The 57,671-nt window shown below is 63.9% G+C and carries 50 protein-coding genes (2 of these 50 only partly in view); 20 read left to right on the forward strand and 30 right to left on the reverse strand.

The genetic code is table 11. The features are described 5' to 3' along the window. Nucleotides 1-27, reverse strand: partial view of a peptide chain release factor 2 gene (prfB, locus tag NF551_RS11545; protein WP_227894529.1) — the start only. 1,092 nt of this gene lie to the left of the window's left edge; only the first 27 of its 1,119 coding nucleotides appear in the window; the start codon lies at nucleotides 25-27; its stop codon lies off the left edge, out of view. 170 nt (nucleotides 28-197) lie between these two features. On the opposite strand from prfB, the gene NF551_RS11550 reads away from it, so the two are divergent. Beyond that, nucleotides 198-497, forward strand: a complete 300-nt coding sequence (locus tag NF551_RS11550; protein ID WP_227894528.1) for a hypothetical protein — start codon at nucleotides 198-200, stop codon at nucleotides 495-497. Between the two features lie 31 nt (nucleotides 498-528). Here NF551_RS11550 and NF551_RS11555 read toward each other — a convergent pair whose 3' ends face one another. The 7 genes from NF551_RS11555 to NF551_RS11585 all read right to left on the reverse strand — a co-directional run bounded on the left by NF551_RS11555 (nucleotide 529) and on the right by NF551_RS11585 (nucleotide 5,179). Next, entirely contained in the window at nucleotides 529-987 is a 459-nt protein-coding gene (locus NF551_RS11555; RefSeq protein WP_227894527.1) for a pilus assembly protein TadG-related protein, read from the reverse strand. Further along, nucleotides 984-1,445 (reverse strand): hypothetical protein, encoded by a 462-nt coding sequence (locus NF551_RS11560; protein WP_227894526.1) that lies wholly within the window; start codon nucleotides 1,443-1,445, stop codon nucleotides 984-986. The genes NF551_RS11555 and NF551_RS11560 overlap by 4 nt, the downstream gene beginning before the upstream one ends. Next, entirely contained in the window at nucleotides 1,417-1,827 is a 411-nt protein-coding gene (locus NF551_RS11565; protein WP_227894525.1) for a TadE family protein, read from the reverse strand. Before NF551_RS11565 ends, NF551_RS11560 begins: the two co-directional genes overlap by 29 nt. Before the next feature lie 34 nt (nucleotides 1,828-1,861). Beyond that, a complete protein-coding gene (locus NF551_RS11570; RefSeq protein WP_227894524.1) occupies nucleotides 1,862-2,092 on the reverse strand; it encodes a hypothetical protein in 231 nt (76 codons plus the stop codon). A 77-nt stretch (nucleotides 2,093-2,169) separates the two neighbouring features. Further along, complete coding sequence (locus NF551_RS11575; protein WP_227894523.1) at nucleotides 2,170-3,105, reverse strand: type II secretion system F family protein; 936 nt, start codon at nucleotides 3,103-3,105, stop codon at nucleotides 2,170-2,172. Then, nucleotides 3,102-3,956, reverse strand: a complete 855-nt coding sequence (locus tag NF551_RS11580; protein ID WP_227894522.1) for a type II secretion system F family protein — start codon at nucleotides 3,954-3,956, stop codon at nucleotides 3,102-3,104. Before NF551_RS11580 ends, NF551_RS11575 begins: the two co-directional genes overlap by 4 nt. Further along, entirely contained in the window at nucleotides 3,953-5,179 is a 1,227-nt protein-coding gene (locus NF551_RS11585) for a TadA family conjugal transfer-associated ATPase (RefSeq protein ID WP_227894521.1), read from the reverse strand. The genes NF551_RS11580 and NF551_RS11585 overlap by 4 nt, the downstream gene beginning before the upstream one ends. A gap of 671 nt (nucleotides 5,180-5,850) precedes the next feature. Here NF551_RS11585 and NF551_RS11590 point away from each other — a divergent pair. Continuing rightward, entirely contained in the window at nucleotides 5,851-7,614 is a 1,764-nt protein-coding gene (locus NF551_RS11590) for a GH25 family lysozyme (RefSeq protein WP_227894520.1), read from the forward strand. A 72-nt stretch (nucleotides 7,615-7,686) separates the two neighbouring features. Here the strand turns inward: NF551_RS11590 and NF551_RS11595 are convergent, their stop codons facing one another. Then, nucleotides 7,687-9,111, reverse strand: a complete 1,425-nt coding sequence (locus NF551_RS11595) for a sugar nucleotide-binding protein (protein WP_227894519.1) — start codon at nucleotides 9,109-9,111, stop codon at nucleotides 7,687-7,689. A gap of 5 nt (nucleotides 9,112-9,116) precedes the next feature. Then, nucleotides 9,117-10,115 (reverse strand): dTDP-glucose 4,6-dehydratase, encoded by a 999-nt coding sequence (gene rfbB / locus NF551_RS11600; RefSeq protein ID WP_227894518.1) that lies wholly within the window; start codon nucleotides 10,113-10,115, stop codon nucleotides 9,117-9,119. Nucleotides 10,116-10,252: 137 nt separating this feature from the next. Between rfbB and NF551_RS11605 the strand changes: the two genes are divergently transcribed. From NF551_RS11605 to NF551_RS11630, 6 genes are read left to right on the forward strand one after another with little or no spacing between them, the layout of a single operon-like run. Beyond that, entirely contained in the window at nucleotides 10,253-11,545 is a 1,293-nt protein-coding gene (locus tag NF551_RS11605; RefSeq protein ID WP_227894517.1) for a hypothetical protein, read from the forward strand. 20 nt (nucleotides 11,546-11,565) lie between these two features. Continuing rightward, nucleotides 11,566-12,534 (forward strand): glycosyltransferase family 2 protein, encoded by a 969-nt coding sequence (locus NF551_RS11610; protein ID WP_252604963.1) that lies wholly within the window; start codon nucleotides 11,566-11,568, stop codon nucleotides 12,532-12,534. Between the two features lie 59 nt (nucleotides 12,535-12,593). After that, entirely contained in the window at nucleotides 12,594-13,331 is a 738-nt protein-coding gene (locus NF551_RS11615) for a glycosyltransferase family 2 protein (RefSeq protein ID WP_227894515.1), read from the forward strand. A gap of 2 nt (nucleotides 13,332-13,333) precedes the next feature. After that, nucleotides 13,334-13,711, forward strand: coding sequence for a DUF2304 domain-containing protein (locus tag NF551_RS11620; RefSeq protein ID WP_227894514.1), 378 nt, complete (start codon nucleotides 13,334-13,336; stop codon nucleotides 13,709-13,711). A gap of 46 nt (nucleotides 13,712-13,757) precedes the next feature. Beyond that, on the forward strand, nucleotides 13,758-14,645 hold the full coding sequence (locus NF551_RS11625; protein ID WP_227894513.1) for a glycosyltransferase: 888 nt from the start codon (nucleotides 13,758-13,760) through the stop codon (nucleotides 14,643-14,645). 24 nt (nucleotides 14,646-14,669) lie between these two features. After that, the gene (locus tag NF551_RS11630) at nucleotides 14,670-15,761 is read left to right on the forward strand and encodes an NAD-dependent epimerase/dehydratase family protein (protein ID WP_227894512.1); all 1,092 of its coding nucleotides are present in this window, start codon (nucleotides 14,670-14,672) and stop codon (nucleotides 15,759-15,761) included. A gap of 93 nt (nucleotides 15,762-15,854) precedes the next feature. Here the strand turns inward: NF551_RS11630 and NF551_RS11635 are convergent, their stop codons facing one another. Further along, a complete protein-coding gene (locus NF551_RS11635) occupies nucleotides 15,855-17,630 on the reverse strand; it encodes a hypothetical protein (RefSeq protein WP_227894511.1) in 1,776 nt (591 codons plus the stop codon). A 221-nt stretch (nucleotides 17,631-17,851) separates the two neighbouring features. Continuing rightward, complete coding sequence (locus NF551_RS11640) at nucleotides 17,852-18,991, reverse strand: acyltransferase family protein (protein WP_227894510.1); 1,140 nt, start codon at nucleotides 18,989-18,991, stop codon at nucleotides 17,852-17,854. Nucleotides 18,992-19,143: 152 nt separating this feature from the next. On the opposite strand from NF551_RS11640, the gene rfbA reads away from it, so the two are divergent. Together rfbA and NF551_RS11650 are read left to right on the forward strand one after the other, a co-directional pair. Then, nucleotides 19,144-20,013, forward strand: coding sequence for a glucose-1-phosphate thymidylyltransferase RfbA (rfbA, locus tag NF551_RS11645; RefSeq protein ID WP_227894509.1), 870 nt, complete (start codon nucleotides 19,144-19,146; stop codon nucleotides 20,011-20,013). Between the two features lie 77 nt (nucleotides 20,014-20,090). Beyond that, complete coding sequence (locus tag NF551_RS11650; RefSeq protein ID WP_227894508.1) at nucleotides 20,091-22,082, forward strand: DUF6541 family protein; 1,992 nt, start codon at nucleotides 20,091-20,093, stop codon at nucleotides 22,080-22,082. 101 nt (nucleotides 22,083-22,183) lie between these two features. Here NF551_RS11650 and NF551_RS11655 read toward each other — a convergent pair whose 3' ends face one another. The 6 genes from NF551_RS11655 to NF551_RS11680 form a co-directional block, all read right to left on the reverse strand. After that, nucleotides 22,184-22,912 (reverse strand): ABC transporter ATP-binding protein, encoded by a 729-nt coding sequence (locus NF551_RS11655; RefSeq protein WP_227894507.1) that lies wholly within the window; start codon nucleotides 22,910-22,912, stop codon nucleotides 22,184-22,186. 3 nt (nucleotides 22,913-22,915) lie between these two features. Further along, on the reverse strand, nucleotides 22,916-23,788 hold the full coding sequence (locus NF551_RS11660; RefSeq protein WP_227894506.1) for an ABC transporter permease: 873 nt from the start codon (nucleotides 23,786-23,788) through the stop codon (nucleotides 22,916-22,918). 2 nt (nucleotides 23,789-23,790) lie between these two features. Further along, nucleotides 23,791-25,794: a glycosyltransferase gene (locus NF551_RS11665; protein ID WP_227894505.1), complete on the reverse strand. Its 2,004-nt coding sequence runs from the start codon at nucleotides 25,792-25,794 to the stop codon at nucleotides 23,791-23,793. Next, the gene (gene glf, locus NF551_RS11670; protein ID WP_227894504.1) at nucleotides 25,791-26,978 is read right to left on the reverse strand and encodes a UDP-galactopyranose mutase; all 1,188 of its coding nucleotides are present in this window, start codon (nucleotides 26,976-26,978) and stop codon (nucleotides 25,791-25,793) included. Before glf ends, NF551_RS11665 begins: the two co-directional genes overlap by 4 nt. Nucleotides 26,979-27,066: 88 nt before the next feature. After that, nucleotides 27,067-29,151, reverse strand: coding sequence for an acyltransferase family protein (locus NF551_RS11675; protein ID WP_227894503.1), 2,085 nt, complete (start codon nucleotides 29,149-29,151; stop codon nucleotides 27,067-27,069). A gap of 111 nt (nucleotides 29,152-29,262) precedes the next feature. Beyond that, entirely contained in the window at nucleotides 29,263-29,688 is a 426-nt protein-coding gene (locus NF551_RS11680) for a hypothetical protein (protein ID WP_227894502.1), read from the reverse strand. 254 nt (nucleotides 29,689-29,942) lie between these two features. Here NF551_RS11680 and NF551_RS11685 point away from each other — a divergent pair, with 254 nt between their 5' ends. Continuing rightward, a complete protein-coding gene (locus tag NF551_RS11685; RefSeq protein WP_227894501.1) occupies nucleotides 29,943-30,191 on the forward strand; it encodes a WhiB family transcriptional regulator in 249 nt (82 codons plus the stop codon). A gap of 143 nt (nucleotides 30,192-30,334) precedes the next feature. On the opposite strand, the gene NF551_RS11690 is transcribed toward NF551_RS11685, so the two are convergent. From NF551_RS11690 to NF551_RS11705, 4 genes are all read right to left on the reverse strand, one after another. Continuing rightward, nucleotides 30,335-31,816: a sensor histidine kinase gene (locus tag NF551_RS11690; protein WP_227894500.1), complete on the reverse strand. Its 1,482-nt coding sequence runs from the start codon at nucleotides 31,814-31,816 to the stop codon at nucleotides 30,335-30,337. 15 nt (nucleotides 31,817-31,831) lie between these two features. Continuing rightward, entirely contained in the window at nucleotides 31,832-36,661 is a 4,830-nt protein-coding gene (locus NF551_RS11695) for an NAD-glutamate dehydrogenase (RefSeq protein WP_227894499.1), read from the reverse strand. 87 nt (nucleotides 36,662-36,748) lie between these two features. Next, on the reverse strand, nucleotides 36,749-38,059 hold the full coding sequence (locus NF551_RS11700; protein WP_227894498.1) for a CpaE/TadZ family protein: 1,311 nt from the start codon (nucleotides 38,057-38,059) through the stop codon (nucleotides 36,749-36,751). Next, complete coding sequence (locus NF551_RS11705; protein WP_227894497.1) at nucleotides 38,056-38,703, reverse strand: SAF domain-containing protein; 648 nt, start codon at nucleotides 38,701-38,703, stop codon at nucleotides 38,056-38,058. The genes NF551_RS11700 and NF551_RS11705 overlap by 4 nt, the downstream gene beginning before the upstream one ends. A 183-nt stretch (nucleotides 38,704-38,886) precedes the next feature. Here NF551_RS11705 and NF551_RS11710 point away from each other — a divergent pair, with 183 nt between their 5' ends. Then, nucleotides 38,887-39,117, forward strand: a complete 231-nt coding sequence (locus NF551_RS11710; protein WP_227894496.1) for a helix-turn-helix domain-containing protein — start codon at nucleotides 38,887-38,889, stop codon at nucleotides 39,115-39,117. 41 nt (nucleotides 39,118-39,158) lie between these two features. Here NF551_RS11710 and NF551_RS11715 read toward each other — a convergent pair whose 3' ends face one another. Continuing rightward, the gene (locus tag NF551_RS11715; protein WP_227894495.1) at nucleotides 39,159-39,710 is read right to left on the reverse strand and encodes a hypothetical protein; all 552 of its coding nucleotides are present in this window, start codon (nucleotides 39,708-39,710) and stop codon (nucleotides 39,159-39,161) included. Nucleotides 39,711-39,887: 177 nt separating this feature from the next. On the opposite strand from NF551_RS11715, the gene NF551_RS11720 reads away from it, so the two are divergent. Continuing rightward, nucleotides 39,888-40,649 (forward strand): LysM peptidoglycan-binding domain-containing protein, encoded by a 762-nt coding sequence (locus tag NF551_RS11720; RefSeq protein WP_227894494.1) that lies wholly within the window; start codon nucleotides 39,888-39,890, stop codon nucleotides 40,647-40,649. A gap of 24 nt (nucleotides 40,650-40,673) precedes the next feature. Then, a complete protein-coding gene (locus tag NF551_RS11725; protein ID WP_227894493.1) occupies nucleotides 40,674-41,237 on the forward strand; it encodes an Rv3235 family protein in 564 nt (187 codons plus the stop codon). Between the two features lie 2 nt (nucleotides 41,238-41,239). On the opposite strand, the gene secA is transcribed toward NF551_RS11725, so the two are convergent. The 7 genes from secA to mtrA form a co-directional block, all read right to left on the reverse strand. Beyond that, the gene (gene secA / locus NF551_RS11730) at nucleotides 41,240-43,996 is read right to left on the reverse strand and encodes a preprotein translocase subunit SecA (RefSeq protein WP_227894492.1); all 2,757 of its coding nucleotides are present in this window, start codon (nucleotides 43,994-43,996) and stop codon (nucleotides 41,240-41,242) included. Between the two features lie 90 nt (nucleotides 43,997-44,086). Continuing rightward, complete coding sequence (locus tag NF551_RS11735; RefSeq protein ID WP_227894491.1) at nucleotides 44,087-45,295, reverse strand: winged helix-turn-helix domain-containing protein; 1,209 nt, start codon at nucleotides 45,293-45,295, stop codon at nucleotides 44,087-44,089. 26 nt (nucleotides 45,296-45,321) lie between these two features. Beyond that, nucleotides 45,322-46,047, reverse strand: a complete 726-nt coding sequence (gene hpf, locus NF551_RS11740; RefSeq protein WP_227894490.1) for a ribosome hibernation-promoting factor, HPF/YfiA family — start codon at nucleotides 46,045-46,047, stop codon at nucleotides 45,322-45,324. A 192-nt stretch (nucleotides 46,048-46,239) separates the two neighbouring features. After that, nucleotides 46,240-47,103 (reverse strand): ComF family protein, encoded by an 864-nt coding sequence (locus tag NF551_RS11745; RefSeq protein WP_227894489.1) that lies wholly within the window; start codon nucleotides 47,101-47,103, stop codon nucleotides 46,240-46,242. A gap of 182 nt (nucleotides 47,104-47,285) precedes the next feature. Further along, the gene (locus NF551_RS11750; protein ID WP_227894488.1) at nucleotides 47,286-48,995 is read right to left on the reverse strand and encodes an LpqB family beta-propeller domain-containing protein; all 1,710 of its coding nucleotides are present in this window, start codon (nucleotides 48,993-48,995) and stop codon (nucleotides 47,286-47,288) included. Continuing rightward, the gene (gene mtrB / locus NF551_RS11755) at nucleotides 48,988-50,625 is read right to left on the reverse strand and encodes an MtrAB system histidine kinase MtrB (protein WP_231704149.1); all 1,638 of its coding nucleotides are present in this window, start codon (nucleotides 50,623-50,625) and stop codon (nucleotides 48,988-48,990) included. The genes NF551_RS11750 and mtrB overlap by 8 nt, the downstream gene beginning before the upstream one ends. Before the next feature lie 118 nt (nucleotides 50,626-50,743). After that, on the reverse strand, nucleotides 50,744-51,421 hold the full coding sequence (gene mtrA, locus NF551_RS11760) for an MtrAB system response regulator MtrA (RefSeq protein ID WP_227894487.1): 678 nt from the start codon (nucleotides 51,419-51,421) through the stop codon (nucleotides 50,744-50,746). 638 nt (nucleotides 51,422-52,059) lie between these two features. On the opposite strand from mtrA, the gene NF551_RS11765 reads away from it, so the two are divergent. The 6 genes in view from NF551_RS11765 to NF551_RS11790 are tightly spaced (at most 17 nt apart) and all read left to right on the forward strand, a layout consistent with a single transcriptional unit that may run on beyond the window. Beyond that, the gene (locus NF551_RS11765; RefSeq protein WP_227894486.1) at nucleotides 52,060-53,049 is read left to right on the forward strand and encodes a DUF7847 domain-containing protein; all 990 of its coding nucleotides are present in this window, start codon (nucleotides 52,060-52,062) and stop codon (nucleotides 53,047-53,049) included. A 6-nt stretch (nucleotides 53,050-53,055) separates the two neighbouring features. Beyond that, entirely contained in the window at nucleotides 53,056-53,745 is a 690-nt protein-coding gene (locus NF551_RS11770; RefSeq protein ID WP_227894485.1) for a DUF4129 domain-containing protein, read from the forward strand. Next, complete coding sequence (locus tag NF551_RS11775; protein WP_227894484.1) at nucleotides 53,742-54,953, forward strand: DUF4350 domain-containing protein; 1,212 nt, start codon at nucleotides 53,742-53,744, stop codon at nucleotides 54,951-54,953. Before NF551_RS11770 ends, NF551_RS11775 begins: the two co-directional genes overlap by 4 nt. Next, nucleotides 54,950-55,963, forward strand: a complete 1,014-nt coding sequence (locus NF551_RS11780; protein WP_227894483.1) for an AAA family ATPase — start codon at nucleotides 54,950-54,952, stop codon at nucleotides 55,961-55,963. The genes NF551_RS11775 and NF551_RS11780 overlap by 4 nt, the downstream gene beginning before the upstream one ends. Nucleotides 55,964-55,974: 11 nt before the next feature. Next, on the forward strand, nucleotides 55,975-57,267 hold the full coding sequence (locus NF551_RS11785; protein WP_227894482.1) for a DUF58 domain-containing protein: 1,293 nt from the start codon (nucleotides 55,975-55,977) through the stop codon (nucleotides 57,265-57,267). Between the two features lie 17 nt (nucleotides 57,268-57,284). Next, nucleotides 57,285-57,671 carry the 5' portion of a DUF4166 domain-containing protein gene (locus NF551_RS11790; protein ID WP_227894481.1) on the forward strand. Its footprint extends 294 nt past the window's final position, so only the first 387 of its 681 coding nucleotides appear in the window; its start codon is at nucleotides 57,285-57,287; the stop codon falls past the right edge of the window.

The following is a 57,671-nucleotide window of genomic DNA, read 5'->3' on the forward strand; positions in this document are numbered from 1 at the left end:
TTCTGCGGGAAAATCGATTTCTGCCATGGTGTTTACAGACTACGCCATGGGCCGGGCGCAGGCCCGTGCCCGCCCTCCAGCCCAGCGGTGCGGCGTGCCGTATGACGGCGCGACGCACCGGGTTACAACGCGGTCTCTGTCAGGCGCCCGGTAGTACATTGGTGCTGTCACGACCGGAAAGGAGCATCGCCATTTCCATGAACCGACTCCCAGGAGCCCCCGCCCGTCATCCCGAGTCCGGACGCAAGTACGAGCGCGCTGAACTCGAGGAACTTGCGGCCCAGGGCGATCCGTGGGCCCACGCCAAGCTAGATGACTGGGACCTTTACGATGCCGCCGACTACGTTGGTTCCCTCCGTGACCGCTGCCCCGACGCAAGCTGTGAGCTTTACGGCGAGCGCGTCACCCTCTGTTATGCCGACGACGGCACCCTGCTCGAGGTGGATCACGGCGGCTGGAGCCATTACGCCCCTCAGGAGGAGGCTAAAGCTTCCTAGCCCCGTGGAGCCTGACCCGCTGCAGCGTGGCCTAACGGGTCAGTCTGGCCCTCGCGTCGCTTTCCGCCCGGATGGGAATCCCGTCCGGGACCAGGAAGTTGACGATCGGTGGATGCACTGCCCCGAGCAGTACTACGCGCGCGGTCCGCGCATCCGGTGTGCCGGTCTCGGGGGAAATTTGAAGAGCGGTAATCCGCTCCCCTGCCCTGCTGTCCGCCAGATACTGCTGAACCGCGGCCGTGACCGCTCCGGATTCGAGCTGTGCAGCCGGGGCTGTGCCGGGCTCCGTGCCCTGGACCTGCGACAGCGAAAAGGTGTCTGCTGCCGCGAGCGCCGCCCCGTCAGCGGCCGACAGAAGCTTCTTGTGCCCCAGATAGACCGATGAGGCCCCTGCAACGACGGTGATGACAAGCAGCGCGAGCAGCACGTACCCAATAATCAGGACACCTACCTGGCCGGATTCACCGTCTCCTGTGTGCTGTTCACTCATGATCCGAAACGCTCCACTGTCTGCATTGATGTCGAGTCGACCCGAACGGGTGCAAGATCCAGTCCCGGGATCGAGGCGAAGAGTGGAAGCGGGACGTCAAAGGCCACTGTGACGGTCACTGTCGATCCCGGGGCCAGGCACGCAGCGGAGCACGTCACATCCATCTCCATGCCCGAGGCATCGAAGCCGAAATCGGAGAAGGCCAATCCCGCTGCGTCACGGGCGGCCGCTTCCGGCGTACCGGCAGGATCTGCTGCCGCATAAACCTTGGCAGCGTGGTCTGCCGCGCCCGTAACTGCGTAGGAAGCGCCCTGCACCTGCCCCAAGGCCACGATGAAGTAGACCAGCGGAACCAGGAGCAATACTCCCAGGAAGATGAACTCGACGACGGCGTTTCCGTCATCACCGGCACCCTCCTTGAAGGCCGTCCTAATCCGTCGCCGCAGGCCAGTGGGCATGGCCGCTCACCTCGATTCCTCCCTGCGGTCCCAAAAAGCCGATCACTGGAAGCGGAGCGCTCACACGCACCTGCAGCATTCCTGCACCGCCGCCGGTCCGTGAGTAGGTAACGTCCTCTGCAAATACCGGTGACAGGGACTGTGAGATGAGGTCACGGGTCCGTTCCACTCCGTCTTCCGGCGTGCGGTCTGCCAGGGTGCCGTAGCGCGCTCCGGAGGAAGCCGCATCGATGAGGGTGTTGCGAACGTGGAGGATCAGCGCCAGCTGAATGACGGCGACGGCGATGAGGGTCAGCAAGGCCCCCACCAGGACAAAGTCGACGACGGCGGACCCGTCCTCCGCAGCAAGCTCTTTTGCGGCTCGTTCCCCGGTACCGGGCACTCCGGCTGCCGCCCTCTCCAATTGCCGGATGGGTCTACCTCCGGACCTGTGCAATGGCGGATTCGAACAGGTCCAGGAGCGCTTCCTGGGCTACGACAAGGATGGCGGCCACGAGAACAGCCGACATCAACGTGATCATCACCCATCCCGGCACGTCCCCCCGCTCATGGTCGTCGTCCGAAGGTGCGGCGGCTGCCCGCAGCCGTGTGAGCAGGGCGAAGGCCAGCAGCCCTGGCAGGGAACGGAGCCTTGTTCGCGTAGTCATATGTGACCTTTCGTCGTTGATCTTCGATATCTGGTTGGTGGGCGCCGCTCTCTGTGACGCATCCTGGACGGTGGTATTCACAAGCCGATCCTCAGGAGGGACAGTCCCGGATAAATCGCAAAGAGCACGGTGAGCGGCAGGACGCCGAAGACCAGGGGAACCATCATGGCGATTTCCTTTTTTCCGGCCGTTTCCATGAGTTCGCGTTTGGCGAGGTCCCTGACGTCCTGCGCCTGGGCGCGCATGACGTCCGCCAGGGGCGTGCCGCGCTCAATAGCCACCGAGATTCCGTCGATGAACCGGGCCAGCGGGGCCAGCTGCGTCCGTTGGGAAAGGTCGGCCAGCGCCGTCAGCAAGGGCACTCCGGAGCGGGTTTGCGCGAGGACCCGGCCGAATTCCCCGGCCAGCTCCCCGTTCGCGGTCCGGGAAACCCGTTCCAGTGCACCTCCGGCACTCTCGCCGGCGCTGACGGCGAGGGCCATCATCTCTGCCAAGCTGGGAAACTCCGCAAGCATTGATGCTTGGCGGCGGCTGATCGCCTTGGTCAGCAGGTAGTCCCTCAGAAGATAGCCAAGGATTCCTCCGGCGGCTGCCAGCAAGACGACACCCGGAACGGAGATCCTCCCGTTGAAGACCAGCCAGACTCCTGCGGCTGCTCCGGCGGCCAGTCCGGTGGCGGCGTAGAGAACCTGTTCGGACCGGAACTCCACTACCGTGGTTTGCCGCCCTGTGCGTTCCAGCCGCTTATAAAGGGCCGGGGCCGCAGGGTTTAGCCGCTCCAGCCTGGCGACCGCACTGTGGAGGACTGGTCGGAAGACTCTCTCCAACGGGCCGAACGGTGTGATGTCTGCACTGGTCAGCAGGCGTGAGCCCGGGGCTCCTGAACGCAGCTGCGGAGCGATCCGCTCCGTGAAGGTGCGCGGCCGGAGAAACGGCAGCCGGACAACGGTCAGCCACAGTCCGATCCCCAGGCCCGCTCCAGCCAGCCACGCAGCCGGAAGTGCCCCAGTCACTGCAGAACCCGCCGGTCGGCCGGAAGGGCTCCAATACGCAGCATCAGCTGGTAGCAGACAACGGAAACCACCATTCCGGCAATAAGCACCATGGCCCCCGCCGGCGTGTTGTACGCCGCGACCGCCGCCGGGTTGGTCGCCATCAGCAGCAATACGATCCACGGCGCTGCGACCGCGAGACGTGCGGCGTTGACCGTCCACGACTGCCGCGCAAGCAACTCGCTCCTGGTGCGGGCGTTCTCCCGCAGGAATTCAGCGAGCGTACCGAGCAACCGTCCAAGATCTGATCCTCCGACCTGCCGGGTGATCCTCAGGGCCTCGACGATCCTGTCCCCTACGGGATCCGCCAGCCGTTCCTTCAGGCCCTCGAGCGCAGTATCGAATGAACCACCCGAACGGTACGCCATCCCAAACTCACGGAATGGTTCACGGAGTTCCGCCGGTCCGTTCTCTCCCAGCTGGATGAGCGCTTCGGGCAAGGACAGGCCAGCGCGGATGGCCGAGCGCAGATGATCAACGGCATCGGGCCAGAGTTCCATGAGGGAAGCTGACCTTTTGCCTGCCTGCCACCGGACAACGCTCACGGGTAGTGCGCAGGCGAAGGCACCGAAACAGCCTCCGATGGGAAGGGAACCGGTGAGTACCCACGTCATGAGAAACGCGAAGAGCCCGAGGACGACGCTGCTGACGACCAGGCCGCTGGGCGTCACCGACCGGATACCAGACGCCGTGAGCATTTCCGCCAGCCTGCCGGGACGGGACCGTTTCGCTGGTTTCTCCGGCAACACCCAGCACGACCACCAGATGAGGAACAGGCCAAGGCCAAGTGCCAGTCCCGCCAGGCCCGTCATGCCGCCGGCTCCAGCAACTCGGTGAGGTTCATTCCGGCACGCAGGAATTTTTCCGGCGACGGCAGCGACGAGGGGCTGGGTACAAGGCGGCCTTCCTCACGCTGAAAGACCAGGGAGGATTCGATGATTCCGTTTTCCACCCGGCGTCCGAGGGCCAGGATCTCGGAGACCTCCCGCCGTCCGGAAGGAGTCCGAACGCAGTGGATCACCAGGTCGATGCAGGACGCAACCGTCGGTACCACGAAGGCACTGGATATGTTGGCTCCTGCCAGGAGAGGCAGCGTGGAAATCTTGGTGACGGCGTCGTGCGCACTGTTGGCGTGCACGGTGCACATCCCCGGCAGGCCGGAGTTCAAAGCGATGAGCATGTCCAGGCTCTCAGCCTCCCGGACTTCACCGACGATGAGCCGGTCGGGGCGCATCCGGAGGGCTTCCTTAACCAGCCTGCGCAGCGGAATCTCTCCGTTTCCCTCCAGGTTGGCCTGCCGGCACTGCAGTCCCACCACATCGCGCAGCGGCAGCTGCAGTTCAAAGATCTCTTCCACAGTGACCACGCGTTCCCTGGCCCCGATCGATGCCGCCAGACAATTGAGCATGGTGGTCTTTCCCGCCTGCGTGGCGCCCGAGACCAGGATGTTCAGGCCGCCTGCCACGGCTGCAGAGAGGAACCGGGATGCCTGGGGTGTCAGCGTTCCGAGCTCTACAAGGTGTTCAAGCCGGCTGGCCCTGACAATGAATTTGCGAATGTTAACCGCCCAGTGACGCCGGGTCACATCCGGGATCACCACATGCAGCCGGGACCCGTCCGGGAGGGCGGCGTCAACGAACGGGGACGAAAGGTCCAGGCGCCGGCCGGAGGACTTCAGCATCCTCTCGACCAGGTCCCTGACCTGGTCTTGGGTCAGGGAAAGGGCCGTCAGCTCTGAGCGTCCGCCGCGGGCAACGTAGACCTCATGCGGCGAATTGATCCAGATCTCTTCCACTGTCGGATCGTCCAGCAGGGGTTGCAGCGCACCAAAGCCGGCGACGGCGTCGAACACGCGTTTGCGTGCCTGGTCCAGTTGTCCAAGGGCCGGCAGCGAACCCAGCATGGAGCGCTCGTCGTAGTCCTGCACGGCCGCCTCAACCAAGCGGCGCACCTCGGGAACCTGACTCGCGGGGTCGAGCCCGCGCACGCGGATGAGCTCCCTGACCTCATCCTCGACAATACGCACAGCATCCATGGCGCTCCCCCGGGCTACTCCGCATCCCCCTCCGGGCAATGCGGCAACGAGACAAAACCTGCAGGCCATCGCGGCCATGCGGCAGAGGATAAGTTATTTCGCCTGTGCTGGCGAGAGTGGCGGTTCTGGGGTGTGGAAAAGGTCTGGGCTGTTCGGCGCGCAAAACAACCCGGCACGCTTCCGCACTGATGTCCTCGCGCGTAGCTTCCTACGGACCTAAAACCGAGCACGCAGAGGTTGTCCATATATCCGGACCACGAAGATCCCTTTTTCATCATATGCAACAACAATCACACTGGCACCGGTAATGTTCACCATGATCCGCTCTCGCCCCTTCTGGAGACCCAGTGCAACAATCCCACCTCGCGCCCATCCTCGCAGGCATCCTCAGCCTCACTCTGGTTGCCTCGGCGGCGCCGGCTTACGCCACCATCGATGTGCCAAACCCGGTGGCCTCTGAAATTCCATCAAACCCGGAGACTTCAGGCTTGCCGGAGGATGCACAGAACCTGCCCGCCGGCCCCGCTGAAACAGACCTACCCAGCACCGAACCTTCTGCGACGGATCCGTCGTCGTTGCCCGGTGGCGACGGATTGGACAGCACACCTCAGTCGCCCACCGCGCCGGTGCCTGCACCAGAATCACAACCGTCGCACGAAGAAGCGGCCCCCTTGCAGCAGGAACCCGCCGGGGAAGAACTCAAGGAAGTAATCGGTATCCTCGGCGCCAAAATGGGCCAGGGCCTGGAACGGCTTCAGGAAACAAGCAACGCCCAGGTCCCGAGCACAGCAGAGACTGAGGAGCGCATCGAAGCAGAGCAGGTGTTGATCGACCAAGGTCTTGCCGATCCGCAGCTCGCCACTGACCCTGAACAGGCGGCATCCCCCTCCGCGGCTGCTGGTTCCTCTTCAGCGGGACCGGTTTCCGCGAACTCCGCTCTCTTCCGGTCCCAGGCTCCCGCTGTCTCACTGGCGGCGACATGGAAGCCGGCTGGAATCCAGGGCATGGACGTCAGCAGCCACCAGCCGTCTGTCAATTGGAACCGGGCCTGGAGCCAAGGCTCACGGTTCGCCTACGTCAAAGCCACGGAACACACCACGTACAAGAACCCGCGCTTTACCAGCCAATACAACGGAGCAGGATCCGTGGGCATGGTCCGCGGCGCCTACCACTTCGCCATTCCCAAAAAGGATTCCAGCGGCGCTGCACAGGCCAACTTCTTCGTGAACAACGGCGGGGGCTGGTCCGCCGACGGGCGGACCCTTCCGCCGCTGCTGGACATCGAATACAACCCTTACCCGGAGCTGGGCAACACCTGCTATAACTTCTCGGCCTCCCAGATGGTGTCTTGGATCCGGGACTTCTCGAACACAATCAAGGCCCGCACCGGCCGGCTGCCCATGATCTACACGACCGCCGACTGGTGGAACCGCTGCACCGGAAACAGCACGGCGTTTTCCGACCATCCGCTGCATATCGCGCGCTACAGCACTGCCGGCCCCGGCTCGATGCCTTCCGGATGGAAAACATACAACGTCTGGCAGTACAGCAGCACCGGGCCTTTCGAAGGTGACTCCAACGTCTGGAACGGTTCGAGTGCTGCCTTATCTGACTTCGTCAATGGAACGTCTCCGGGACGCACCGCCGTCGCTGCCAAGGCTGCCGCGAATCCCTCACTCGGCGGCGCAACGTCTCCCATCGTCTGCGGCATCGGTTCAAATGGATGCGTCCAGAATTTCGTGTCCGGGCAGATCCATTGGACGAAAGCCACCGGAGCCAGGATTACCCGGGGAGCCATCAACAGCATGTGGGCAGCTCAGCGCTGGGAAGCCGGTCCGCTCGGCTTTCCCGTGACGGACGAGATCTGCGGGTTGAAGAATGGCGGATGCCTTCAGGTTTTCCAGGGCGGCAACGCGTACTGGACAGCGCAGACAGGGCCGCAGTACACCAAGGGAGGAATCGACAGCCTGTGGAGCTCCTTGGGAAGGGAGCAGAGCGCGCTTGGCTATCCCACGGGCGGTGAGCGGTGCGGACTGCGTCTGGGCGGCTGCTACCAGGATTTCCAAGGCGGGCAAATCCATTGGACTCCAGTGACCGGTCCCCAGGTGACGTCCGGAAGGATCGCCCAGGGCTGGGCGGCCACCGGGTGGGAAAACGGGACACTCGGCTACCCGACCAGCTCCCAGGTATGCGGATTGAAAGCCGGCGGCTGCTACCAAAACTTCCAGAAAGGCCAGATGCACTGGTCACCAGCAACCGGGGCTTACCCCACGTCCGGAGCTTTCGCTACAGTCTGGGCGTCCTTGGGCTGGGAGAAGGGCAGGTTAGGTTATCCCACGTCGCGGGAGAAGTGTGATGCAGCGGGAACCTGCCGACAGCTCTTCGAGCGGGGATCATTGCGCTGGATCCCGTCTCGGGGAGTTGTGGTCAGCTAACCGGGAATGCAGCAACGGCGTGTCTTCTAAATCATGAAGACACGCCGTTTTTCTGCTCTGGCAGATACTTTCCTACTGCCGCACTTCCCCGGAGGGCGAGTCGAGATAGCGGTGCAGGGCATCACCGCTGTTCCGCGGACGAAAACCGGCCGCCTTGATTTTGTCCAGCGGAAGAACGCTGTTCAGGGGACGCGGTGCCGCGTCTTTCCCGGCAAAATACTCAGCCGTGCCTACCCCGGTGACATCCGTGCGGTGGCTGCCGGCAGCTGCATAGACATCCGCCGCGATGTCCGCCCAGGACTGGGCGGGACCTTCGTTGCTGAGGTTGTACGTTCCAAACGGTGCCCCGCTGGTCAGCAGGTGTTTGATCGCCGCAGCGATGTCTTCCGTGAAGGACAAGCGACCTATCTGGTCGTTCACAACGGAGGGCTTGATTCCCCGCCCGGCCAGGGAGTTCATGGTGCGGACAAAATTGCTGCCCTCTCCGATCACCCAGCTGGTCCGCACAATGTAGTGCTGCGGGACCACGGAGACGACGGCGTCGCCTGCGGCCTTTGTCTGCCCGTACACCCCCAGCGGGGAGAAGGGTTCATCTTCCGGGTGCGTTTCGTTGATGCCGTCGAACACGTAGTCACTGGAGACGTGGACAAGAGTCAGCCGGTTTTCCACGGCCACCTTAGCCAGCCGCGCAACGGCACTCACGTTGATCTCCCAGGCCAGGCGCCGGCCCTCCGGAGTCTCCGCTGCGTCCACCGCCGTATAGGCAGCCGCGTTGACGATTGTGGAGTAGTTCTTCCAATTGCGCTCATAGGAAGCAGGATCCACCAGATCGAACTCGGCCCGCCCGGCAAACTCCACGGAGGGATCGCCGGCGTAAGCCTCCCTCAGGGCCCGCCCCAACTGGCCGTCAGCGCCCAGGACGAGGGTCTTTCGCGGAGCCATCGGAACGACGTCGGCCATACGGGGATGCGCCTTGTCCTTGTCCGAGAGCTCAGCCTGCTCCAGCGGGATGGGCCATTCAATGGCAGCGGTCTCGTCGGCGAGGTTCAGGAAGGTGTACTGGCCTTGCGCATCCGCGCTCCAGTGGTCGTTGACCAGGTAGGTATAGGCGGTGTTGTCTTCGAGCGTCTGGAAGGCATTGCCCACTCCGCGCGGAATGAAAATCGCCTGGCTTGGATCCAGTTCAGCCGTAAACACAGCACCGAAGCTCGGCCCTTCGCGCAGGTCCACCCACGCACCGAAGATTCGGCCTGTGGCAACGGAGATGAACTTGTCCCACGGTTCGGCGTGGATTCCCCGGGTGGTACCGGCCTTCTCGTTGAAGGAGATGTTGTTCTGGACGGGGCCGAAGTCCGGCAGTCCCAGAGCCAGCATTTTCTCCCGCTGCCAGTTCTCCTTGAACCAGCCGCGGTTGTCGCCGTGGACAGGCAGGTCAAAGAGGACGACGCCGGGAATCGCGGTTTCATGGGCGGTGAGCGCCTTGGAGAATTCCACCATTGCCGCTACTGCCCCTGGACCTTGTACTTGGCTTCGGTTTCGGCCTTTTGCGGCCGCCACCACGCTTCGTTTTCCCGGTACCAGGCGATCGTGGCTTCGATGCCCGCCTCGAAGTTGGAGAACTTCGGTTCCCAGCCCAGCTCGGTACGCAGCCTCGTGGAGTCGATGGCATAGCGCAGGTCGTGGCCGGGCCGGTCGATGACCTGGTCATAGGCATCGGCAGGCTGGCCCATGTGCTTCAGGATCAGCTCAACGACTTCCTTGTTGTTCTTCTCCCCGTCAGCACCGATCAGGTAGGTCTGCCCGATCTCGCCCTTCTCGATGATGGTGAGGACAGCGGAGGAATGGTCGTTGGCATGGATCCAGTCCCGCACATTCTCGCCCGCCCCGTAAAGCTTCGGACGGATGCCGTCGATCACGTTGGTGATCTGCCGCGGGATGAACTTCTCCACGTGCTGGTAAGGACCGTAGTTATTGGAGCAGTTGCTGATGGTCGCCTGCAGTCCGAAGGAACGCACCCAGGCACGCACCAGCAGGTCCGAACCCGCCTTCGTCGAGGAATAGGGGCTGGACGGGTTGTACGGGGTGGCCTCAGTGAACCGCTCCGGATCGTCCAGTTCCAGGTCGCCGTAGACCTCGTCCGTAGAGATGTGATGGAAGCGCTTGCCGTGCTTCCGGGCCGCCTCGATTAGCGTGTAGGTGCCGATGATGTTGGTGTCCAGGAACGGACGCGGGTCGTGGAGCGAGTTGTCGTTGTGCGACTCTGCTGCGTAGTGGACTACGACGTCGCAGTCCTGCACGAGGGTGTCAACGAGGTCGCTGTCGCAGATGTCACCCTGCACGAAGGTGAAGCGGTCCTCGGGAAGGCCCTGAAGCGAGGCCAGGTTGCCTGCATAGGTGAGCTTGTCCAGCACCGTGATGGAGGCACCGGTGTGGGCCAGCGCATAGTGAACAAAGTTCGAACCAATAAAGCCGGCCCCGCCGGTCACAAGGAGTCTGTGCATAGCACCACTCTAGTCTGTGCGCCCGATGGGTTGAGCGGCCCTGCACCCTCCAGCCTGAGCGCTTGTGCTTGGACTAGACTGGGTGGAATGTGTAAGCCGAGCACCAACATCCCCACACCCGGACCCGGACCCCTGGGATGACTCGACGTTCCGAGAAGAGCACCGGAAACGACAGCGGGCAGTCCGGAGGACTCACCGGTGTCGGGTTGTCTTCACTGATCGCTGCTGCCTCGGGATATCTGGTCTTGTTCATCGCCGCACGGTCCCTGAACGAGGCCGAAAACGCCTCGTTTCTCGCGTATTGGGCGGCCCTGTTTTTCGTCATCGGGATACTGGCCGGAATCATCAACGAGGGAACGCGCGCAGTCAGCAGCAGCGTCCAGCGAGGCACATCCGGGACCGGGCCCAGGATCTTGGGCACCGGGCTCGGAATTGGGGTAGCTGCGGCCGCAGTCATCGCTGCATCGTCTCCGTTGTGGGCCGGCGAACTCTTCACCGACGGCCAGCCGTGGCTGCTGGTCGCAGGCATGAGTGTGGTGGCTGTCGCTTACGCCGGACATGCGTCTCTGGCTGGCGCTGCCGGAGGGCTGCGGGAGTGGAAGCTTTTTGCGGGACTGGCAGCCGCTGAGGCACTCGTCAGGCTGGCGGCTGTCGCCCTGGTGGCCCTGCTTGCGGCCGGTCTTGCAGGTATAGAAATGGCGTGCATCGCAGGCGCCTTCGTTTGGCTTCTGTTCCTTGTCTTCGGATCCAGTGCACGCAAAGCTGCCGGTGCGCGGTCTGATGTTCCAGGGCCTGTACTGATTAGACGCATGGGGCATGCCCTGACTTCCGCTGCAGCGACGGCGACACTCATCACCGGATACCCGGTGCTCCTGAAATTCACGACTCCGGACGCAGAATATGCGCTCGCTGCGCCCTTGATCCTGGCCATCTCTCTGACGCGTGCCCCCATCATGCTGCCGCTGCAGGCATTTCAGGCAGTATTGATCAACCGCTTCGTCAACGCTCCGCGGGACCGCGGCCTGGGGTTGCTGATCCGCCCACTTGCCCTGATTCTCGCTATCGGGGTTGCAGGTGCCGCCTTGGCGGCCCTGGCCGGCCCATGGATAATGCTCATTTTCGGTCCCGGTTATTGGGTTGACCCGTGGACGATGGCCGTTTTGACCTTCGCGGCCGCCCTCATGGCGGCCCTGACGCTCACAGGGACTATTGCCTTGGCCATCGACCGTCACCGGATCTATGCCGTCGGATGGGTCACTGCGACCGTCGTGGCCCTCGGCGCACTGTTGCTGGATGGTCCGCTCGTCGACAGGGTCTTTGCGAGCCTCATTGCCGGCCCGCTTGTGGGAATTGCAGTGCACGTTATCGGAATCCGCCGCCGGGCGTCTGATGTTGTTGTCCCAACCCTGCCGGAACAGAAAGACAGCTGATGTTTTCACACCCGCCGTTGGTGAGTATCGTAACGCCCTGCTACAACGCCCAGAAGGTCCTGTCCCGAGCCGTAGGAAGCGTCCGCCAGCAGACCATGGCTTCGTGGGAACTCATCCTGGTCAATGACCGCTCCACGGACGGGACCGCCGCTGCCGCGCAGGCACTGGCTTCGCAGGATCCCAGGATTAGGGTCCTGGACCTCCCGGAAAACCTCGGCAGTTCCGGGGCCCGCAATGCCGGGATCGATGCGGCCACCGGAAGCTATCTCGTCTTCCTGGACGCGGATGACGAGATGCTGCCGGGATTCCTCGCCCGGCTGACAAGCCTCATGACGGCGGACACTGACGTTGTAGCCTGCGGCCACTTCCTCGTCAGTCCGGACGGAAAAGTCAAGCAGCGCAGCAGCAAGTCCAAGGGCATGCTGCTCACCGGTGAAGCAGTCCGCGCGGGGATGACCGGGGCACTGACTCCCTTCCCATGGGACAAGCTTTATCGCAGGGAGCTTTTCGAGGGCCTGCGATACCCCGAAGGTGCCCACCGGTTTGAGGACATGACCATGAACGTGGCCCTTTATGCACGCAGCCGGGCCGTCAAGGTGTGTGATGAACCGCTTTACCGCTACTACGTCTCTACGGGGTCCCTCACCTGGGGACGGATTCCCAGCACGACCGACACGGAAACGGTCAAAGCTCATCTGGAGGCCAATTTGGACTCCAGATACCGAACCGGTGCCTTCGCCCCGGCCTACGCGGCCATGCGGGTCCTGATGTACCTGCTCGTGGCACAAAGCGCTGCCATTTCCCGGGACCGGAATACCGGAAAGCGGGTCCTGTCAGATTGCCGGAAACAGCTGACCTACGGAACGGTTGCCCAAGCGGCCCGGATCGCTCCTGTACTTGCAGGCGGGGCAGGTCTGCTGAAGCTGTGGCCAACCGCCTTCGCGGCTCTGTACCAACGCTATGCTGCCCGCAGCTACGGCCTCGGCTGACCGCCCGGCAGGCCCCTTCGTCCGCAAAACTTCTCTAGAATTGGTATAAGTTAAGAGATATGGCCAATCCCCCCTACAAACGTGCGCTGGTTATCATGCCCGCATGGAATGAGGCCGAGACCGTAGGCGCCACCGTCCGCGAAGTCTTGTCCCTCGAGGATCACTTCGATGTCCTTGTGGTCAACGACGGTTCCACTGACGGGACCGGCGAAGCAGCGGCGGCCGCAGGAGCAACCGTACTCAATTTGCCGTTCAACCTCGGGGTGGGCGGTGCCATGCGTGCCGGTTTCCGGTTCGCTGTTCGTGAAGGTTATGACTCAGCCATCCAAGTGGATGCGGACGGCCAGCACGATCCCGCGGACATCAGGCGCGTTCTCAACGGACTCCAGGATGCGGACATCTCCATCGGCGCGCGCTTTGCCGACCGGGGTTCGTATAAGGTATCCGGCCCGAGGAAATGGGCCATGCAAGTGCTCGCCGCGGTGATCTCCCGCCTCAGCCGCACGCGGCTGACTGACGTAACGAGCGGCTTCCGTGCAGCTAACAGCCGCGCCTTGGCCCAATACCTCGATCATTACCCGGCCGAATATCTGGGAGACACAATAGATTCTTTGGTCGTCGCCATTAAGTCCGGATGCAAGGTGACACAGATTCCCGTGGAAATGCGGATCCGGCAAGGCGGCAAACCAAGCCACAATCCGCTCAAGGCCGGCATCTACCTCGGGCGGTCTGTTTTCGCACTCCTGTTTGCCCTTACACGCAAGAAATCCAATCCGCCTACCCAAAACGGAGTGTGAGAGTGGCACTCATCACAGCCTTTATCCTGCCGCTTATCATCGTTGTTTACATCCTCGACCTGGTCCGCAGGAAAAAACTCCGTGAAAAATACGCGGCCCTGTGGCTCATCGTTGGTGTAATCACCCTGGTCTTCGCCATTTTTCCAGGTCTCTTGGGCGCTGCAGCGACTGCCCTGGGTGTCCAGGTACCTTCCAACCTTCTCTTCGCAATTACGATCGTTTTCACAATCGGGGTCCTGCTCCACCTTTCGGTGGAGATCTCGGAAGTTGAGGACGAGACGCGTGCGCTGGCTGAGGAAGTGGCCATTCTCCGTGTACAGGTGGAACGGCTCAGAGCAGGCGCGAACAGCGGGCCCTCGAGGTCCACTGACTCACAGTAGCCACCCGCCGTCCAGTATTACTTCGTAGAAAGTGCATTCCCTTTCCATGCCACTAGACATATTCATCCCGTACTGGGGCGATCCGGACTACATGATGGAGACAGTCCAGAGTGTTCTGGCTCAGACCAGCGACGACTGGCTGCTGACGGTCGTGGACGACGCGTATCCCGACACCACCATTAAAGAGTATTTTGCCGGGGTAAATGATCCGCGAATTCGTTACGTGCGGAAGCCGCAGAATGAAGGAATTACGGCCAACTACCGGACGTGTGTGGAGATGGCCACCCAGGAAGTCATGACCATTCTGGGCTGCGACGATGTCCTGCTGCCCAACTACGTTGAGACAGTGATTAAGGGACACCGGAAATTCCCCGGTGCCGCCATCATCCAACCTGGTGTCCAAGTCATCGACGAAGACGGACGCATTACACGAACCATGGTTGACACCGTCAAGCAAAACGTGGTGCAGCCACGGGCACGTGAGTACCGCATTCTTTCCGGCGAAGCTCTTGCCGCCAATCTCCTCCACGGCGATTGGCTGTACTGGCCGTCGCTGGCTTTCCGCGTTGACAAGATCCGCGAAGTTGAATTCCGGGAAGGCTTCCCAATTATCCAGGACCTCGCCCTGGTAATGGACATGATCTTCAAGGGGGACCAGCTTCTCCTTATCGATACGCTCTGCTTCTCCTACCGGCGCCACACGGCCAGCGCTTCATCGTCCAAACTCGTGGACGGTTCGCGTTTTGCCGGCGAACGCGACTACTTCAGCGTGGCCGCACAACAGGCCAAGGAACTTGGCTGGTTCAAAGCCGAGCGTGCTGCCAACGCCCGGATCACGTCCCGTGCCCACGCGCTGACCTTGCTGCCCAAAGCCTTGATCAGTCAGAACACCGCCGCCGCACGGGTCCTCTTTCGGCACGGCTTCGGCCGCTAACAGGTTTTAACGAAAGGCATAATTGTGAATTCGGCACAGAACCACGCAGCACAGACTGTCCTGGTAACCGGCGGTGCGGGTTTTATCGGGTGTGCAATCTCCGATTCCCTTGTAACTGCATTCGAACGGGTCGTCGTCGTCGACAGCCTCCACCCCCAGATCCATCCTTCGGCGCAGCGGCCGGCGGAGCTCGCTGCCGGGGCTGATCTTCTGGTAGGCGATATCACGGATGCGAACTTCATGGACAGCGTGCTGTCTGATGTTTCACCCGACGTCGTTATTCATCTGGCTGCGGAAACCGGCACCGGACAATCCCTCGAAGAGTCCACCCGCCACGCCATGACAAATGTCGTAGGAACCACCGCTTTGCTGGACGCATTGAACCGCAGCGGAAAGCTGCCGCGGCGTATCGTCCTGACAAGCAGCCGCGCGGTCTACGGCGAAGGTGCCTGGCGCCGCAACGAAACCGGTGAGCTTTTCTATCCGGGGCAGCGCACGAGTGAGACGCTCGAACAGGCGCAGTGGGATTTCCCGGGAGCCACGCCCACCGCGATGGACGCCTCCGAGGTGTTCCCGGCCCCTGTCAGTGTTTACGGCGCGACCAAGCTTGCACAAGAAAACATCCTGCAGGCATGGGCTAAGTCATACGGTGTGGAGCCGGTTATCCTGCGTCTGCAGAATGTTTACGGTCCGGGCCAGTCCCTCATCAATCCCTACACAGGGATTATGTCGCTGTTCTGCCGCATGGCTAAGTCAGGGAAGTCCATTCCGCTCTACGAAGACGGTGATGTCCGGCGGGACTTCATCCTGATAGATGACGTTGCCTCCGCCGTTGTTGCCGCGGCAACGGCTGCTGCAGCTCCTCAGCGGATCCTCGACATCGGCTCCGGGGAATTCCAGACCATTGGCACGGCCGCTGCGCTCATCGCAGCCCACTACGGCGCTCCGGAGCCGCACGTCACCGGCCAGTATCGCCAAGGGGATGTCCGGCATGCCTGGGCTTCAGTGGAAGCTGCTGCCAGCGACCTTTCCTGGAAGGCGCGCTTCAACCTGGTGCAGGGCATCGACAGGCTGGCCAACTGGATCGACGAGCAGCCCAACGTCCAGCCCGCCTAGAGGGGTTCCCTCCGCACCTGCCGTGCGGGTACCTGCAGGTATGCGCAGCTCCTCAAGAGGGGCTGCGCATACCTGTATCTGGCCTTGCGTTAGTCAGCGGCCCGCCAAGGCCTCTGCCAGCGCTTCCTCGTTCCAGGGGTCCACGACAATCGAGGTGCCCGGATCCTCAGCCAGGATGTCGTTGACAGCTGTAGCAAGTCCGCTCTCGCCTTCAGAGAGGGCAAACATGCTCCAGGACAACTCCCAGTTGTGTTCGGTGTAGGTCTGTGTGAGGGCGCTGTACCACTGCTGGGCCAGCACAGGGTCCATTTGGGCGGTATTCGTGGTCAAATACATGGCAGGCTCCCCCGTGTTCCGGGAGACCGCATGGAGCAGCGCCAAGACGCTCCCGGAAGGACCGGACTCCCGAATACTGTCCTGGGCAAGCTTTTCCGAAACGCCGGGGGCCGTTCCCGCCAGGCCGGCGTCGGGCACGTGCACCAGGCCTCCAAACGCCTGGGACGCTGCCACCATGGCTGCCACACTGGCCGCGTACAGGGCTGGACGCTTTCTGCGTCTTCCCCGCTGGCCGGCCGCAGCCGGTGGCCTTCCGAATCCCGCAGCGTCGACGAAATGCATGACTGCCACGCCTGCGAGAACCAATGCCATGAGCTCCAGGGAGAGCATGAGCTTCATTGAGTAGTAGGAAAGTGTGCCCAGCTCGACGAGCTGTATAACGGACATCGCCAGAGTCGCCGCTGCCCCGCCGGCGAGAGCCAATACGCTCCAACCTGCCCTCTGCTGGGACGCTGAAAGTCCCTGGCGGCGGCTCCGCGACAGCAGCAAGATATACGCAACGGCACAAAGAGCGAGAAGCTGCCACAGGACGCCTGCGTCAAAATTCGGAAACGATGTCTCAGCGGTGACTATGTCCGGCACTTCCACTGAAGCAAGCTGATATACAGCCACGGCGGCGCCAGTCAGTCCCAGCACGATGACCATCCCTGCGCCAATGGACTGGGTCTTCGCAGCGGCCCAGCGGCTGCGTCTGCCAGGCAGGCAAAGCATCACTATTGCACCGGGCAGGTAAGCCAGCAGCGGCATCCAGTTGTTCGCTATCCCAACGGCTGCGAAAGTCGCGGCCATCAACGGAAGGACCATGGCGGGACGGTCCATCGATACCGCCAGCAGCACGGCGGCTGCAGCGAGGGAGACTGCCAGGAAGAAGTTGGCGTACCCATGCATGTACGCAACGGTGCCGGGGCCGAGGGACCAGCCGCACGCAATCACCACCGCTACCGGTCCGCCGATAAGGGCGGAGCGGCGGAACGCCGGCAACGAACATACTCCGGCGGTGACGAGCAGCGTCGACAGTACGACTACAACCCCCGTCAATATGGAGTAACTGACCAGCTCTGCTTCCATCGGACGCCATGATGGTCCGTGGACCAGCTCAGCAAGCGTGGCCAAAAGTGAATGGAAACCTTGAGGATAGTCGGAGAAGGACCACGCGCTCCCGTCGGGTGCAGACGGAAGAAGCGGGATCACCTGGCCTTCTCGACGGATCAGAAAGTACATATCGAAGTGCGAAGCGTTGTCCCACCGGGAGGACAGGAGAGACAGCGCGTCCTCGGCACGGCGGACAGTCAGCGAATTCCATTGGACAAAGGCTGCGGCGAGGCCAGCAGCAAGAGGGACCAGGTCAATTCCTCGCACCTGCGGCAGCAAGGACCTCTGCACGGACCCGCCTGCCAGTCGGAATGCGGCCGCTGCAGCCGCTGCTCCGGCTGCTGCACCCAGGACCAGGGTTCCGCGGTCAGGGAAGAATGCCGGCCACGGAACCCACCACAACAACGGAACTCCGCCAAGAAGCACGGGAAGGGTGAGCAAAAGCCGTCTGGATAGTGTCTTGGCCACCGGCAGCATCAGGAGGAGGCCCAGAAGCACAAACAGCGTCACAAAGCCGTTGAGCAGCCCCGCTGATCTCAGAATGGTGACGGCAGCAAATCCTCCGGCGCCCGAAACCAGAGCCAGGACGGCTGCATGACGGTTGGTAGTTGGCGGCCTCGAAGAGACTCGCCTTTGACTTCTGCGTGGTGGATCGGCAATCGTCATCGATCTGCTGTCTCGGGGTCACGCGTCTCCGCTTGACCTGTGCCTTCCTTGGGTTGAACTGTTTTCCGTCGACCACGAACCATTCGCATGACGGGCCTTTCGACCAGAATCCAGCTGGCCGCCGCCAATGGGAGGGAGCATACGGTTGCTATCAGCGTGAACGGAAGGATGCCGAGTTGGTGGACGCCGTACACCGCCAGAAGCTGCTGGACTGGAAAAGCATAGATGTAAAGCCCGTAGGAAACGTCGTTCTTCTTGATGATTGCCGGCGAGGGCAGCCACAGTGATATCCAGAGGATCCCGTAGCAGATGAAGACCGCGGAGGCGGCTCCGCCCCACTCTGGAACCAGCGCAGTAATCAGGACGGCTGCGCCGATGGAAAGGAGCGCAGGCAGCCAGTGAATACCGATACGGTGTTTCCAGACCTGGACCACGGCCCCGCCCAGGAAGAAGGGCAGGAGCTGGAAGAGCAGCTGGAAATCGAAGTTGTGCTGCAGGTACGGAAGGACAGACTCGATGTTGGCTTCCACCGCTACGCTCAGTACGAACGCTGCCGTCATGAACCAGGGAGACTTCCGGAAAAACGCGAACACCCCGACGAAGGCAACGAGGATATAGCAGAGGAACTCGTAGTAGAGGCTCCACAGCGATCCATTCCAAGCGCCCGGGTACGGAACGTTGAAGGGTGAACCGGCGACGTCGTAGGCATTCATCTTCAGGCCAAGGTTCGCAAAGACGTAGTTGGCCGGAGTGGTCGCTGTGCCGAAGAAACCGTCCAGGTTGCCCTTGGCGGCCGCGTAGCCTATTGGAGCAAAAACGAAGGCCACTACAACGAGGCAGACCACGAAAGCCGGCATGATCCGCGCGACCCGGTGAACCAGATAGTCTCCAAGGGAATTTGACCAGCGGCTCGCGGTAATAAGGTAGCCGCTGATCACGAAGAACCCCGCGATTGCCCAGCCGCCGAGGGTTTCACCTGCGAATCCGGGTTCATAGTCTGACCCGGTGAGGGGCCAGCTGTGGTGGACCAGGACAGTCAATGCCAGAAGCAACCGAATGAGGTTCAGGCTGTTGTTCCGGTTGTCGAAGGGTTTACCGACCCAGAGCTGGTTGGCGGACAGATCGGTTCTTGGCACAAGCCCTCCAGAACATTGGCAACTATCATTCATTAATGTTCGCTCCGCCACCGGCGTCTGACAGGCGAAAAGACCTGCCTTCACACAGGTCCAGCCGGCCCGCCGGGGACCATAATTTGGCGGGCTAATGAGCTCGGGCGATACTTCTTAGTATGCGTGGCATCATTCTAGCCGGAGGAACCGGTTCCAGACTTCATCCCATAACACGGGGCATCAGCAAGCAACTGGCCCCCGTCTACGACAAGCCGATGATTTACTACCCCCTCTCCACGCTGATTCTCGCTGGGATCCGGGACATCCTCATCATCACCACCCCGCATGACTCCGAACAGTTCAAGCGCCTGCTTGGGGACGGTTCGCAGTTCGGTATCTCACTCACCTACACGGAACAGCCAACTCCGGACGGCCTGGCACAGGCCTTCATCCTCGGTGAAGACCACATCGGGCAGGACACCGTGGCGCTGGTCCTGGGCGACAACGTGTTTTACGGTCACGGGATGGGCACGCAGCTGAAGCGTTTCAGCGATGTCGACGGAGGAGCCGTGTTCGGCTTCTGGGTTGCTGATCCTACGGCATACGGTGTCGTCGAATTCGATCAGGCGGGCAAGGCGCTCTCGCTGGAGGAAAAACCGGCTGTTCCCAAGAGCAACTATGCGGTACCAGGGCTCTATTTCTATGGCAATGACGTCATTGAGAAGGCCCACGAGCTCAAGCCTTCCCCCCGGGGTGAGTTGGAGATCACCGACATCAACCGCGCCTATTTGGAGGAAGGCCGGCTCCAGGTCGAAATCCTGCCACGGGGAACCGCGTGGCTGGACACCGGGACATTCGATTCCCTGAACGACGCATCGAACTTCATCCGCACCGTCGAGAGCCGTCAAGGCCTCAAGATCGGTGCACCGGAAGAGATCGCCTGGCGTGCTGGTTTCCTGAGCGACGATGAACTTCGTCAACGCGCCGAACCGCTGGTTAAGAGCGGCTACGGCGAGTATCTGCTGAGCCTCCTTACGCACGGGAAATAGCTTCCACCCTGGCCGCTCTGCCACCTCCCGGCGCTGGCCACATCCAGCACCGACGCCGTCGATTGTAAGGACCACCCATGGACTGGCTCAATGCCACCCCTGCAGTACTGGCCAGCTTGGCCGTGCTGTTCCTGCCAGGATTTGCCGTGACAGCTGCACTGCGCCTGCGGGCTTTCGACGCTGTCGCCCTGGCGCCGTTGGTTAGCGCCTCCCTGATCAGCGTGGGGGCGGTAATCGCGTCGTTGACCGGGTTGCCGTGGACTCCGGTTGTTCCCGTCGTCGGAGCTTTGCTTGCCGCTGCCGCGGCCTTCGCCGTTCGTCAGGTATTGGACCGAAGGTGGCCTTCAGCTGCACGCTTGCCGCGGGCTTCAACCCCGTCCCAGGAGCTGGCATTCTTCGCAGGGACTGCGATCGCAGCGGTGATCCTGGTTTGGCAGGTGACCCGGGTGCTCGGCAACCCCGATTCCTTTTCCCAGTCTTTCGACAACATCTTCCACCTGAACGCGGTTCATTACATCCTGGAGACGGGTGACGCGTCCTCCCTCTCCGTCGCTGGAATGACCGCAGGCGATGGTCCTGTTCCGTTCTATCCCGCCGGCTGGCACGGCTTCGCGTCTCTGGTGGCGCAGGTCTCCGGGGCGGAGCTCACGGTTGCAGTAAACGCGGCCAACATCGCAGTGGCTGCAGCACTCTGGCCCTTCTCAGTAATGTTCGCTGTCAGGCAGCTGGCGAGGCTCGCTTCAGCTGCAGTGATTGCCGGCGGCGTACTGATCGCCAGTTTCCCCGCTTTTCCGATCCTTCTGCTCGACTTTGGCGTCCTCTACCCCAACTTTTTCTCCCTGGCCATGGTGCCTGCGGGTCTGGCCCTGGCTGCGATCGTTCTGCAGCAGGCGCCGAATACCAGGATTTCCGTTCCTGCTGCGGTGTTCATCGCGTTGCTGGCTTACCCCGGGATCGCACTCGCCCATCCCAACGGCATGCTGACACTTCTGCTCCTGGCTGTGCCCCTGGTGATAGGCGCATACGCCCTTTATGTCCATGCCGCCCGCAACGCGGGGAAGGAGCCACTCCGGTCGGTTGGCCTGCCTTCACTGGCCTTGCTCATCGTCCTGGGGGCGTTCGCTGCTGTTTGGAACTTCGTCCGGCCGCCGGAAGAGGCCGCATTCTGGGGTCCTGTCGAGACCTCGGCACAGGCGTTTGGTGAAGCACTCTTCAACGCGCCCTTTGGACGTCCTGTCGCTTTCCTGGCCAGCGTCCTGGCGATCGTTGGGGTGGCCGCCGCCATCAGGCTCCCCCGGCTTCGATGGCTGCCCGCTTCCTACCTGATTGCAACGGCATTGTTCGTGATCGCTTCCGGCTTCGAGCGCTCGACCCTCCGCAGCTTCATTACCGGCGTGTACTACAACGATCCGAATCGGCTTGCGGCCATTCTTCCGCTCCTGGCAGCGCCCCTCTCCATTCTCGGGCTCAGCACTGTGTTTATGTGGCTGGGAAGCCGCGCTGCTTCAGCCCCTGGAGGCCGCGTGCTTGACTCGTTGACGCCGCGGGGACGCGCCGTGAGCGCAGGCGCAGCCGGTCTGGCAGGTGTACTGGTTCTGCTGCCGCTGACACAGGGACGGAACATGGACGACGCCATCTGGCGCGCGGCACAAATGTACATCCTGTCCGCGGATTCAGCCCTGGTCTCTTCTGACGAGCTGGAACTGATGGACCGGATAGACGAAATCGTGCCTGAGGACGCGACCATTGCGGTCAATCCATACACGGGCGGAGCTTTGGCCTTTGCCTTCTCGGACCGGGACACCACGCACAGGCATACGCTGGACACCGTAACTGAGGACACCATTACGATCGAGACTGATCTGCGGGACGCGGACCTCATTCCCGAAGTGTGTGTCGCCGCGCGAAACGAGAACCTCCAGTACGTGCTGGACTTCGGCGAGAGGGAAGTACACGGCGGGGATCACCGCTATCCCGGCATCGAAAACCTGGATACCGATCCAGACTTCGAACTAGTGGACCAGGTCGGCGAAGCCAAGCTGTATAAGTTCAACGGCTGCCAGGAGTAACACCTGGGCAGGAGCGTTTGGCGTTCCGGCAGGCACTGCAGGACCGGCGGGGCAAACCGCGGGCACGTGAAAAGCCCGGGGTTTGCCGGACTGCCTTTCCGTTATCCGGCCCGCATCTTGTCAACGACTTCCTGCACGGGCGCATCCATGACGATCTGTCCGTGCTCCAGGAGGACGCCGCGCTCACAGATCCGGGAGACCAGGTCCAGGTCGTGGCTGACCACGACCAGCGTCTTACCCTCGCCGGCCAGTTCCTTGATCTTGTCAATGCACTTCTTCTGGAACGGCTCATCGCCCACGGCCAGGATCTCGTCGACCAGGAAGACTTCGGGGTCTGTGTGGACCGCGACGGAAAACGCGAGCCGCAGGTACATGCCCGAGGAGTAAAACTTCACCTCGGTGTCGATGAACTGGCCAATCTCGGAGAACTCGACGATGGAGTCGAACTTCTCGTTGATCTCATCCTCGGTCATACCCAGGATCGCGCCGTTCAGGTACACGTTGTCACGGCCGCTGAGGTCGTGGTGGAATCCCGCACCGACCTCGATCAGGCCGGCGACCCGGCCGCGCGTGCCAACACTGCCGACGTCGGGCCGCATGACACCGGAAATGTGCTTCAGCAACGTCGACTTTCCGGAACCGTTCAGGCCCAGCAGCGCGACAGTCTCTCCCTGCTCAACCGTGAGCGAGACATCCTTCAGCGCGTCGAACTTTTCGCTCAGGTCACCTTTGCGGCCCTTGATCAGCCAGACAAACGCTTCCTTCATCGAACGCGTGTGGCGCAGGACGAACCGCTTGTTGATGTTGCGTACTTCAATGGCAGTTGCCACGGGTCAGAGCTCCTGAGCGAAACGGCCTTCAAGGCGGCGGAAGACGAGCTGGCCGGCCAGCAGGACCAGTCCTGAAATGGCAAGGCCAATAGGAAGCCACATGGAAAGAAGGTGCGGAGGAATAGCCTCTGCTCCGTCCGTAGTGGGAAGCCAGAACGCGTAGTGGAACGTTTCCACGCCAACCGTGATCGGGTTCAGCTGGTAGATGTTGAAGAAGGTCTCGCCGAGCTGCTTCTGCACCATCGTCCAGGAGTACAGCACCGGCGAAGCCCAGGTGGCAATCATCAGAAGCATGTCCACGAGGTTCTCAGCGTCGCGGAAATACACGTTCACCGCACCGAACAACAGTCCAAGGCCCGTGGCCAGCAGCGCCACGATGACAAAACCGCCCACCGCCGCCGCGAGCTGGAGCACACCCGGCCGCCACCCGTTGAACAGGCAGGCGACTACCAGGATCAGGATCTGCGGTACAAAGTGGACGCCTGACACCCAGACCGACGCGACCGGGAAGAGCTGGCGAGGGAGGTAGATCTTCTTGATCAGGCCGCCGTTCCCCACGATCGACCGCGACGCATTGCCCAGGGCCTCAGTAAAGAAGTTGATCAGCACAATGCCGGAAAACAGATAGATCGCGTAGTTCGGCAGGCCCTCAGGGTTGCCGGGGCTCCGCTCCAATCCCAGGAAGACGCCGAGCGCTATGTAGAACACGATGAACTGCACGCCCGGTTTTACGTAGGACCAGAGCAATCCCAGAACCGATCCGCGGTACCGGACCTTGAGTTCCTTGGCGACCAGCAGTTTCAGCAGGAAGCGGGAGCGGAACAGATCAGCGAATCCGCTGCCGCGTCCCGGCGTCTGAAGAGCTTCGGCGGACAAACCTACCGTCCCTCTTCTTCCGAGTGCTTCTCGAATGTCGCTTTCCAGGCCTCGAAGGAGGTGATCTGCGGCAGCGCGCTGCGGTAGCGGTCGCTCAGGGACTGCCAGTTCTTCAGGATCTCCGCGTTCAGGCGCAGGCTTTCAGCGAGCAGTGCACGCATCTGCTGCGGGTCGCGCCGGTACCAGGAGGCACCGGTTCCTTCTGCATTGGAAACCACAGCGCTGTCGTACTGGGACATGCGCCACCACTTGTTGTCCTGGTGGGCAATGTAGGCCTGCGGGTGCTCCATGCTGGTCTCGGGGACCTTCTTGGTCAGCTGCTTCACCACCGTCTTCGCAGCCCAGGGAATCAGGGTCACGTAGGACGGCGCGCTGAAGCCCTGTCCGCGGCGCGGCGGCTTGTGCATCACCGGCGCGGGGAACGCCTCAGGCTCGGACTGGATCTGGGCGTCGGGAAACTCCGAGACCATGGCGCGGATCTCGGGCAGCTTGGACGGAAGCAGGTCGTGCAGCTGCTCCGGGCCTTTCAGGAGGTCGCGCAGGGCCATGGTCCGGCCGACAGCGGTGAAGTACTGCATGGAGATCAGGTGCTTGAGGTCCATGTAGCCGGTTTCCCGGACCACCCGGCCGCCGCGCTCATACGGACTGTGCAGAAGCGCAGCGATCATGCGGTTGCGGGTGTGGAAGTAGGCCTGCCAGCCGACGAGGTCGTCCTTGTCGATCCAGGAAACATGCCACACAGCCGAACCCGGCATTGAAACCGTCGGGTAACCGGCAGCCTTCGCCCGCAGTCCGTATTCGGCATCGTCCCACTTGATGAAGACAGGAAGGGACAGTCCGATGTCACGGATCACCTGGGTAGGAATCAGGCACATCCACCAGCCGTTGTAGTCAACGTCCACTCGGCGGTGCAGCCACGAGGTCTGCCGCAGGTTGGAGCGGACGAAATCGTGCCCCAGGGTCTGCTCGGAATGCGGCTGATCCGGCTGGAACCGGTAAGGATTCACCGTCTCGCCGAAGGTGTGCAGCACTGTTCGGTTGTAAAGGTCGAACATGTGCCCGCCCACGATGGTGGGCGTCTTGCAGCGGTCTGCAAAGGTCACCAGGCGGGAGATGCTCTCAGGCTCCATCACGACGTCGTCGTCCAGGAGGAGGACGTAGTCACTACCGCTCTCCACGGCCTCGTACATACCGCGCGCAAAGCCGCCGGAACCGCCGAGGTTCGCTTGGTTGATGATACGGAGCTTGCCGTCCATCAGGGCCTCGACTTCAGCGAAACCTTCTGCCTCGGCTACCTTCTGGGTGCCTTGGTCTACGATCAGCACCTCTTTGAGGCACTTAAGGGCCTCAGGGTGCTCGCCCAGGATGCGCAGGTTGTTCAGGCAGAAGTCAGTCTTGTTCAGCGTCGTGATCTCAAGGGTCACACTGCCCTGGCTAACCGGAGCACCCGGAGCCTGCCATTCGGCTTCTTCAAGAATGAGCGGCTCAGAGCCGGCCACCAGGTCGAACCAGTACCAGCCGCCATCGCCGAAGGGCTTCAGACTCAGCTCGAAGGTGCTGGTTGCGGGAGCGCTGACCCGCTGCGTTTCCACGTGCTGGAGGGCGCCGCGGGCGTTGGACTTGTAGACGCTGACTGCGCCGGTTCCGGTGGTCCGGACGCTCAGGCGTACGGTATCCAGATTGGTCCAGCGGCGCCAGTAACTCGCTGGGAAGGCGTTGAAGTACGTACCGAAGGACACCCTTTCGCCTGCGCGGACCGAGGTGGAGTGACGCGAGAGGAAGTCCTCGGCGTGGGCTTCCTTGCCCGGGGCAGACATCATCGGCCCGGCCTTGCTGGTCTTCGCGTCCCCGTTCATCGTGGAAAGCTGCACGCCGGTCGCGCTGCCGGTATCAAGGTAAAGCGGAACCGTGTCCAGCTGGTCCTGGGAGGGCAGGACTACGCGCTGGAGCGTAGACCACTGCTCCTGAACGGCTTTTCCGTCGTCTTCAACGATGGCGTTGCTCACGCGTCCACCCCTCCACTTTCAAGCTTGGCTCCCCCGGTGAAGTGGGGCTTGATCTTATTGTCGTACATGGAAAGAGCCGAGCCGATGGCCATGTGCATGTCCAGGTACTTGTACGTACCAAGGCGGCCGCCGAACAGTACGTCCTTTTCGCCCTTCGCGAGGTCGCGGTAGGCCAGGAGCTTGGCGCGGTCCTCTGCGGTGTTGACCGGGTAATACGGCTCGTCGCCCTTTTCAGCGAAACGGGAGAACTCACGCATGATGACTGTGGCGTCCTTGGTGTAGTCCCGCTCGGGGTGGAAGTGGCGGAACTCATGGATGCGGGTGTAGGGAACATCCTCATCCGGGTAGTTCATGACCGAGGTGCCCTGGAAATCCTCAATTGGCAGGACCTCTTCCTCGAGGTCGATCGTGCGCCAGGACAGGTCACCTTCGGCGTAGTCGAAGTACCGGTCAACGGGTCCGGTGTAGACCACCGGAACCTGGCCCAGGGTGGTGGCCCGGGAGAACTCGTGTCCGTCGTCGAAGAAGTCGGTCTTCAGGTGCACCTGGATGTTCGGGTGGTCGGCCATCCGCTCGATCCATGCGGTGTAGCCGTCAACGGGCAGGCCCTCGTACTTGTCATTGAAGTACCGGTTGTCATAGGTGTAGCGGACGGGAAGCCGGGAAATAATCTCCGCGGGCAGATTCTTGGGGTCCGTCTGCCACTGCTTGCCGGTGTAGTACTTGATGAACGCCTCGTAGAGGGGCCGGCCAATCAGCTGGATGCCCTTGTCATTCAGGTTCTGCGGGTCGGTTCCTGCGAGTTCGCCGGCCTGCTCCTGAATGAGCGCCTTCGCCTCGGCCGGGCCCATGGAGGAACGGAAGAACTGGTTGATCGTGCCCAGGTTGATCGGCATTGGGTACACCTCGCCCTTATGGCTGGTGTAAACCTTGTGCACGTAGTTGGTGAACTGGGTGAACTCATTCACATAGCTCCAGACCCGCTCGTTGGAGGTGTGGAAGAGGTGAGCGCCGTAGCGGTGGACCTCAATTCCGGTCTGGGCTTCGTTCTCGCTGTATGCGTTCCCACCAATGTGGTGCCGGCGGTCCAGGACAGCGACTTTCAGTCCCAGTTCCTTGGCAGCACGTTCGGCAACGGTGAGGCCGAAGAAGCCTGACCCTACGACGACGAGGTCAACGTTCACTTGTCACTCCTGTTAGTTTCCGGGCTGCCCTGCGGCACTCACCCAACGGTCAAGGTTATCGGACAAAACACGCGAAGGCATTTCGCGCCTAGTGCGCAAGCTGGACCAGCGATCTGCTGTCCGCCGGATTAAGTGCATCGAGAAGCCTTGGCATCAGTGCCGGCGCCATGCTTCTGGCATAAGTTGCCGAGATATGGTTTTCGTCGAGGTAGACCCGCACGTTTCCGATGACTGCCGGGCATGTGCCTCCCGGGCAGACGAGATCATCGACGTCCAGGAGCCTCATGGCCGGAAGCATCGCACCCATTTCCAGCAACGGTGATTCCGCTGCCCGAACAGATTCGTAATCGGGATTGCATGTCGCCGAGTCCACCCCGTAGTCCTCCGGGCACGTCGCCATATTGACAGTGTGTCTCGGGTTGTCCCGTATCCCGATGAACCGGATTCCCTGGTCCATGACCGCGTTCGCTGTGGCCAGGAATCCACCGGGGAGCAGCTCGTGCGGATACTCCCCGATCGAGTAGGTCGCCGTTGTGATCACCGCATCAGGATGCAGGTCGAGTATGTAATCAAGCGCCTGGCTGTTGCGGTCATTGCACTCTTGCGAAATCCCCTCCGAGTAATCCACGAACTGGCACCCGCCCCGCGCCAGTCCGATAAGCGTCCAGTTCTTCGCCTCGGCGATGGGGCCGATTGCGGCCAACCATTGCTGCACGTGGCTGTTGCCTACAGCTACCAGCACTTTGTCGGGATCAGTCGCCGAAACGTACTCTGTACACGCGTACCCTTGCAGCGCCGGGGCATCTGTCGCGAACCGGCCTGTGCACGGGGCGCTTAGGTCTGCGTAATCCGAGCCCGCCAGGTCCAAAAGCGGCAGCAGCTCAGCCTCTTCGGCCGCCTCGTAGACAAAATCAGACTCCAGTGCCGCAGCGCCGGGATTGTTGACGTCAGCCGCAGACTGAACTCTCTCGTTTTCCAGTCGCAGTCCCGCCTGCCAACCGGCAACAGGCGCTGCTGCAAGGCCAACGCACACGGCGATGACGATCACCGCCCGCCCCTTCTTCCCGGTCCACGCCGGGGAGCGCAGTGGACGTTCAATAAAGCGGGTCGTGAGGTATGCCAGCACCAGGGAAAGGGCAATGATGGCGGCTCCTTCCACAGGACCCGCTTCTTCACGTCCCCGCCAGATCAGATAGATGATCAGGACAGGCCAGTGCCACAGGTACAGCGCGTATGACATGTCACCCAGGCGGATCAGCGGTTTCCACGTCAGGAAGCGGTCAGCGCCCACCGGGCTCCCCGTCTCGCCGGCGACAATGACCAGGGCCGCCGCGATCAGGGGCCACAACGCGACATACCCGGGGAACTGGCCCTGAACGTCCAGGATGAACCCCCCGGAGAGCATGGCAGCAAGGCCGATCCATCCTGCCAGGACCCGCAGCGGCTGGGGAAGTTTCAGGTACGGAAGGGAAAGTGCCAGCAGCGTCCCGAAGGCAAACTCCCAAAGACGCGTTCGCGTGTCGAAGTAGGCGTGTACCTGGTTGGTGTAGGTCTCGTAGATCGAGAAAGTGAGCGATGCGGTGAAAACGGCTCCGAAGACCAGCAGGACAACGATCCGGAACCGCAGCTTGGCTGCCCGGGCGATGAACGCGGCGAGGGCAAAGAGCAAGGGCCAGAGGATGAACACCTGCCCCTGGACCGACAGCGACCAGAAATGCTGCAGCGGGCTGGCAACGCTCTGGTCCGCGGCGTAGTAATCAACGGAATTCGCGGCCAGTGCCCAGTTTTGGAAGTAAAAGAGGGAGGACCAGGTCTGGGACAGAATCTCCGTCCAGCGCGAGCGCGGGACAAACATCGCCGTCGCCGTGAGCACACCGAGCAGTACGACGACGACAGCGGGCAACAGCCGTTTGAAGAGATGGAGCCAGTACCCGCCCAATTTCAGGGGCCTGCCGGTTTCCACCTTGCGGACGAATGACAAGGTGAGCAGCAATGCGGATATGAGCAGGAAGATGTCGACGCCGCCGGATACCCTGCCAAACCAGATGTGGTAGCTCACAACCATGAGGATGGCGAGTGCCCGAAGCCCTTGGACCTCCGGACGGTATGAGCGGTCAGGGAGAGTGTTTCGCCTCCCGTCCCGCTCCGGCGCGGCGACTGCTTCCTGGGTCACGCATACCTCTCGTTACGAACGTTCCATGCCCCCGTCCGGCAGTCTACCGCGAGGCCCGCCGCTGACCAGAAACCACGCTGTGCGTAACTCCGCGGCTCCCACATGACACTCCTAGAAGGCCTGCGCATCTCCGCTGATCCGGGAAGTCCACGCGACCACAGGCTTGGTGAACAGCAGCAGGATCACCGCGGCGGCAGGAACCAGCAGGAGCAGGCCAACCAGCACCACGCCGCCCTGCAGCGTGGGCACGGCGAGGACGATCATGAACAGCTGCCAGACCAGCGCTGCGGCCCGTGTCCACCGCATGCCGCGGAAGAAGAAGTGCCCCACTACCAGGAGCCACACCGCGAGAACTATGACCAGGATGAGGGTGAAGACGGCACCGCCCAGGGACGTGGCCGTAGCGGTCAGCAGGTTGTAGATGTACCAGGCTGCAACGCCCAGCAGGCCCAGGGCCTCGAGGACAAGGATGGCTGAGATCAGGAGCGCCGCAGGCGGACGTCCTGCCTGTTCTGCGGAATCTTGGGGTCTTGACACACTGGCACACTACCGGACATGCTCTAGGAGCAGCGCCGGTTAGGCAGCCTAGAGGGTCGAGGCCACGGGCCTTTGTGACGCATCACTCATCATTTCCGGCAGATTAACAGCTTGTAAACCCTTGTTTGCGTTTCCGTGCCGTGACACCCTAGTAGAGGGGATCGGGGCCGAAAACGGCCCCTTTAGTTTGTGGTTGCTCGTGAATGTTTTCACAAACAAGCGGAGTCAACTTTTTAGAGGAGATAGTGATTAGCATGGATTGGCGGAGCCGCGCAGCATGTCTGGACAAGGATCCGGAGCTGTTCTTCCCTGTGGGAAACACCGGCCCGGCTCTTCTTCAGATTGAAGAAGCCAAGAGCGTATGCCGCCGGTGCCCGGTACTCGATACCTGCCTTCAGTGGGCCATCGAAACCGGACAGGACGCCGGCGTCTGGGGCGGCATGAGCGAAGATGAACGCCGTGCCCTGAAGCGCCGTGCCGCAAGGGCGCGCCGGGCTTCCTAGGAAGAGAGGGACTCACGGGAGTCCTTTTCCACCAAGACTTAGCCAGGCCCCCCGCCTGGAAACGATGGGCCGCTGCCTCGGCAGCGGCCCATCGTTGTGTTCGCGGTCCGGTCTCGCGGCTGGGGCGGATCGGGGCGGGATCCCTAGCGCTTTCGCGCGTTCTCCAGTCCCATCTCGACCCGCACCTCAGTTCCGCCGCCCGGGCGGAGAGACCATTCGATCGTTCCGGCCAGTTCGCTTTGGACCAGGGTGCGGACGATCTGGAGGCCGAGCCCTTCGCGCCGCGGCTCAGGGGGTAGCCCCACGCCGTCGTCGGACACCGTCACGGTCAGCGTTTCTTCGTTTTCTGCGTTCCGGTGCCGCTCCGCATTGAGCCAGACAGTTCCGCCGTCCGGGCCGGAGAGCCCGTGTTCGACGGCGTTGGTCACCAGTTCATTGATCACCAGGGCCAGCGGTGTCGCGAAATCGCTCGGCAGTTCCCCGAAGGTCCCCTGCCGTTCGGTCCTTACAGGCTGCAGCGGCGAGGCCACCTCGGCTGAGAGGCGGAACTGCCGGTCAATGAGTTCGTCGAAGTCCACGTTTTGGGTGAGCCCTTGGGAGAGCGTCTCGTGGACCAGCGCGATGGTCGAAACCCGCCGCATGGCCTGCGCCAGCCCGAGCTTCCCCTCTTCGCTTTCCATCCGGCGTGACTGCATGCGCAGCAGCGCAGCCACAGTCTGCAGGTTGTTCTTGACCCGGTGGTGGATCTCGCGGATCGTCGCATCCTTTGACACGAGTTCCATCTCCCGGCGGCGCAGCTCCGATACGTCGCGGCACAGCACGAGCGCTCCGAACCGTTCCTTTTCGTCCCGCAGCGGGATGGCACGCAGCGACAGGCTCACGCCCCGCGACTCGATTTCCGTACGCCACGGCATCCGGCCAGTCACCACCAGCGGCAGCGTCTCGTCCACCATCCTGCGGTCCTTGAGCAGCGCCGTGGTGATTTCGGCGAGCGGACGCCCTTCAAGCGTCTCCATATCCCCCAACCGGCGGAACGCCGAGACGCCGTTGGGGCTTGCATACTGCACCACTCCCTGGGCGTCCAGCCTGATGAGGCCGTCTCCTACACGGGGAGCTCCGCGGCGGGACCCTGTGGGAGTGGCAAAATCAGGCCACAGTCCAAGGGTCCCCATCCGCAGCAGGTCGTAGGCACACTGGCGGTACGTGAGTTCGAGCCGGGACGGCATTCGGGAGCTGGAGAGGTCCATATGCGACGTGACCACTGCAAGCGTCCGGCCGTTGCGCACAAAGGGTATCGCTTCCACGCGCATCGCCGTGTCGGCTGTCCAATTGGTCTCGCTGGACCGTTCGATGGTCTGGGAATTCCACGCCTTGTCGACCAGCGGCTGGAGGTCCCCGCGCATCCGCTCCCCCACGAAGTCACTGTGGAAGACAGTGTGCGACGTCGAGGGGCGGGCATGGGCGAGCGCCACATAACCGCCGTCGGGCAGCGGGAACCAGAGCGCGAGGTCGGCAAATGCGAGGTCGGCGACCAGTTGCCAGTCCCCTACCAGCAGGTGGAGCCACTCGGCGTCGCCCGGGCCGAAGTCCGCATGGTCCTTGATTGGATCGGTAAAGATAGCCATGTCTAATAGGACCCGTCAGCGCCTGACAATCGAGCGCAGCAGCCGCAGTGCGACCGACAGCGAAGCCATGTCGTCCTGCTCCAGCTGGTTGACCTCTGCGAACATCTTCGTCGCCCGTTCCAGGTTGTCGGCATTCTGCAGCTCCCAGGCTTCGACGCGCGCCACCGGATCGCTGCCGTCCATGTCCTCAGTCGCGGCCAGCGCAGCCACCGTCATGTCGGCCACAGTGGAATACAGGTCATCGCGCAGGGCAGCACGGGCAAGTGCCTGCCAGCGGTCACCGCGGGGCAGCTTGGTGATCCGCTCCAGCAGGTCGTCGATCCCGTAACGGTCGTAGACGGCGTAGTACACGGCGGCGATGTTTTCCGCGGGCTCCTCCACCTGCCGGGTTGCCATTGCGACGTCGAGCAGTCCGTAGCTTTCGAACTGCTCAGCCCAGTACGTTCCAAGTTCCTTGGGCACGTCCCAGGAGGCAGCCTGTTCAAGCGCAGCCTCGACCCTCTCCCTGTCGCCGCCGCGCATGAAGCGCATCAGGCCCTGGCGAAGCGGTTCGACGATCGGCTGGAACGCCGCAATGTCCTCGTCAATGGAGGTTCCCCGTCCCACGTGGTTCACGAACCAGCGGACCGCGCGGTCCAGCAGACGGCGCATGTCCAGGTGGATCCGGGTCCAGGTCTCTGTGGGGAAGCTGGCCGGAAGCTCGCCCAGCGCCGCCACGACGTCGTCGATCGCGTAGATCTCCCTCAGCGCGCTGAAGGCGCGGGCGACCGTGGCTTCAGTCGCCGAGGTTTCCTCCATGACCCGGAAGGCGAACGTGATGCCGCCAATGTTGATCATGTCGTTGGCAACCATGGTGGAGATAATCTCGCGGCGCAGCGGATGCGTGTCCAGCTGGTCGTCAAAACGTTCCACCAGCTGCTTGGGGAAGTACCGGCGCAGCGTTCCGCGGAAGTAGGGATCATCTGCCAGATCAGAAGCCGTCAAGGCCCGGGTGAGTTCGATCTTGGCGTAGGCGGCCAGTACGGACAGTTCCGGGGCAGTCAGGCCCCGGCCTTCGGCCACCCGTGCACGGAGCTCCTCGTTCGTCGGCAGGGCTTCCAGGGCCCGGTCAAGCCCGGCGTGCTCCTCAAGCCAGTCCATCAGCCGTTCGAAACTCGGGCTCCACTCGATAACCCGCTGCCGGTCGTTCAGCAGCAGCATGTTCTGGTCGATGTTGTCCTGCAGCACCAGCCGGCCAACCTCGTCGGTCATCGAGTGCAGGAAGGCCGAGCGTTCCGCTGGATCCAGGCGTCCGGCGGCGACCATCCGGTCAACGAAAATCTTGATGTTGACCTCGTGGTCGGAGCAGTCAACGCCGGCGGAGTTGTCAATCGCATCCGTGTTCAGGATGACGCCGGAAAGAGCGGCCTCAATGCGTCCGCGCTGGGTCATGCCGAGGTTTCCGCCTTCGCCGATGACCTTGGCGCGCACGTCCCTGCCATCAATGCGGATCGCGTCGTTGGCCTTGTCCCCCACCTCGGCGTTGGACTCGGCCGACGCCTTGATGTAGGTGCCGATGCCGCCGTTGTAGAGCAGGTCCACGGGCGCTTTCAGGATGGCGCGCAGCAGCTCCGGCGGGCTCATCCGGGTGACGCCGGCGTCCAGGCCGAGCGCCTGGCGGACCTCTGCGCTGATCGGGATGCTCTTGGACTGGCGCGGGTAGATCCCGCCGCCGGAACTGATGAGCGATTCGTCGTAATCCGCCCAGGAAGAGCGCGGCAGTTCAAAGAGCCGGCGCCGTTCCGCATAGGAGCGGGCTGCATCCGGGTTAGGGTCCAGGAAGACATGGCGGTGGTCGAACGCGGCGACCAGGCGGATGTGCTCGGAGAGCAGCATGCCGTTGCCGAAAACGTCCCCGCTCATGTCACCCACGCCCACGGCCGTGAAGTCTTCGGTCTGGGTGTCCACGCCGAGCTCGGTAAAGTGCCGCTTCACCGATTCCCAGGCTCCGCGGGCCGTGATGCCCATGGCCTTGTGGTCATAGCCGACCGAGCCTCCGGACGCGAACGCGTCCCCCAGCCAGAAGCCGTATTCGGCCGAGAGTTCATTCGCAATGTCAGAGAAGGACGCCGTGCCCTTGTCGGCCGCGACCACGAGGTAGCTGTCCTCCCCGTCATGGCGCACGACGCGCGCGGGCGGGACAACCTCTTCGCCTTCCTGGGTCACCACCAGGTTGTCGGTGATGTCCAAGAGCCCGCGGATGAAGGTGCGGTAGCTCTCCTTGCCTTCTTCCATCCAGGCTGCCCGGTCCTGTGCCGGATCCGGCAGCTGCTTCGCGTAGAAGCCGCCCTTCGCTCCGGTGGGCACAATGACGGCGTTCTTGACCGTCTGTGCCTTGACCAGGCCCAGGATTTCGGTGCGGAAATCCTCACGCCTGTCGGACCAGCGCAAGCCGCCGCGGGCAACCTCTCCGAAGCGCAGGTGCACGCCCTCGACGCGGGGGGAATACACCCAAATCTCGTATTTGGGCCGCGGGAACGGCGCACCTTCGATCGCCGCAGTGTTGAGCTTGAAGCTCACATGCGGTTTGTCCTGGTAGAAGTTCGTCCGCAGGGTAGCTTCGATCAGGTTGGCAAATGTCCGCAGGACGCGGTCCGCGTCCAGTGTCGGTACCTGCTCAAGTCCGGACTCGAGCTCCGCCCTGGCCGCTTCGACGCCGGCTTCCCGGGCGGCGTCGTCTGCCGCGGGGTCAAAGCGGGCTCGGAAAAGCTGTCCCAGCGCTGCGGTGACCCGCGGGTTGGCCATGAGGGTATCGGCAATGAATCCATAGGAATTCGTGTTGCCCATCTGCCGCATGTACTTGGCATAACTGCGGAAGATCACGACCTCACGCCAGCCCAGTCCCTGTCCCAAAACCAGCCGGTCAAACGCATCTGACTCACTGGCGCCTGAAATGCCTGCCCGGAACGCTTCCGCGAGGAGGGACCCGGTCTTCAGCGGGTCCACGCCGGCCCGGTAACGGAGGCCAAAATCGTAGAGGTAAAGTTCGACGCCGTCCTGCCGCCGGATCTCGAACGGCCGTTCGTCCTGGACTTCCAGCCCCAGGTTGTGCAGGAACGGGAGGATCTGGGTCAGCGAGCGCGGCTCAAGCAGGTACAGCTTGAGCCGGGCGTCTGTCCCCTCGCCCATCTCTTCCGGGATGTAGACGAACAGCTCCGGGGCGTTGTCCGGCTGCTGCAGTCGCTGTTCGAAACGGGCAATGTCTTCGAGGGCGTCCTCGACCTCGTACCCCACCCGGTAATCCATGGGGAAGGCGTCAGCCCAAAGATCGGACAGGGTTTCGGCCTGTTCCCGGTCGAACTTGCTCCTCAGCGCTTCGTTGATTCCCTCGGACCAGGAACGCGTGGCGTTGACCAGGCGGCGTTCCAGGGCGGCGGCGTCGATATCTGCGAGTTCAGCACCCTTCGGCAGCCGGATCCGGAAAAACAGCCTGGCCAGGGCCGACTCAGTGAGCCGTGCTTCGTAGTCGATCGATTCAGCGTTGAAGGTGGAACGGAGCTCGTCCTGGATGCGCAGCCGGACCGACGTCGTGTAACGGTCGCGGGGCAGGAACACCATGGCGGACATAAAGCGTCCGTAGACATCCGGCCGCAGGAAAAGCCTGGTCCTTCTGCGTTCCTGAAGCCGGAGGATGCCGTGTGCCGTCTCCAGCAGCCCGTCGACGTCGATCTGGAAAAGCTCGTCGCGCGGAAAGGTTTCCATGATGGCCAGCATGTCCTTGCCGGAATGCGAATCCGCCGGGAAGCCGGAGCGCTGCATGACCTCCTTGACCTTTTCCCGCAGGATCGGGATGTTGCGCACCGATCCTGTGTAGGCGCCGGTGGCGAAAAGACCGATGAACCTGCGTTCGCCGTTGACGTTGCCGTCAGCATCGAAGCGCTTCACCCCGATGTAGTCGAAGTAGGCCGCGCGGTGGACCGTGGACCGGGAGTTCGCTTTGGTGATCACCAGGGCGCGCTTCTCGCGTGCCTTGGCTCTTCCGGCGGCGGTCAGGTGCTGGACCTTCCGGGCTTCGGAATGACGCCGCAGCAGTCCCAGGCCGCTGCCGGATGCCGCCCGAAGGACGTCCTCGCCGTTCTCGTTCAGGAGGTCATACTCGCGGTACCCAAGGAAAGTGAAGTTGCCGTTGTCCAGCCAGGCCAGCAGTTCGCGGGCCTGGTGCAGGTCCGGGACGCCGTGGGCCACGGAACCTAGTTCGCCGGCGACCTCGTGGACCTTGGCCCTCATGGCCGGCCAGTCCTGGACTGCCAGCCGGACGTCGGACAGCACCCGTTCGAGGCCTTGGACCATCTCTGCCCGGCGGCCTGGGTCAGTGAGGCGGGGCACCTCCACGGCGATCCACGATTCGATCCTCGTGGTCTCATCAGGTGCGCCGAGCAGGCCGGAAATGTTCGGCAGGGCAGCAGTATCACCGCTCGATACCCCGGCTGCGCTTGGTACCCGCCGCAGACGCTGCAGTGTGTCGCTCTCACGGTTCCTGGTGGCGAGGAAGGTGGGGTGGACCATGAGCCGGATGCCGCTGTTCTGCCGGACGATCTCTGCGGTGACAGAGTCCACGAGGAACGGCATGTCATCGGTGACGATCAGGATGACGCTTGAGTCCGCCTGATCGAAAATGTCCACTGCAGCCGTCCCGTCGGCCCGGGTCCAGGCCAGCCGGCGGTGCTGCTCAGCGCGCTCCTGCAGGACCTCCCGCGGATAAAGCTCGGCGTCTTCAGCCGCCAGATGCTCGTAGTAATTCCCGATGAAATCCTCAAGGGAAGTATCCGAACTGGACAGATCCGTACTGTTGGATCCAGACGACATGTAATACGCCTCCGAAATTCGCCGCTCGTGGGGACGCTCCGTTGCGCCCCATTTTGTTACGAGCCTATCCCGTAGCGAATGAAAAGGTCACTTTGCTCCGGCCCTGCGGTGTCGGCGCCCCCTGCGGCGGGTACCGGCCGGAACATTTGCCAGTGCCGCGATGGCAGTCCGAAGCGGCGAGGACGGCGCCGCTTCCAGCAGGACCGTTCCGGCCAGGAGGGCTGCGTCCGCAGCTTCCCAGTCGGCAGGAAGGAAAGCGTCGATCGTCCCGGACCCAAACCGTTCCCAGGCCTCACTCAACTGGCGTTCGGGCGCACGGCCCGCCGCGGAACGCCGGACCTTGTTGAGCACGATCAGCGGAGACACCGCCGGCACGGCTGCCAGAAGCTCGGTCAGGGCGCGGACCAGCCTGGGGACACCTACGGGATCGGCCGCTCCGACGGCATAGACAGTGTCAGCGGATTCGAGCGCGATCAGCGTTGCTGCGTTGCGGCGCGGCGCCATCGTGTCGAAGCTGAGTTCCTCATCGGATTCGACGCTGAAACCGCAGTCGACCACCGTGATGTCGGCTATGCTCCGGGATTGCTCCAGGACCCTTTGGAGTGCTGTCCCCCGGATTTCAATCCATCGGTCTGACCTGGTGATTCCGGTCAGCACGCTCATCCGCTGACCCAGCAGGTCCAGGCTGATGGCACTGCCGGCCAGCGAGCCTTCATCCAGCAAGCCCTGGTCGGCCAGCCGGCAGGCCTGGGCGATGCCGGCTGATTCTTCCGTGAGGCCCAGCGCCGCGGCGATGCTGGGGGCATAGGTGTCTGCATCGATGAGGATCACTGTGCTTCCCGCCGCAGCAGCCTCGGCGGCCAGATTCAGCGCCAGCGTAGTCCTGCCTGGCGCTCCAGCCGGACCCCAGACCGCGACCACGCTCCCCCTCCGGTCCCGGGGGCCCTCCCCTCCCCCGGCGCACGGACTTTCCGCCAGGGTCCACTGCCGGAAAGGCTGCCCCGGATCAGCCAGTGAAGAAGTGCTTGCCGGCAGGCCCGCCCGTGATTCCAGGTCCGACACCGCTAAGGCAACCAGGTCCGCGAATGACTCTGAGTCGAGCGTCCTGGACGCATGCCGGATCCCCAGGGCATCCAGCCGTTCCCGGGTTTCGACGTCGTCCGCGAGGACGATCAGTGCGACTCCCGCGGCGGACAGGCGTTCGGCAAGGCTGGCCGTCAGTTCTACTGCGTCGTCGTCCACAATTGCTGCCCTGGCCATGCCGCTTTGGCACGCGGCAATGAGTTCGGCCAGTTCACTGCACCGCCTGATGACCGTGACCGGGCCCTGCAGGCGTTCCAGCCCCTGGACCAGCTCCGCCGTTCCGCTGCCGGAGGTCACCACCGGAATCGAGCTCATCGGAGTGACGGATTCGGGACGACAGCGATTTTGGCCTGGTTCGACAGGGCCCCGAGAAGCGCAGGAAGGTCCGCGTCTTCCACCAGCACGAGCAGCCGCGTGGCATCCGGGCCGGCAATGACGGATTCCGCCACAGCGATCTCGGAGATCTCCGCTGCTTCCAGAAGCTTGCGCGGTTCACTGAAACCGTTCCGGCCATCGGGCAGGGACGCCCAGACATCCACCCTGTCTCCCGACCGGATTCCGCTGGGCAGCGGTGTCTCGACGTCGAGCCCCAGCGGCTTGCGGTCAAGCTGGTCTGACGTGGCCAGATCCGCCCTCACCAGCAGCTCGCCGCTGCGGATGAGCGCGCCGGCAACTGCGCCGTCGGGGATCTTCTCGCCGGCAGGCATATAGGCACCCTCAAGTGTGCCCAGACGCACCGGCACTACGTCGAAGTCGTCCGTTTCCAGTGCAGTGCCAACGGGAAGGTCCCTGGCCGCCACGAGAACGTTGGTGGACTTTTCCGCACCCGCCACCAGCGCAGTTACTCCCGCCACCGAGGCGAGCACCAGCAGTATCCCCACCAGCAGCCGGGGGTCCTTCCATGATGGCTTCTTGAGGCGCTGGGCAGGCGCCTGCGGCACCGCGGTCTTGAGACTCATCTTTCCCCCTGAACGTTTCCCCCGGACTCCCTGCGGAGTGTTGCAGGACATTGTGACGCGGAATGTGCAGGATGGAAACGGGTGGGGGCCCTAATTTGTGGATAACTTCCGCAGGGCGGCCGTTGTGCTGGCAGACTTGTCCAGAGCCGCACAGACCGGGAACGGAAATTGAGGAAAGGCACCATGGTGGAGAAGAGGTTCCTCACGCTCGCCGACGTCGGCGAGGTCCTGAACATTTCCTCGTCCCAGACGTATGCGCTGGTGCGTTCCGGAGAACTTCCGGCCATCCAGGTCGGTGGCCGCGGCCAGTGGCGGGTCGAATCGGCAAAACTCGAGGAGTATATTGCCGGCGCCTACCGGAAGGCGGCCGAGGCACGGGCTGCCCTGCCGCAGGACGAAGCTGCGGACGCCTAGCGGCGCCGTACCTGAACCGGCCTGAGCGTTCTGTGGAACGGTCAGCGGGTGGAACTGATGACAGCAATAGCCCGGAAGGGGACCACCGCTGCCGAGGCCACGTTCTCCCGCCGGCGCGGGGACCCGGGCTCCAACACGGCGAATTCCAGGAAGTCCAGCCCTACCCTGTCGATGCTGCCGTGCAGGCTGGCTGCGGGAGCTCCGCGGAGCTGCAGCCGCACCGGGTAGCGGTCCCGCGCCACTCCCCTCAAAGCTGATGAAAGCTTCAGCTGGACGTGTCCTTCCTCCGGAGCCGCGAAACGGCCCATTCCCTCGACCAGCCGCACTGCCTCCAGCGGAACCAGGTGCGATGTTGAAGAGGACTGCAGCAGGAACCAGCCTGCGCCTGCCTGCCTGAGTTCACCCCGGAGAGGCTCGCCGGCCCCGTCAACGTGAACCTTGAGCGACCCTCCGCGCTGGCCCCGCAGCCGGGCGGAGAAGCCGATTGACGCCGACTCCCCGCGATGGCGCTCCGCGATCTCAGCTTCCAGCCCGGCCTGTCCGGCTGCTGCCAGCTGTGCCTCCAGGTCAGCAAACAGCGACTCCCACCTCATCTGGAAAGGCTAACCGCCAACTTTCTCCTTGGCCACTCTGGACAGCTCTGCCATCTGTGTGTAGTAAAGGACATCAACCGTGACCTAGCTGTATTAAACCGCGTCAAACGGCATCAAACTTCATCATCTGTCCGATTCGCGGCCCGACCATCCGCAACCACCTTGAAAGGCCAGAACATGCGCCGGCTTCTGGAAGACCTGATACAAGCAGCTGCAGCCGCCGCAGCAGGCCTGCTGCTGGTCTGGTCCGGTACCAGGCTTTCGGAGCACACGGCCACCTTCGACATCCTCAGCGCCGGCTCGCTGACAGACCTTCAGTCGTTTGCTGCCCTGGCTGCCAGCGCTGCCGGTCTCCTCGTGTTGGCATGGTGGACCGTCGGGATGACGGCCGGCTTCATCTCAGCGCTGCTGCTGCGGTTTGGCAAACAACGCGCTGCCCGCACGGTTGGACGGTTCAGCCCGGAGTTCCTCCGCCGGTTGGCTGCAGCGGCTCTTGGCCTGCAGGTAGCCAGTGTCCCGATGGCGGCACTGGCGGTCCCTCCGCCCGGTCCTGCAGAGAGTGCTGCCGGGAGCCCTGCCGCCGCCGTCGCATGGGGCGGGAATTTGACGATCGATCCCCTGTGGCAGCCTCTGCAGTCATCCGGCGGCCTCGACCCGTTTGACCCGCATTGGAAACCTGCGTCGGAGCCCGTATCAGGGCCGCTGCAGAGTCCGCCTTCTGCCCGTTGGCAGGCTCCGGCGCACCAGGACGTAACTGTCACGGCGGGAGACACCCTGTGGGCGCTGGCCGCCGCGCAGCTTGGCCCCCTTGCCACAGACGCCGGGATCGCTTCGCACTGGCCGGCGTGGTTCGAGCTGAACCGTGCCGTCATCGGTGCAGACCCCCATGTTCTCCAGCCAGGACAGGTCCTGGCCGTTCCGCCGCTCCCGGCGGACTAAACCCGATCGAAAAGGAGCACGCTGATGGCGATCCTCATTGTTCTTCCAGCTCCAGGCGAGGCAAATGCAGAGGGCCGCGAATTGCTGGCGCGGGCCAGCGGCGAACCCCTGCCCATGCCCCGTCCACCGGTTTTCTCCACCGTCCCCGGAAACGCTCCCCCTGTGGTGCCGCAGCAGCGTCCGGTCCCGGTCCGTGCACTGCCTCCCGATCCGCTGCCGCCCGGTGCGAACTGGTCCAGTCCGCCGCAGGATGACGCTCGCATGGAAGCGATCGCGCGGTCTGTCACTGTAGGTGCCCTGGAAGTGCTGGCAGGGGTGCGTCCGCTGCAGCAGATGTCACGGTGGCTGGACCTGGACGAATTCGAGCGGCTGCAGATGCGGACCAACCTGGAGCGGGGACGCGCCGCAGCCAGCGGGGCCAGGGCACGCCGCAACGTGCGGATCCTGCGTGTCAGGGTCTGTCCCGTCGCGGAAGGTATCTACGAAGTAGCCGTTGTCGCAGCCGAAACGTCCACAGTCCGCGCAGCGGCTCTCCGGTTGGAGCTGCGGCGCGGACTGTGGAAGGTCACGGCTTTGGAGATCGGCTGAAGCTACTTGCGCCGCTTCTTCTTGGAGGAAGCTCGCACGTCCCGGCGTGAGGCAGGCTCGGCAGGTGAACCCGACCCTGACTGCTTGGCAGGAGTGGTGCGCTCAACCCTGGTCTCGACCTGGCCCTGGCTGTTGGGGGCGGAGAACTGCAGGCTGGCGGGCCGTTCGGGGGCTTCGAGGCCGGCCGCCTTGATGATGGGAGTGCCCAGGGCTCCGCGGGCGTCCTTGATGCCGGCGAGGGCTTCCGGAACAGCCGGCTCGGAGACCTGGACCTCCACGTTGAACAGGTACCGGATGCTCTCCTCGCGGATAGCCTCCATCATGGTCTGGAACATGACGAAGCCTTCACGCTGGTACTCAACCAGGGGATCGCGCTGGGCCATTGCCCTCAGGCCGATGCCTTCCTTGAGGTAGTCCATCTCGTAGAGGTGTTCCTGCCACTTCCGGCCGATCACCGAGAGCACAACCCTGCGCTCGAGCTCGCGCATCGCAGCAGAGCCAATGGCATCCTCACGGGCCTGGTAGGCCAGCCGGGCATCGGACAGGATCTCATTCAGCAGGAAGTCCCGGGTGAGCTGGGCCCTTCCCCCGGCTTCGTCGATGACTTCGTCGACCGTCAGGCCCACCGGGTAGACGATCTTGAGGTTCTTCCAGAGGGTTTCCAGATCCCAGTCGTCCCCGTGGCCCTCCGCCGTCGCGTCGTTGACGATCGCGCCGATGACGTCTTCCAGGAAGAAGCCGACCTTCTCATGCAGGTCATCTCCTTCCAGGATGCGGCGGCGGTCGCCGTAGATGGCCTCGCGCTGGCGGTTCAGGACGTCGTCGTACTTCAGGACGTTTTTGCGCTGTTCCGCATTCCGGCCCTCAACCTGGCCCTGCGCGTTCTGGATTGCCTTCGACACGAGCTTCGATTCGAGCGCGACGTCGTCCGGCATCGAAGAGCTGTTCATGATGCGTTCAGCGGCACCTGAGTTGAACAGGCGCATGAGGTCATCAGTCAGGGAGAGGTAGAAACGGGATTCGCCCGGGTCGCCCTGACGGCCGGAACGTCCGCGCAGCTGGTTGTCGATGCGCCGGGATTCGTGGCGTTCGGTGCCCAGGACGTACAGCCCGCCGAGGGCACGCACTTCATCGTGTTCCGCGGCGACGGCAGACTGTGCCTTCTCGAGGGCGGCAGGCCAGGCCGCTTCGTAGGCCTCCGGGTTCTCGGCCGGATCCAGTCCGCGGCTGTTCAGCTCAGCTACGGCGTTGAATTCCGCATTGCCGCCGAGCATGATGTCGGTTCCGCGGCCTGCCATGTTGGTGGCTACGGTGACAGCTCCCTTGCGGCCCGCCTGGGCCACGATGGCAGCTTCACGGGCGTGGTTCTTTGCGTTCAGGACCTCGTGCCGGATGCCTGCCTTGGCCAGCTGCTTCGAGAGGTATTCGCTCTTTTCCACGCTGGTGGTGCCCACCAGCACGGGCTGCCCGGAGGCATGGCGTTCAGCAATGTCCTTGACGACGGCGTCGAACTTGGCGACTTCATTCTTGTAAATGAGGTCGGGCTGGTCCAGCCGTGCCATTGGCTTGTTGGTCGGGATGGGCACGACGCCGAGCTTGTACGTGCTCATGAACTCGGCCGCTTCGGTTTCGGCGGTGCCGGTCATGCCCGAGAGCTTTTCGTACAGGCGGAAGTAGTTCTGCAGGGTGACCGTGGCGAGGGTCTGGTTCTCGGCCTTGATCTGCACACCCTCTTTGGCCTCGATGGCCTGGTGCATGCCTTCGTTGTAGCGGCGTCCGGCGAGGATGCGTCCGGTGTGCTCGTCAACGATGAGGATCTCGCCGTTGAGGATGACGTAGTCCTTGTCCCGCTTGAAGAGCTCCTTGGCCTTGATGGCGTTGTTCAGGAACCCGATCAGCGGGGTGTTCGCAGCCTCATAGAGGTTGCTGATGCCCAGGTAGTCCTCGACCTTCTCGATCCCGGATTCCAGGACGCCGACCGTGCGCTTCTTTTCGTCGACTTCATAGTCCTGGTCCAGGCTCAGCCGCTGGACTACCTTGGCAAACTCGGTATACCAGCGGTTCACGTCGCCGCTCGCGGCACCGGAGATGATCAGCGGGGTGCGGGCCTCGTCAATAAGGATGGAGTCGACTTCGTCAACGATGGCGTAGTGGTGGCCGCGCTGGACAAGTTCCGAAGCGCTCCAGGCCATGTTGTCGCGCAGGTAGTCGAACCCGAACTCGTTGTTGGTGCCGTACGTGATGTCTGCGGCGTACTGCTCACGGCGGGTGGCCGGGTCCTGGTTCGAGACGATGCAGCCTGTGCTCATGCCCAGGAAGCGGAAAACGCGGCCCATAAGCTCGGACTGGTACTGGGCCAGGTAGTCGTTCACGGTGACGATGTGGACGCCGCGGCCGGTCAGTGCGTTCAGGAAAGCGGGTGCGGTGGCGACGAGGGTCTTGCCTTCACCGGTCTTCATTTCTGCGATGTTTCCAAGGTGAAGGGCAGCGCCGCCCATCAGCTGCACGTCAAAGTGACGCATCCCCAGGGTCCGGCCTGCCGCCTCACGGACCAGCGCAAAGGCCTCTGGGAGCAAATCATCCAGCGATTCACCGTCCGCGTGGCGCTCTTTGAGGCTGTCCGTTTCGGCCCGCAGCTCAGCGTCAGACATGGCTTTGTACTCGTCCTCGAGCACGTTGATCGCGTCGGCGTAGTTACGCAGTGTTTTCAGCGTCTTCTTGTCGCCGGTGCGAAGAACTCGTTCGAGAAGTGATGCCACTGATTTGCTCCCAATCTAGTGTTGCCGTTTTCTGGCGTCCCCAGTCTACGTGAGAGACGTCCCGCAGGACGTCTGGGTTCCCGGCGTGGGTTACTCACGGCTAACGGCCAGTTTCAGGGCGGGCGCAAGGTTGCCCACAGGTCTTACCATAACCTCTCCGAGGTCCAGCCACCGTGCCATCAGGACTAATTCCGCAGCCAGCTCAACGGCGGTATCATCCGGTGCGTCCGCTTCCAGGTGGGCGGACTGGACCAGGAGCACTCCCCGGGCCCGGTCAGCTTTGAGGTCAACGCGCGCCGCGATCCTTTCCCTCAGCAGGAAGGGCAGCACGTAGTACCCGAAACGCCGTTTTGCCACAGGGGTATAGATTTCGATCCGGTAGTCGATCCCGAAGAGATCCCGCAGCCTCCGCCGGTCAAATACCAGCGAATCGAAGGGACTCAGCAGCCCGCGGCCGTGACAGCGGCGCGGGATGCGGGCAGCTGCATGCAGGAAGACCGGTGCCTTCCAGCCAGCGACCGAGGTTTCCTCCAGCGTCCCGCGTGCGGACAGGGTCCTGGCCGCCCCCAGGGTGTCCTGAACCGGCAGGCGGAAATAGTCGGCAAGTGCGTTTGCCGTGCCGACGCCAAGCGAACGTGCAGCCCTTTCCGTCAGCCGCAGCAGTGCTTCGCCGCGGTCGACGCCGTCTTCCAGGGACGCCGGCCCCTGCGGATGCACCGCGGCAGTCGGGGCGTAGAGCCGTTCAAACTGGGCAGTACGGCCGGCACTGGTAACGATCCCCTGTTCGAACAGGTCTTCCAGCACGCGCTTGACGACGCTCCAGTTCCATCCCCAGTGTGTTTTCTCCCTGTCGGCGGCGTGCCCCAGGAGCATTTCAGCCTGCCGCGCGGTGAGCGGATGTTTGTCTTCCAGCAATGCCAGCAACGCATCGGAGACGCTCCGGCGGAGTTCTTCCGGTTCCACGGAGCCCGCCCAGCTTCGCTTCTTCCAAAGGCGCAGGTCTGCGAACAGGTCCGGATGGATATAGCTCGCCTCGTGCGCCCAGTACTCCATCATGCGGCGCGGGTGGCGGGATGACATGCCGTCCAGCACCGTTCGGTCGTACGCGCCCAGCCGCGAGAAGTGCGGCAAATAGTGACTGCGGGCAAGGACATTGACGGAGTCGATCTGCAACAGGGCCAGGGAATCAAAAACGCGGCCCACCTGCCCGGGAGTCGGGCTGGCGGGCCGCGCTTTCGCAAACTGCTGTGCGCACAGAACCGCGCGGCGGGCCTGGTCCAGGGTCAGGGCGGCTGGCATGCCCCCATCCTAGACAGGCCCGGACCTCAGGCGGTGGCTTCGATCCCTTCTGTCACAACCGTGTTGTCGCGGTAACCGCGCATCTCTTCGCGCAATTCCTCTGCGCCTTCCGCGCACTTCGAATCCAGGGTGATGACGCCATAGGTCCATCCCTTCCGGCGGTACACCACCGAAGGCGCACCAGTTGCGGAATCCACGAACAGGTAGAAGTCGTGGCCGACCAGTTCCATGTTGTCGACGGCGTCGTCAAGGGTCATAGGGGCGCCCGGAAAGACCTTGCGGCGGATCAGCACCGGGCACTCGCCGGTCTGCATCTCCTGGTCGGCTTCATTGCCTTCCACGGGAGCCGGTTCTTCAGCGGCAACCTGCGCGGCGAGCGGCTCTGCTGTCCGGGCCGGTTCCAGCCCGGCGGTCGCCACGCGTACCGCGAGAGGGGTGTGCCGCCCGCGGTGGACCTTCCGCCGGTCGCTGGCGCGGCGGAGGCGCTCCATGAGCTTGCCGTAGGCGAGGTCAAAGGCGGCGAACTTATCGGCGGACGATGCTTCGGCACGGACTACCGGTCCGCGTCCAAGGACGGTCAATTCAACGGTGAGGGAGCTGTCGGCTTCGCGGATGTTCTCGTGCTTGGTAACCCGTGCATCAACCCGCTGCACCTTGTTTCCGAGGTTCTCCACCTTGCCGATCTTCTCGGCGGCGTACTGACGGAACCGATCGGATACTGCAACGTTGCGTCCGCTGATCATGAATTCCATGGTGCCCTCCAATATTCTTCGGTGACACAACAACGGCCGCTGCCAGTTTCCTTCGCAGCCGTTGCCGCAGGACTGCTCCTTTGCTTGAAACAGTCCATACCAACACGTTAGATCACCCCGAAAGTAAATTCACCTTCTGACCTTGGACGCTGTTCTTTTCCTTTCCCGACGTGGCCTGCTGCAACGCCATGGTCAACGGGCAGCTGAAGGCGCACGCGCTGCAGCAATGACGACGGCGCCCACCACCTCCGCTCCGGCGCCGCGCAGGGCACGCACAGCTTCGGCAACGGTGGCTCCGGTCGTCAGGACGTCATCGGCCACCACCACCTTCAGACCCCGAAGGGATCCAGGCGGACCCGCGGTCATGGTTCCGTGCACGTTGCGCCTCCGGGCCCGCGCTCCGAGCCCCTTCTGTCCCGCCGTCCGGGTGCGCAGCCATCCCGCTGCCTCGGCGCCTGGCCGGTACCGCACCAGCCGGCTGACGTGCGTCTTCCCGGGCAGCAGTCCGCGGCGGCCGACGTAACCAAGGATGAGGGCAAGCGGATCGTATCCGCGGCGGTAGCGTGCCTGCGTCTTCCCCGGAACCGGGACCACGTGGACACAATCCTGCCCGATGCCCGGAACCGAGTGCAGCGCGCGCGCCATCGCCGTGCCGAGGACAGGAACCAGATCTGTGTGGCCGTGGTTCTTGCAGGCGAGCAGCACCCGGGCCAGTGCCGTCCCGTAGCGGCCGGCCGCCGTCACCGAAAGAGGGCGGTATTGCGGTTCCTCGGAGCTGCCGTCCCGGGCCGGGCAGAAAGCGTCTGCGGCGGGATCCTCCTCCTGGAAAGGGAGCAGCCCTGCGCCGGAAGATGCCTCAAAGGGGCGCAGCGTGGCATGCCTGACCGCGGCAGCGCATCCGTTGCACAACGATTCGTCCGGCCGTGCGCACACGGCACACACCACCGGCAGCAGCACCGACCGCAATTCGCGGCAGGCCCGCAGCAGCCCGGCGGCGGCGGGGTGCTGGAGGACCCGATCCGCTTCCCGGAACGGAATCAAACGCGGAAAAGACATGTCCCCAGACTGCGGCCGAGGGGCCGCCGCCATGTAAAACGGACAGCAGCGGCGGACAAACGGAGGCTGTCCGGCCCTTCAGCCGGATATGTGGAGGAAGGGATGTCTGACGGACGGGAGGTATACCCGAGCGGTGCATACCCGAGGGGACCAGGCGGAAGCGCCGCCCGGGAGCGGACCCCCTAGCCCGGGAACGCCGGATCCCGCAGCCCGTCGATCTCCTTGATCCAGCCGTTGCCCAGTTTCTTGTAAATGGCGTCAGCGGTCTGCAGGAAGAGGTCTTCCGGGCCGTCACCACCGCTCAGGCTGAAGCCCCCGTCCCACGGCGCCAGGGTGCGGTTCTCCTCCGTTGGATCCAGGATGACCGGGGTAAGGCGCTCGTCCTGGCCCTTCTGCAGCGCAGCAACCGAGGTCTCGCCGACCCAGACAGCCGTCGTCACGGGATCGTCAGTCCAGACTTCCAACGGTGCCGTCAGCGTCTGCGGGGTGCCGCCAGAGGAGCGCACGACGCCGGCGATCAGGACGCGGGCCGTACCGTTCTGTTCCACCACCAGCAACGCACGGGCTCCGTCGCGTGAGATCCTCAGCTCCTTGACCTTCATCCCTTCGAGCCACGACGGTGTCAGTCCAGGCTGGCCGGAAGGCTTGAGGTCCGGTCCGACGGCGATCACTTTGCTCCCGGACGGCTCGTCCGAGGCGGACCAGATCCAGCCCTCTGGATCGACGCTTGGTGCGCTGAGGCCGCTTCCGGACGCCACGGGGGCGACGTCCTTGCCGGGACCTGTGACCAGCAGGGTGCCGGCGTCGCTGGAAAGGAAGGCGATTGTGGCCAGGTCCGCCGATACGGCGGGCTCCCGGGGGCCGTACTCACTGAGGTCAGGCAGGTTTTCGATGGGCACCGCCTGCCTGTCCTGGAAGAAGGTCAAGCTGTCGCCGGAGACTGCGATCTGGGTATCGCCGACGCGGGGATCATCCTGGACCGCCAGCAGGGAATCGTTCTCGGGTCCCAGGTCCACCGGGCGCTGGTTTACCGTCATCTCAACCGAATTCACGTTGTTGAGCTGGCGGAGGTTCTTTTCCAGCTGCAGCGCCATCTGCTGCCGGCTGAGGTCACTGGAATCCTCGAGGACCTCTGCCGAGAAGTCCACCGATGCCACACCTGAAACCACCGGAACGGCATCGCGGGCCAGAGACGTTTCCGCGGGGAAAGCGCTGGTCACTGCGCCCTGCAGGTAGGGAGCCGGTCCCGCGAGCATGGCGTTGACCACGGAGGCAGCTATGCCTGACCGGCGGATAAACCACCGGGTGTCCGGAACCCAGTAGCTGTAGGTGCTCGAGTAGAAGTACAGGTTATGGGCCTGGAACACCGTCGGGAACGTGACGTCCGAAATCATCACTCCGTTGGGAATGCCGCTGATGCGCCACTCGCCGTCCTGCTGCGCCAGCCGGACCTGGATGGTCTCTGTAGTCCCGGGGGCGGAATTCGTGCGTATGCCTCCGGCATTGACCGAAGCCACGACTTCGAGCTGGATCTGGAACGCATTGGGCTCGGGAAGCGGGACCACATTCGGGTCCGCGCCGTAAATCACGACCCGCTCGCCGGGAACCCAGGAGCTGGCGAGCTCGGCTGTGAGGAACTCGCGGGCCGCGCTGTAGTCCTCTCCGGCACCGACTCCGGCGGTAATGAAACCTTCGATGATTTCCTGCGGGCCGGCACCGTCTGCGGGGCCGGGAGGAGTGTAGCTGAGCTGGTTCGCGATGTTGCTGCCGCCCGCGCTGGGAGTAGCCGTGCCCACCGGCCCGACCGTGGGAATAGAGGAACACCCGGCCAGGAAAAGCATCACGGCGACGAGGAGTGCAGCGCGAAGGCGTCCGCGCAGTCCGCTAGTCATGGTGTTCCTCCGGATCAGGACTCACGAGTGCAGAGAGTGCGCGCGGCGGTGCCGGCAGCGACGTGTCCTGCGGGGAGAGGGGAACAGGCGACGCCGCGAACCCTTCGCCGTGCCGCCGCGGAAGCGTCAGGCGGAAGCAGGCACCGTTGCCCGGGCTGCCCCATGCTTCCAGCCAACCGTCATGCAGCCGGGCATCCTCCGCTGCAATGGCAAGGCCCAGGCCGCTGCCGCCGGTTGTCCGGGCGCGCGCCGGGTCCGCACGCCAGAAACGGTCGAAGACGCGCGCGGCGTCGTCGTCGCTCATTCCTATGCCGTAGTCGCGGACCGCCACGCCGACGGCGTCGGCATTGGTGGCGACAGCGATCTCCACGGGTTTGCCTTCACCGTGCTCCAGCGCATTGACGACCAGGTTGCGGACAATTCGTTCGACGCGGCGGGGATCCGCGTCGACTACTACCCGGTCCTCGCGGCAGACAATGCGCACCTCGGAACCGTTGTTCAGGGCCAGCGGCTCGGTGGCTTCCACAACGTCGCGGACGATTCCGAGGATATCCGCAGCCTCGAGGTCCGGTTCGGCTGCGCCGGCATCGAAGCGGCTGATTTCAAGCAGGTCGGCGAGCAGCGCCTGGAAGCGTTCCACCTGGTGGTAGAGCAGCTCCGTGGAGCGCTTGCTGATGGGATCAAACCCGTCGCGTGCGTCGTAAAGCACTTCGGCAGCCATCCGTACCGTGGTCAGCGGCGTCCGCAGTTCGTGGGAGACATCGGAGACGAAACCCTGCTGCATCCGGGAGAGCTGGGCGAGCTGGGTGATCTGGTCCTGCAGCGTGGCGGCCATGTGGTTGAAGGAGGCTGCGAGCCTGGCGACTTCGTCCTCGCCCTTGACCTCCATACGTTCCTGGAGCTCCCCCGCCGCAAGCTTTTCGGACACGGAGGCGGCGGCGCTGACGGCGCCGACGCCGGCCTTTGTGACAATCCAGGCGATCGTTCCGATAATTGCCAGGAACAGGCCGCCGGCGATCCAGAGGATCCGGTGGATGTCATCCAGGGTCTGCTGCATGGTGGAGAGGTCATAGATCAGGTAGAGCGCATATTCGGAGCGGTCCGGGGGCAGCGTGACCTTGGTGCCGAACGCCAATCCGGGTTCGCCGTAGGCAAGCGCCAGGGCGGACCAGTGAACGACGTCCTCGCCGTCCGGATCCATGGCGTTGATGGAATCGCTCAGCGGTGCCGGGATCCCGCTGGCAGTGATGCCGTCACCCAGCGGAGAAACGTAGAGGTTGTCCTGTCCGGGCAAGGGCGTCAGCAGGTAGCGGCGCGGGGTTTCGGCACCGCGTCCCTCGAGCAGGGAAAGCGTGTTGGACACCAGGCGTTCGGTGCCTTCGCGGTCCACGGCTGCGGTGGTCCGGAAGTTTTCCTTGACGCTGCTCAGGCCGGCAGTTGCTTCGGCACGGAACTGTGTCAGGCGCTCCTCATACAGGGCGCCGGCAATCTGGTGGGACAGGAAAGCCCCGATTCCGCCGGACGCCAGGGTCACCAGGAGCAGGGTCGCCAGGACGGTTTTGAACTGCAGCGACCGCCGCCACCGCACGGCAACCCGCGCCAGGGTTGCCCGGTAGGCGGATTCCGCCATTCGGCGCAGGGCAGCCGCGGCCCGGGCCCGGCGCTCCGCGCCAATCCATTGACCGGCCCATGAACCGGTCTTTTTGCCGTCGGCGGCGCCGGGCTCCGCCGGGGAGGCGGAGCTGGAACTAGTTCTGGCCGGCTTTGTAACCGACACCGCGCACCGTCAGGACAATTTCGGGCGCCTCAGGATCGCGCTCGATTTTGGAGCGCAGCCGCTGCACATGGACGTTGACCAGCCGGGTATCGGCCGCGTGGCGGTAGCCCCACACCTGTTCCAGCAGCATTTCCCGTGTGAAGACCTGCCAGGGTTTGCGCGCCAGCGCCACCAGCAGGTCGAATTCCAGCGGCGTCAGCGCAATCCGGTCGGTGCCGCGTGACACGGAGTGCCCTGCAACGTCGATGCTGATTTCGCCAATTGAAAGCGTCTCCGGCGACTTCGAATCGACCGGGCGCAGCCTGGCCCGGACGCGTGCCACGAGTTCGGCGGGCTTGAAGGGCTTCGGGACGTAGTCATCCGCCCCGGATTCAAGACCGCGGACGACGTCGGCGGTGTCGGATTTAGCGGTCAGCATCACGATGGGAAGGTCGGACTCCGCGCGGATCTGCCGGCAGACTTCGATGCCGTCAATACCGGGCAGCATCAGGTCCAGGAGCACCAGGTCGGGCTTGGTGCTGCGGAAGATTTCAAGGGCCTGCGCACCGTCGGAGCAGAAAACGGGATCGAACCCGTCGTTGCGCAGCACGATGCCGATCATTTCCGCCAGGGCTTCGTCGTCGTCTACGACCAGTATCCGTGCCTTCATGCTTTCCAGTTCCCCACTTACTTCCTGCCCCTGATGGGCAATCGACGCCTGCAGCCCGCGCCGGGCATGTCCGTTCCTTGCCCACTGCGGCAGCGGCCGTTAGGGCTTGCGCCGGCGCGCAGGCGGGGCACGCCGGAATGCCCATGTTATCCCTATCATCCCCGGCGGCATATTTTTGCAGCGGCCCGCCGGGTCCCGGGGAACGCGGACAGAAACTATAGTCGGACAAGGACAAACAACAGCAAGTGCGGACAAGGCGGGGGCCAGGCATGAGTCAGAACAATCACAACCAACCCGATCCGGGGGCGGGCGACGGTAGTTCCGACGCGTCGCAGCCACCCCTTCCGCCTACGGGTTCGCAGCAGCCGCAATGGGGTCAGCAGCCCCAATGGGGCCAGCAGCCTCCTTGGCCGCAGCCGCAGTGGGGACAGTATGCTCCCCCGCCCCAGCCCCAATGGGGCCAGCAGGCTCCCCCGCAGCAGCCTTGGGGCACGCCCCCTCCTCCAGGCGCCCCAGCGCCTGGCCAAAGTCCCTATGGCCCGGCCTTTCCCGGTCAGGCCGGCTACGGTCCCGGGCAGTACTCAGCACCGCCGAAACCCGGAGTCATTCCGCTGCGTCCGCTGGGTCTGGGCGAGATCATGGACGGTGCCTTCCAGGCATGCCGCCGCAATCCGGCGGCAACGTTCGGCACGGCCATCATCATCCAGGCCGTCATCGCTGTACTGAGCGTGGTCTTCGGCCAGTCCCTCATCGGTTCACTGGAGGTCCTGGACACGCAGGCGGAGCTCACCGACGCCCAGGCCATTTCGTTCGGGGCGTCTGTGCTGACCGGCGGCACCGTGCTGACCATCATCTCCGCGATCGGAATCCTGGCGATGCAGGGACTGCTCGTCATTCCTGTGGCCCGTGCGATCCTCAACCTCAAGACCGGCCTGGGGCAGACCTGGCGCCTGGCCAAGGGGTCCTACCTCCGCCTGGCGGGCATGGCCCTGCTCATGCTCGCTGCTTCCATCGCCGGGCTGGCAGCCTTCGTCTTCGCCGTCGTTTTCGTCATTGAGTTCCTGGGCACCTCCGGAGTCGTCCTCACGGTGCTGGGAGTCCTGGCGGTCATCGCCGTCTTCGCCTGGCTGACGGTCAAACTCGCCCTGGCACCCGCTGCCCTGGTCCTGGAACCGCGCGGGATTTTCGCCGCCGTGGGCCGGTCCTGGTCGCTGACCCGGGGCAACTGGTGGCGCACCTTCGGCATCCTGATCCTCACCAGCATCATCGTCTCCATCATCGTCTCCGTGATCAGCACGCCTATCACCATGCTGGTCACCCTGTTCGCCTCGTTCGGATCCGGCGATGCCGCCGGGGACGACCTCTCGACGATCCTGCCCGTCCTGGTCCTGACCACGGCCATCTCGGCGTTCTTCGGAGCAATCGGGTACGCCTTCCAAGCCGCCGTGACCTCCCTGTTGTACGTCGACCTCCGCATGCGCCGGGAAGGCTTCGACGTCGTGCTGATGCGGGAGCAGGAACACGCTGCGAGCGGGGATCCCGACGACGTTCCGGGCCGCGGCGGCCACGGCCAGTTCCCTGTTCCTCCGGGCCCGTGGCCCGGCGGACGAGCCGCCGGGTCCCGCTAGGCGCTCATGATTTTCCCCCTCTATCTCCGTTCCGCCGTGCCGTTTGACGTGCCGGTGGAACCCGACGACCGGCAAGCCCGCCAGTGGCTGGAAACCGAGCTCGCCCGACCCGAATACCAGGATGCCCGGCCGGGTTGGGCGGAGCAGTTGATCGCCGCTGTGTTGGAGTGGCTGGGCGACGTGCTTTCCGGCATCCAGGGCCTGGGGTCCGGCACCGGTGTCCTGCTGCTGGGTCTCGGCGCACTGGTGGTGCTGGCGTTTGCCGTGCTTGTCATTCGGCCGCGCCTGAACGCCCGGCGCAAGCCCCCGGAAGGAATCTTCGAAGACGCTGCCGCCGAGCAGGACGCCGCAGGACACCGGCAGCTTGCCGAGCACGCGGCTGCGGCCGGAGACTGGGACACCGCGCTTGCCGAACGTCTGCGGGCAGTCCTTCGCTCAGCCGAGGAGCGCGTCATCCTGGACCGCAGGCCGGGACGCACGGCCAGCGAAGCAGGAGCAGCCCTAAGCTCGGTTTTTCCGACCGCAGGGACCGATATTCGCTGGCTGAGCGCCCGCTTCGACGAGGTCAAGTACGGCGGCGCGCATGCCGGAGCAGCGGATTCCGAGCGGGCCGCCCGGCTCGACGCCGAGCTGCTGCGGACTGAACCTGTCCAGGCGCACCTCCGCACAGATCCGGCTTTGGCGGTGCCGAAATGAGCAGCACAGCACTCCCGCACAGCACGTCTGGCGGAACCGCTGCCCTCCCAGCACGGACACCGGGGAGCCTGCGGCGCAGGCTGCGGGCCTGGCGGGTCTGGATCATCCTTGCACTGGTCCTGGCGGGCGGAGTCGCGCTGAGCCTGCTGACCTCTGCGGGTGAGGACCGGATCCCGCTCTCAGCGGATAACCCCGCTCCGGACGGCGCCAAGGCGGCAGCGAGCGTGCTTCGTGCACAGGGTGTCGACGTCGTGGTCCCGGCGGACTACGACGCGGCCCTGGAAGCGCTGGAGTCCGGCGGAGCGACGCTCCTGCTCCTTGATCCGAACGAGTATCTGGACAGCGGCCAGCTCGGGCGCCTGGCCGGTGCTGCGGACAAAACTGTCCTGGTGGAGCCCACGTTCCTCCAGCTCGCGGAGCTGGCACCGGATGTTGCCCAGGCAGGACTGGTTCCCGAGACCCTGCTGGAATCCGGTTCCGCGCCGGCGGCGGACTGCTCTGCCCCTGCCGCAGCAGCGGCCGGGTCCGTTACTGCCGGGGGCCTGGCCTACCGCGGCCCTGTCACCTGTTTTCCGGTCACCGGGAGCAGCGAACCCGCTGCCGGGCTTTATGCTTCCTCCGCGGACGGATCGGACACCGTCTTCGGCTTCACCGGACTGCTCGCAAACGAAACGATCACCCGGGACGGCAACGCCGCCCTGGCGCTGCATGTCCTGGGAAGTACGGACACCCTGGTCTGGTACCTCCCGGTTCCGGCGGACATCCTGCCGGGCGCCGCTCCGGCAAACCCCTTTTCCCTGCTTCCTGCGTGGGTGGATCCGCTGCTCATCTGGACGCTCGTCGTCGCAGCGGCGGCTATCTTCTGGCGCGGGCGGCGGCTTGGGCCGCTGGCCCTGGAACCGATGCCGGTGGTGGTGCGCGCTGCTGAGACAGCGGACGGCAGGGCGCGCCTGTACCAGGACAGCCGTGCACTGGACCGAGCCGCGGCCAATCTTCGTGCGGCCACGCTCGTCCGGCTCGCCGCACGTCTGAGGCTCGGCCCGGGAAGCACCGCCGCCGCCGTCGTTGATGCCGCGGCGCGTTCAAGCGGACGCTCCGCCACCGATATCGATAACCTGCTCAACCGCCATGTACCTGCAACTGACCGTGACCTGGTGACCTGGTCCCAGGAACTTTTGGACCTAGAGGAAGCGATAACCGAACCATGACCCAGCAGTACTCCTCCCCCGCCGGCGGGGTCCAGCCAGGCAGCACCCTGGACGAAGAAGCCGAGAGTGCCCGCCGGGCGCTGCAGGCCGTCCGGCAGGAAGTGGCCAAGGCCGTCGTGGGGCAGGACGCCGCCGTGACAGGACTGATCATCGCGTTGCTGGCTCGCGGACACGTGCTGCTGGAGGGTGTGCCGGGCGTTGCCAAGACGCTGCTGGTCCGCACCCTCGCGGCCGCGCTGTCCCTTGAAACGAACCGGGTCCAGTTCACTCCGGACCTGATGCCCGGTGACGTCACCGGTTCGCTCATTTACGACGGCCGCTCGGCGGAGTTCAGCTTCCGCGAGGGACCCGTTTTCACGAATATCCTGCTCGCCGACGAAATCAACCGCACACCGCCCAAGACCCAGGCGTCCCTGCTGGAAGCGATGGAGGAACGCCAGGTCACCGTTGACGGCGTCTCCCGCGCGTTACCCGACCCGTTCATGGTCGCTGCAACGCAGAACCCGGTGGAATACGAGGGGACCTATCCGCTGCCCGAAGCCCAGCTGGACCGTTTCCTGCTGAAGATGACGTTGGACCTGCCCGGCAGGGACGACGAGATCGAAGTCATCCGCCGGCACGGAAGCGGGTTCGATCCCCGGAACCTTGGCGCAGCCGGCGTCCGGCCGGTAGCCGGCGAGACGGACCTCCGGCACGCCCGGGAAGCCGTTTCCCGGGTGGAGGTGGCACCTGAAGTCCTGGGCTACATCGTCGACCTGGTCCGGGCGACCCGTTCTGCGCCGTCGTTCCAGCTAGGTGTCTCTCCCCGCGGTGCGACGGCGCTGCTCAACACCGCCCGCGCCTGGGCCTGGCTCTCCGGCCGGACCTTCACGACGCCCGACGACGTCAAGGCCCTGACGCTGCCGGCCCTGCGGCACCGCGTGGCGCTGCGGCCCGAAGCGCAGATGGACGGAGTCAGCGTGGACGACGTGCTCGGGAGCATCCTCGCAACCGTCCCGGTACCCCGGTAGGCGGAGGCACCGTGGCTGTTTCAGGACGCTTTGTCCTCCTCGCCGCAGCGGGTGCAGTGGCCGTAGTCCTGTTTCCGGGCGCAGCCGCCATCTTCGGCTGGCTGGGAATCCTTGCCCTGGCTGCGGGCGCCGACCTGGCCCTGGCGGTGTCCCCGCGGAGCCTGCGGCTTCAGCGCGACGTGCCGGAGAGTTCCCGGCTCGGTGAGGAGGTGCGGACAGCCCTCACCGTGCACAACCTCTCCGGCCGCACGCTCCACGCGGTGCTGCGCGATGCCTGGCAGCCCTCCGCCGGAGCACGGGATTCAGTGCGCCGCCTGACGGTGCCGGCCCGGGAAGCCCGCCAAACGGCAGGCATCCTGAGGCCGGAACGGCGGGGCGAACTGCGCACCGCACACGTCACGGTCCGTTCCTTTGGCCCGCTGGGGCTGGCAGCGCGCCAGCGCACCATCCCCTACCCCGGATCACTGCGCGTGCTGCCCGCGTTCCACTCCAAACGCCACCTGCCCGCCAAGCTGCGCCGGCTGCGTGAGCTCGACGGAAACGCATCCGTGCAGCTTCGAGGAAACGGTACGGAATTCGATTCGCTGCGCGACTATGTGCGCGGTGATGACGTGCGCTCCATCGACTGGCGGGCGACGGCGAGGCGCCGGGACACGGTGGTGCGTACCTGGCGTCCGGAGCGGGACCGCCGGGTGATCATGGTGCTGGACACCTCGCGGACCTCGGCGGCCCGGATCCTTGATGAGCCCCGGCTCGACACCGGGATTGAGGCCGCGCTCCTGCTGGGGATGCTGGCCCGCGGGGGCGGCGACCGGGTCGATTTCCTGGCCCTCGACCGGCGGGTGCGGGCACGCGTGGACTCCACGGCCAAGGGAAACCTGCTCAGCCGGCTGGTCAACGCCATGGCTCCGCTGGAACCGGAACTGGTGGAGGCGGACCTCTCCCTGCTGCCCGGCGTCATCGCCTCCGTCTCCTCGCGCCGCTCCCTGGTAGTGCTCATCACCTCTTTGGATGCCGGCGCCGTGGAGGAGGGCCTGCTTCCGGTCCTCCCCCGGCTGCTGGCCCGGCATGTGGTGGTTATCGCCTCGGTGCGCGATCCTGCACTGGACGAACTGCGGGCCGCCCGGGGTTCAGCCGGCGATGTTTTCCGTGCAGCCGCGGCGGAACGGGCCCTGCTGGACCGGGCAGCTGTCACCGCACAGCTGAAGTCCATGGGAGCAGAAGTAGTGGATGAAACTCCCCATGAGCTTCCTCCGAAACTTGCGGACATGTATATCCGGCTCAAGGCTTCCGGGCGGCTCTAGCGGCGTAGGGTGGAGGCATGAGCGAAGGGTCCCTGTACCGCCGTGCGCTCGGCGCAGAATTCGACAAGCTCCAGCCGCAGCTGCAGGACTATTTCTCGCTACAGCCGGATGAGGGACGCTATGGGCTGGGGATTGGGACGTTCGAGGTCGCCGGCAGTCCACGCCCGGCGCTGCGTCCGCTCCTCTCAGCCCTGCCGGTGAGGAACGCGTTCTTTCCGGATTTCGGCCGGGATGTTCCGTTCACCATCCGCAACTATGCCCACCGCGACCCGTTCGGCCGCTCGTCGCTGACCGCTGTGCGCAGCTTCCGCTTCGACAGCGGAGAACGCATCTTTGAGGACACCACGTCGCTGACCTCCCCTGCCGGCCTCACGGACTATGTCGGGCGGCGCCGGAACCTCGCC

Source organism: Arthrobacter caoxuetaonis, assembly GCF_023921125.1.
Lineage (GTDB): Bacteria > Actinomycetota > Actinomycetes > Actinomycetales > Micrococcaceae > Arthrobacter_B > Arthrobacter_B caoxuetaonis.

Excerpts from the sequence above, each read along its gene's own strand:
- NF551_RS11560 (WP_227894526.1), bottom strand. The coding sequence starts at position 1,445 with ATGCCCACTGGCCTGCGGCGACGGATTAGGACGGCCTTCAAGGAGGGT.
- NF551_RS11775 (WP_227894484.1), top strand. The coding sequence starts at position 53,742 with ATGAGCAGCACAGCACTCCCGCACAGCACGTCTGGCGGAACCGCTGCC.
- NF551_RS11735 (WP_227894491.1), bottom strand. The coding sequence starts at position 45,295 with ATGCCAGCCGCCCTGACCCTGGACCAGGCCCGCCGCGCGGTTCTGTGC.
- NF551_RS11700 (WP_227894498.1), bottom strand. The coding sequence starts at position 38,059 with ATGAGCTCGATTCCGGTGGTGACCTCCGGCAGCGGAACGGCGGAGCTG.
- NF551_RS11685 (WP_227894501.1), top strand. The coding sequence starts at position 29,943 with ATGGATTGGCGGAGCCGCGCAGCATGTCTGGACAAGGATCCGGAGCTG.
- NF551_RS11705 (WP_227894497.1), bottom strand. The coding sequence starts at position 38,703 with ATGAGTCTCAAGACCGCGGTGCCGCAGGCGCCTGCCCAGCGCCTCAAG.
- NF551_RS11605 (WP_227894517.1), top strand. The coding sequence starts at position 10,253 with ATGACTCGACGTTCCGAGAAGAGCACCGGAAACGACAGCGGGCAGTCC.
- NF551_RS11750 (WP_227894488.1), bottom strand. The coding sequence starts at position 48,995 with ATGACTAGCGGACTGCGCGGACGCCTTCGCGCTGCACTCCTCGTCGCC.
- NF551_RS11650 (WP_227894508.1), top strand. The coding sequence starts at position 20,091 with ATGGACTGGCTCAATGCCACCCCTGCAGTACTGGCCAGCTTGGCCGTG.
- NF551_RS11585 (WP_227894521.1), bottom strand. The coding sequence starts at position 5,179 with ATGGATGCTGTGCGTATTGTCGAGGATGAGGTCAGGGAGCTCATCCGC.
- NF551_RS11725 (WP_227894493.1), top strand. The coding sequence starts at position 40,674 with ATGGCGATCCTCATTGTTCTTCCAGCTCCAGGCGAGGCAAATGCAGAG.
- NF551_RS11780 (WP_227894483.1), top strand. The coding sequence starts at position 54,950 with ATGACCCAGCAGTACTCCTCCCCCGCCGGCGGGGTCCAGCCAGGCAGC.
- NF551_RS11715 (WP_227894495.1), bottom strand. The coding sequence starts at position 39,710 with ATGAGGTGGGAGTCGCTGTTTGCTGACCTGGAGGCACAGCTGGCAGCA.
- NF551_RS11690 (WP_227894500.1), bottom strand. The coding sequence starts at position 31,816 with ATGGCTATCTTTACCGATCCAATCAAGGACCATGCGGACTTCGGCCCG.
- NF551_RS11595 (WP_227894519.1), bottom strand. The coding sequence starts at position 9,111 with ATGGTGGAATTCTCCAAGGCGCTCACCGCCCATGAAACCGCGATTCCC.
- NF551_RS11765 (WP_227894486.1), top strand. The coding sequence starts at position 52,060 with ATGGACGGTGCCTTCCAGGCATGCCGCCGCAATCCGGCGGCAACGTTC.
- NF551_RS11625 (WP_227894513.1), top strand. The coding sequence starts at position 13,758 with ATGCCACTAGACATATTCATCCCGTACTGGGGCGATCCGGACTACATG.
- mtrA (WP_227894487.1), bottom strand. The coding sequence starts at position 51,421 with ATGAAGGCACGGATACTGGTCGTAGACGACGACGAAGCCCTGGCGGAA.
- NF551_RS11570 (WP_227894524.1), bottom strand. The coding sequence starts at position 2,092 with ATGACTACGCGAACAAGGCTCCGTTCCCTGCCAGGGCTGCTGGCCTTC.
- mtrB (WP_231704149.1), bottom strand. The coding sequence starts at position 50,625 with ATGGCGGAATCCGCCTACCGGGCAACCCTGGCGCGGGTTGCCGTGCGG.
- NF551_RS11615 (WP_227894515.1), top strand. The coding sequence starts at position 12,594 with ATGGCCAATCCCCCCTACAAACGTGCGCTGGTTATCATGCCCGCATGG.
- NF551_RS11720 (WP_227894494.1), top strand. The coding sequence starts at position 39,888 with ATGCGCCGGCTTCTGGAAGACCTGATACAAGCAGCTGCAGCCGCCGCA.
- NF551_RS11580 (WP_227894522.1), bottom strand. The coding sequence starts at position 3,956 with ATGACGGGCCTGGCGGGACTGGCACTTGGCCTTGGCCTGTTCCTCATC.
- NF551_RS11710 (WP_227894496.1), top strand. The coding sequence starts at position 38,887 with ATGGTGGAGAAGAGGTTCCTCACGCTCGCCGACGTCGGCGAGGTCCTG.
- NF551_RS11770 (WP_227894485.1), top strand. The coding sequence starts at position 53,056 with ATGATTTTCCCCCTCTATCTCCGTTCCGCCGTGCCGTTTGACGTGCCG.
- hpf (WP_227894490.1), bottom strand. The coding sequence starts at position 46,047 with ATGGAATTCATGATCAGCGGACGCAACGTTGCAGTATCCGATCGGTTC.
- NF551_RS11550 (WP_227894528.1), top strand. The coding sequence starts at position 198 with ATGAACCGACTCCCAGGAGCCCCCGCCCGTCATCCCGAGTCCGGACGC.
- NF551_RS11745 (WP_227894489.1), bottom strand. The coding sequence starts at position 47,103 with ATGTCTTTTCCGCGTTTGATTCCGTTCCGGGAAGCGGATCGGGTCCTC.
- rfbA (WP_227894509.1), top strand. The coding sequence starts at position 19,144 with ATGCGTGGCATCATTCTAGCCGGAGGAACCGGTTCCAGACTTCATCCC.
- NF551_RS11695 (WP_227894499.1), bottom strand. The coding sequence starts at position 36,661 with ATGTCGTCTGGATCCAACAGTACGGATCTGTCCAGTTCGGATACTTCC.
- NF551_RS11555 (WP_227894527.1), bottom strand. The coding sequence starts at position 987 with ATGAGTGAACAGCACACAGGAGACGGTGAATCCGGCCAGGTAGGTGTC.
- rfbB (WP_227894518.1), bottom strand. The coding sequence starts at position 10,115 with ATGCACAGACTCCTTGTGACCGGCGGGGCCGGCTTTATTGGTTCGAAC.